This window comes from Neorhodopirellula pilleata, from assembly GCF_007859915.1.
In the GTDB taxonomy this organism is placed as follows: Bacteria; Planctomycetota; Planctomycetia; order Pirellulales; family Pirellulaceae; genus Rhodopirellula; species Rhodopirellula pilleata.
Map to the genome: position 1 here is coordinate 239,757 of NZ_SJPM01000010.1, position 57,671 is coordinate 297,427.

The 57,671-nt window shown below is 56.9% G+C and carries 41 protein-coding genes (2 of these 41 cut by a window edge); 19 read left to right on the forward strand and 22 right to left on the reverse strand.

Annotated elements, in window-relative coordinates:
* The 4 genes from Pla100_RS21300 to Pla100_RS21315 form a co-directional block, all read right to left on the reverse strand.
* On the reverse strand, window positions 1-794 hold the 5' portion of the coding sequence (locus Pla100_RS21300) for an MBL fold metallo-hydrolase (protein ID WP_146579938.1). Its footprint begins 1,795 nt before the window's first position; the window shows 794 of its 2,589 coding nt (coding positions 1-794); its start codon is at window positions 792-794; its stop codon lies off the left edge, out of view.
* Window positions 791-1,807: a zinc-dependent alcohol dehydrogenase family protein gene (locus tag Pla100_RS21305; RefSeq protein ID WP_146579940.1), complete on the reverse strand. Its 1,017-nt coding sequence runs from the start codon at window positions 1,805-1,807 to the stop codon at window positions 791-793. Before Pla100_RS21305 ends, Pla100_RS21300 begins: the two co-directional genes overlap by 4 nt.
* A gap of 8 nt (window positions 1,808-1,815) precedes the next feature.
* Entirely contained in the window at window positions 1,816-3,195 is a 1,380-nt protein-coding gene (locus Pla100_RS21310) for an aminotransferase class I/II-fold pyridoxal phosphate-dependent enzyme (protein ID WP_146579941.1), read from the reverse strand.
* 83 nt (window positions 3,196-3,278) lie between these two features.
* Window positions 3,279-9,647: a type I polyketide synthase gene (locus tag Pla100_RS21315; protein WP_146579943.1), complete on the reverse strand. Its 6,369-nt coding sequence runs from the start codon at window positions 9,645-9,647 to the stop codon at window positions 3,279-3,281.
* Between the two features lie 379 nt (window positions 9,648-10,026).
* Between Pla100_RS21315 and Pla100_RS21320 the strand changes: the two genes are divergently transcribed.
* Entirely contained in the window at window positions 10,027-11,805 is a 1,779-nt protein-coding gene (locus Pla100_RS21320; RefSeq protein WP_146579945.1) for a serine/threonine protein kinase, read from the forward strand.
* Between the two features lie 12 nt (window positions 11,806-11,817).
* Entirely contained in the window at window positions 11,818-12,447 is a 630-nt protein-coding gene (locus Pla100_RS21325) for a sigma-70 family RNA polymerase sigma factor (protein ID WP_146579947.1), read from the forward strand.
* Between the two features lie 131 nt (window positions 12,448-12,578).
* Here Pla100_RS21325 and Pla100_RS21330 read toward each other — a convergent pair whose 3' ends face one another.
* The 5 genes from Pla100_RS21330 to Pla100_RS21350 form a co-directional block, all read right to left on the reverse strand.
* A complete protein-coding gene (locus Pla100_RS21330; RefSeq protein WP_197168123.1) occupies window positions 12,579-13,226 on the reverse strand; it encodes a nucleotidyltransferase family protein in 648 nt (215 codons plus the stop codon).
* The gene (locus Pla100_RS21335) at window positions 13,213-14,355 is read right to left on the reverse strand and encodes an XdhC family protein (RefSeq protein ID WP_146579951.1); all 1,143 of its coding nucleotides are present in this window, start codon (window positions 14,353-14,355) and stop codon (window positions 13,213-13,215) included. The genes Pla100_RS21330 and Pla100_RS21335 overlap by 14 nt, the downstream gene beginning before the upstream one ends.
* A complete protein-coding gene (locus tag Pla100_RS21340) occupies window positions 14,352-16,598 on the reverse strand; it encodes a xanthine dehydrogenase family protein molybdopterin-binding subunit (RefSeq protein WP_146579953.1) in 2,247 nt (748 codons plus the stop codon). Before Pla100_RS21340 ends, Pla100_RS21335 begins: the two co-directional genes overlap by 4 nt.
* A 117-nt stretch (window positions 16,599-16,715) precedes the next feature.
* Window positions 16,716-17,735 carry an FAD binding domain-containing protein gene (locus Pla100_RS21345; protein ID WP_146579955.1) on the reverse strand — a complete coding sequence of 340 codons (1,020 nt, stop codon included), beginning with the start codon at window positions 17,733-17,735 and terminating at the stop codon, window positions 16,716-16,718.
* Window positions 17,732-18,391, reverse strand: a complete 660-nt coding sequence (locus Pla100_RS21350) for a (2Fe-2S)-binding protein (protein ID WP_231603310.1) — start codon at window positions 18,389-18,391, stop codon at window positions 17,732-17,734. Before Pla100_RS21350 ends, Pla100_RS21345 begins: the two co-directional genes overlap by 4 nt.
* A 211-nt stretch (window positions 18,392-18,602) precedes the next feature.
* Between Pla100_RS21350 and Pla100_RS21355 the strand changes: the two genes are divergently transcribed.
* Genes Pla100_RS21355 through Pla100_RS21365 form a run of 3 tightly spaced genes read left to right on the forward strand, consistent with a single transcriptional unit; the run spans window position 18,603 to window position 22,475 of the window.
* A complete protein-coding gene (locus Pla100_RS21355; RefSeq protein ID WP_146579958.1) occupies window positions 18,603-19,772 on the forward strand; it encodes a cytochrome P450 in 1,170 nt (389 codons plus the stop codon).
* Window position 19,773: 1 nt separating this feature from the next.
* Window positions 19,774-21,228, forward strand: coding sequence for a DEAD/DEAH box helicase (locus Pla100_RS21360; RefSeq protein WP_231603311.1), 1,455 nt, complete (start codon window positions 19,774-19,776; stop codon window positions 21,226-21,228).
* Between the two features lie 2 nt (window positions 21,229-21,230).
* A complete protein-coding gene (locus tag Pla100_RS21365) occupies window positions 21,231-22,475 on the forward strand; it encodes a DUF790 family protein (protein ID WP_146579963.1) in 1,245 nt (414 codons plus the stop codon).
* 216 nt (window positions 22,476-22,691) lie between these two features.
* Here Pla100_RS21365 and yaaA read toward each other — a convergent pair whose 3' ends face one another.
* Complete coding sequence (yaaA, locus tag Pla100_RS21370; RefSeq protein WP_146579965.1) at window positions 22,692-23,483, reverse strand: peroxide stress protein YaaA; 792 nt, start codon at window positions 23,481-23,483, stop codon at window positions 22,692-22,694.
* 173 nt (window positions 23,484-23,656) lie between these two features.
* On the opposite strand from yaaA, the gene Pla100_RS21375 reads away from it, so the two are divergent.
* A complete protein-coding gene (locus Pla100_RS21375; protein ID WP_231603312.1) occupies window positions 23,657-25,348 on the forward strand; it encodes a flagellar basal body P-ring protein FlgI in 1,692 nt (563 codons plus the stop codon).
* 111 nt (window positions 25,349-25,459) lie between these two features.
* Here the strand turns inward: Pla100_RS21375 and Pla100_RS21380 are convergent, their stop codons facing one another.
* The 4 genes from Pla100_RS21380 to Pla100_RS21395 form a co-directional block, all read right to left on the reverse strand.
* Window positions 25,460-27,484: an ATP-dependent helicase gene (locus Pla100_RS21380; RefSeq protein WP_146579967.1), complete on the reverse strand. Its 2,025-nt coding sequence runs from the start codon at window positions 27,482-27,484 to the stop codon at window positions 25,460-25,462.
* 19 nt (window positions 27,485-27,503) lie between these two features.
* A complete protein-coding gene (gene rpmA / locus Pla100_RS21385) occupies window positions 27,504-27,749 on the reverse strand; it encodes a 50S ribosomal protein L27 (protein ID WP_146579969.1) in 246 nt (81 codons plus the stop codon).
* Window positions 27,750-27,855: 106 nt separating this feature from the next.
* Window positions 27,856-28,896 carry a hypothetical protein gene (locus Pla100_RS21390; protein ID WP_146579971.1) on the reverse strand — a complete coding sequence of 347 codons (1,041 nt, stop codon included), beginning with the start codon at window positions 28,894-28,896 and terminating at the stop codon, window positions 27,856-27,858.
* Between the two features lie 91 nt (window positions 28,897-28,987).
* Window positions 28,988-30,577, reverse strand: coding sequence for a hypothetical protein (locus Pla100_RS21395; protein WP_146579973.1), 1,590 nt, complete (start codon window positions 30,575-30,577; stop codon window positions 28,988-28,990).
* A gap of 762 nt (window positions 30,578-31,339) precedes the next feature.
* Between Pla100_RS21395 and Pla100_RS21400 the strand changes: the two genes are divergently transcribed.
* From Pla100_RS21400 to Pla100_RS21410, 3 genes are all read left to right on the forward strand, one after another.
* A complete protein-coding gene (locus tag Pla100_RS21400) occupies window positions 31,340-33,013 on the forward strand; it encodes a sigma-70 family RNA polymerase sigma factor (RefSeq protein ID WP_146579975.1) in 1,674 nt (557 codons plus the stop codon).
* A 291-nt stretch (window positions 33,014-33,304) separates the two neighbouring features.
* On the forward strand, window positions 33,305-34,477 hold the full coding sequence (locus Pla100_RS21405; protein ID WP_146579977.1) for an MraY family glycosyltransferase: 1,173 nt from the start codon (window positions 33,305-33,307) through the stop codon (window positions 34,475-34,477).
* Window positions 34,474-36,804: an O-antigen ligase family protein gene (locus tag Pla100_RS21410; RefSeq protein WP_146579979.1), complete on the forward strand. Its 2,331-nt coding sequence runs from the start codon at window positions 34,474-34,476 to the stop codon at window positions 36,802-36,804. The genes Pla100_RS21405 and Pla100_RS21410 overlap by 4 nt, the downstream gene beginning before the upstream one ends.
* A 43-nt stretch (window positions 36,805-36,847) precedes the next feature.
* Here the strand turns inward: Pla100_RS21410 and Pla100_RS21415 are convergent, their stop codons facing one another.
* From Pla100_RS21415 to Pla100_RS21435, 5 genes are read right to left on the reverse strand one after another with little or no spacing between them, the layout of a single operon-like run.
* The gene (locus Pla100_RS21415; RefSeq protein WP_197168124.1) at window positions 36,848-37,465 is read right to left on the reverse strand and encodes a peptide chain release factor family protein; all 618 of its coding nucleotides are present in this window, start codon (window positions 37,463-37,465) and stop codon (window positions 36,848-36,850) included.
* A 3-nt stretch (window positions 37,466-37,468) separates the two neighbouring features.
* Window positions 37,469-39,523: an efflux RND transporter periplasmic adaptor subunit gene (locus tag Pla100_RS21420; protein ID WP_146579982.1), complete on the reverse strand. Its 2,055-nt coding sequence runs from the start codon at window positions 39,521-39,523 to the stop codon at window positions 37,469-37,471.
* A 7-nt stretch (window positions 39,524-39,530) separates the two neighbouring features.
* Complete coding sequence (locus tag Pla100_RS21425) at window positions 39,531-40,559, reverse strand: HlyD family secretion protein (protein WP_231603313.1); 1,029 nt, start codon at window positions 40,557-40,559, stop codon at window positions 39,531-39,533.
* Window positions 40,556-42,796 (reverse strand): efflux RND transporter periplasmic adaptor subunit, encoded by a 2,241-nt coding sequence (locus tag Pla100_RS21430; protein ID WP_146579984.1) that lies wholly within the window; start codon window positions 42,794-42,796, stop codon window positions 40,556-40,558. Before Pla100_RS21430 ends, Pla100_RS21425 begins: the two co-directional genes overlap by 4 nt.
* A 3-nt stretch (window positions 42,797-42,799) precedes the next feature.
* Window positions 42,800-44,173 (reverse strand): hypothetical protein, encoded by a 1,374-nt coding sequence (locus tag Pla100_RS21435; RefSeq protein WP_231603314.1) that lies wholly within the window; start codon window positions 44,171-44,173, stop codon window positions 42,800-42,802.
* Window positions 44,174-44,353: 180 nt separating this feature from the next.
* On the opposite strand from Pla100_RS21435, the gene Pla100_RS21440 reads away from it, so the two are divergent.
* The 3 genes from Pla100_RS21440 (at window position 44,354) to Pla100_RS21450 (ending at window position 47,171) form a co-directional block, all read left to right on the forward strand.
* Window positions 44,354-45,409, forward strand: coding sequence for a transaldolase family protein (locus Pla100_RS21440; protein WP_146579986.1), 1,056 nt, complete (start codon window positions 44,354-44,356; stop codon window positions 45,407-45,409).
* Between the two features lie 72 nt (window positions 45,410-45,481).
* Complete coding sequence (locus Pla100_RS21445) at window positions 45,482-46,207, forward strand: YebC/PmpR family DNA-binding transcriptional regulator (protein WP_146579988.1); 726 nt, start codon at window positions 45,482-45,484, stop codon at window positions 46,205-46,207.
* 562 nt (window positions 46,208-46,769) lie between these two features.
* Window positions 46,770-47,171, forward strand: coding sequence for a GxxExxY protein (locus tag Pla100_RS21450; protein ID WP_146579990.1), 402 nt, complete (start codon window positions 46,770-46,772; stop codon window positions 47,169-47,171).
* A gap of 128 nt (window positions 47,172-47,299) precedes the next feature.
* Here the strand turns inward: Pla100_RS21450 and Pla100_RS21455 are convergent, their stop codons facing one another.
* Complete coding sequence (locus tag Pla100_RS21455; protein WP_231603315.1) at window positions 47,300-47,788, reverse strand: DUF1499 domain-containing protein; 489 nt, start codon at window positions 47,786-47,788, stop codon at window positions 47,300-47,302.
* A 53-nt stretch (window positions 47,789-47,841) separates the two neighbouring features.
* On the opposite strand from Pla100_RS21455, the gene Pla100_RS21460 reads away from it, so the two are divergent.
* Window positions 47,842-49,155 carry a replication-associated recombination protein A gene (locus tag Pla100_RS21460; protein WP_146579992.1) on the forward strand — a complete coding sequence of 438 codons (1,314 nt, stop codon included), beginning with the start codon at window positions 47,842-47,844 and terminating at the stop codon, window positions 49,153-49,155.
* 316 nt (window positions 49,156-49,471) lie between these two features.
* Here the strand turns inward: Pla100_RS21460 and eno are convergent, their stop codons facing one another.
* The gene (gene eno, locus Pla100_RS21465; protein WP_146579994.1) at window positions 49,472-50,752 is read right to left on the reverse strand and encodes a phosphopyruvate hydratase; all 1,281 of its coding nucleotides are present in this window, start codon (window positions 50,750-50,752) and stop codon (window positions 49,472-49,474) included.
* Window positions 50,753-50,899: 147 nt separating this feature from the next.
* Here eno and Pla100_RS21470 point away from each other — a divergent pair, with 147 nt between their 5' ends.
* Both Pla100_RS21470 and rsmA read left to right on the forward strand, forming a co-directional pair.
* Window positions 50,900-51,544 (forward strand): riboflavin synthase, encoded by a 645-nt coding sequence (locus tag Pla100_RS21470; protein WP_146579996.1) that lies wholly within the window; start codon window positions 50,900-50,902, stop codon window positions 51,542-51,544.
* A gap of 32 nt (window positions 51,545-51,576) precedes the next feature.
* On the forward strand, window positions 51,577-52,698 hold the full coding sequence (gene rsmA, locus Pla100_RS21475; RefSeq protein WP_231603316.1) for a 16S rRNA (adenine(1518)-N(6)/adenine(1519)-N(6))-dimethyltransferase RsmA: 1,122 nt from the start codon (window positions 51,577-51,579) through the stop codon (window positions 52,696-52,698).
* Between the two features lie 47 nt (window positions 52,699-52,745).
* On the opposite strand, the gene Pla100_RS21480 is transcribed toward rsmA, so the two are convergent.
* Window positions 52,746-53,231: a low molecular weight protein-tyrosine-phosphatase gene (locus tag Pla100_RS21480; RefSeq protein ID WP_146579998.1), complete on the reverse strand. Its 486-nt coding sequence runs from the start codon at window positions 53,229-53,231 to the stop codon at window positions 52,746-52,748.
* 252 nt (window positions 53,232-53,483) lie between these two features.
* On the opposite strand from Pla100_RS21480, the gene Pla100_RS21485 reads away from it, so the two are divergent.
* From Pla100_RS21485 to Pla100_RS21500, 4 genes are all read left to right on the forward strand, one after another.
* A complete protein-coding gene (locus Pla100_RS21485; protein WP_146580000.1) occupies window positions 53,484-53,747 on the forward strand; it encodes a response regulator in 264 nt (87 codons plus the stop codon).
* A gap of 98 nt (window positions 53,748-53,845) precedes the next feature.
* Window positions 53,846-54,961, forward strand: a complete 1,116-nt coding sequence (locus Pla100_RS21490) for an AAA family ATPase (protein ID WP_146580002.1) — start codon at window positions 53,846-53,848, stop codon at window positions 54,959-54,961.
* Window positions 54,951-55,832 (forward strand): DUF58 domain-containing protein, encoded by an 882-nt coding sequence (locus Pla100_RS21495; protein WP_146580068.1) that lies wholly within the window; start codon window positions 54,951-54,953, stop codon window positions 55,830-55,832. The genes Pla100_RS21490 and Pla100_RS21495 overlap by 11 nt, the downstream gene beginning before the upstream one ends.
* An 80-nt stretch (window positions 55,833-55,912) precedes the next feature.
* Window positions 55,913-57,671: the 5' portion of a BatA domain-containing protein gene (locus Pla100_RS21500; protein ID WP_146580003.1), read on the forward strand. The gene runs 881 nt beyond the window's last position; only the first 1,759 of its 2,640 coding nucleotides appear in the window; the start codon lies at window positions 55,913-55,915; its stop codon lies beyond the right edge, outside the window.

The window sequence follows — 57,671 nt, forward strand, 5'->3', positions numbered from 1 at the left end:
AATACCAACAACTGGTTGTTCGCCAACTGGGCTAGCTTCTGACAACTTCGCAACCATTCACCGACCAAGTCTGATTCTGGTTCGGTGAACGGAACCGTCAAGCTCGCCGAGATGTTCGGTAGAATCTGATCACCGACGATGGCAAGATCTTGCGACCACAATGTCGCGTGTTCGGCGGCATGGCCGTTTCCGGTGGCAACTTTCCAAGTCCGAAAGCCGATGTGGATTGTTTCCATGTCGACAAGCGGTACGTACACGTCCGGCAAGGGCGAAACCCAGTCGCGATAATTGCCTGAGGTTTGGCGTCGATAAGCCTCGAGTTGAATTCCATTGAGTCCCGCGTTTCGCATGAACTCGACGGCTTCGGTCGTAGGTATGTTCGATGAGGTTCGCAATAGCAGCTGGCAGGTCAACCAACACGTCCGCGTCATCCAAAGCGAAGCGTTGTGCTTCTTGGTGAGATAACCCGCCGACCCAATATGATCGGGATGGAAATGAGTCACGATGATCCGCCGCAGAGGTAGGCTCTTTAGCATGGCCGAACCCAATGCGGCTTCCAACGCTTGGATCGACTCGGGCGTATTGGCTCCCGTGTCGACAAGCGTCAAGCCTTTGCCATCTCGAAGTGCATAAACGTTGACGCTCTCGAGCGGTGCCTTCATGGGTAGTCGAATCCACCACACGCCGTTGGCGACTTCCACGGGTGTCCCGAATGCTTCGTTCGCTTTGCACGGATAAGTGATTCCCGATTCGGGAATGTTCTCGCTGATCGGTTGGTTGGATGTGGATGTCATTCGATGTGCTCGGATGGAGAAGTGCGGTCGGCTGGGTTGGTGCTAATGAAGACTTTGCCGGACCGGCCTGGTTGCTCGGCACGGGTGATTGCGTTGCTGATTTCATCGATCGAGAAGACGGAATCGACATCGCTATGAAGTTTTTGACTTGCGAGTAGATCGACTAATTCGAGGATGTGTGACTGACGCTCTTGGGCCGACAAACGATTCAGAATCTTCGACAACCAGAATCCGGTCAGTTGGATATTTCGAAAAATGGTGTGCATCGGATTCAAGCGGCACGGTTCGACGGACAACATGCCGTAGTTGACGATCATCCCGCCGTCGGCCAAGCATGCCGCAATTCGATCAGTCGATTCTCCGGCAACCGCGTCCAGACCGAGCTTGATAGCCTGGCCGTTGAGTTCCGATCGAAGCCGTTCGTCGACGCCGTCCTCGTCCAACAAATTGATGTCGCCGCCGAGTCGTTCCGTCTCGGCGATTTGCTCGGGACGACGAACGAGGTTAACGGTGCGAAACCCTCTGGCTTTGGCGAGTTGGATGACGTAGCGACCAACCGCCGACAGTGGAGCGTTCTGCACAACTAATTCTCCGTCGCGGATCGGTTCGATTTGGGAGGTGAGCCAATGCGCCGTCATGCCCGATACTTTGAGCATCGATAGCTGCAACGGGTCCAAGTCATCGGGCACTTTCACGGTTAGCGAGGCGGGAACCTTACGCAGCGTCGCCCAATTGTTATTGGCCAACAAGAGCACGCGATTGCCGACTTCGAGATGGCTTACCGATCGTCCCACTTCGACGACGGTTCCGACGGCTTCCATCCCGATCGTCGCCGGTGGTTGGTTCAACACGCCGTATTGTCCGCGGATCATGGCAAGGTCAGCGGGATTGATCGGAAACGAATCGATCGAAACCATGACTTCCCACGCTGATGGTGATGTCGGGTCGGCGACTTCTTGACATTGGGCCACGACCGAGGGTGGGCCGAATCGTTCATAGATGATCTGTTTCATGATAGACCCTAAAACAGTCCCTTCGATTTGGGAGCGACCTTCAGAAGGTCGCCGATCAAGTCGATCGTTTGATTGATTTGTTCGTGGGTGTGATTGACATTGATGAAAAATCGCAGACGAGTCTTATCCCTGGGGACGATCGGGTGCATCATCGGATAGCTACAGATGCCGTTTTCCCACAACTTCATTGATAGCCATAAAGCCAATTCCGAATCACGCATCATGATCGGAACGACGCCCGAATCTTTGCTGCGATAGGTGTCTAACCCGGCGGTCTGTGCCTGTTGGATGAAATAGGCCGCATTGTCTTGCAATCGTCGGGCTCGATCAGGTTGCTCTCGCATGATCCGAAGTGATTCGAGCGCCGCGGCAGCATTGGCCGGCGTCGGCGAAGCCCCATAAAGTAGCACACCAGGGGCATAGTGTTTCAAGATCGCGATCAACGGTGATGGTCCGGCAACGTATCCGCCGCAGGTACCAAATGCCTTGCTGAGCGACCCGTAAAGGATGTCGATCTGCTTTCCGTCGATGCCGAAATAGTCGCAAACGCCCAAGCCTCTTGGGCCGATGACGCCCATCGAATGGGCTTCGTCGACCATTAGGAGTGCTTTGTACTTGTCCTTGATCTCGACCAGTTTCGGCACGTCCGGTATATCGCCGTCCATGCTGTAGACACCTTCGGCGAGAATCAATACACGTTCAAAATTCCCGCGATGTTGGTCCAGAAGTTGGGTCAGCGCGTCGTAGTCGTTGTGAGGAAAACTAAAGCGTCGTGAACCGGTCATCTTGCAACCGATCAAGGCCGAATTGTGAATCAACTCGTCATACAGAATCAGGTCTTGGTTTCGGCACAGATAGCCGATCGTGAAGGCGTTGGTGCTATATCCGCCGACCGACAGTACCGCGTCCTCGGTGCCGAGCACGTCGCAAATCTCACGTTCGAATGCGCTGTGCAAATCGATCTCACCGGTGATCGATCGCCCCGATCCGGTTCCCGCGCCAAAGGTTCGAACCGCTTCAATCGCGGCATTCTTGACACGTTCGTCCGAACCGAGCGCGAGATAGTTGTAGGTGGAAAAGTTGACGAACTCTCGGCCGTGGATCGTAACGTTTGCGTCCGAGGCTCCCGCGTGAGGCTGAAACAAGCTTTGCGGGAATGACTGCTTTTGGCAGTACCACTGCATCGTCGTGTACTCTTTGTACTCTGGAAAATCCTTGAATTGAAAATACGCGGGTGGGATGTCGTCGAGGCTTCGAGCGGTCAGGCGTTTCGATTCGGCCACGCTGGCGTGCGCGACGTCGTGGGAAGCTCCGGTTGCCATTGCGTTCGATTGCGTTTTGCCAAGCAACGTGGCACGTAGTTTCTCAATGCTGTTTCGAGTGGTCATATTCGTTGTCAAATCAAGGTGTAACGTCGGTAGTCAAGATGATCGTCGGCCACAAGCCGACGCCAATGATCGATCTCGCGATGCTATGCCGGTTGCATTGCGTTTTCGGAAAGCAGCATCATGAGCGAAGTCTGGGCAAGCGAAACAATGTTGGAGTCTCCGAGCAGTTCGAGCACCGCGACCTTCAATCCCAATGATTGTTCCAAGGTCATTTGAATCTCGGTGGCGACCAGAGAGTCCACGCCGAGTTCGTTGATCGGTCGTGTGGGTTGGATCTGCGACGGGTCGGTTTTCAAAATGCTGGCCAGTACATCGGTGATCAAGGCAATCAACACCTGCAGTTGCTCGTCGGATTCCAATAGTGCGAGTTCGTCGACAAGGGCACTGCGTGCTTGCGAGTCGACACCCGTCGCGTCACCGGCGATCAGTTTTTGGTACCTGGGGGAGGTGCCCGCCCGGACTTCAAAACGGCCCCACTCGGACCACGACTTCATCAAGAGGATTCCGATCTGAGTGACGTCACGATTGATTGCTAACCGCAAGTAATCCAACGCTTCCCGCGACTCCATGCCGGCGAGACCGACATAACTGAGGAACTGCTCCAGCTTCTCGTCTCGCGCGACGATGCCGACGTCACCGATCGCTCCCCAGTTCATCGACAATCCGGGAAGTCCCATTTGGCGACGCATGTGAGCGAGGCCGTTGAGGAATCCGTTGGCGGCACTGTAAATCGATTGGCGGCTGTTGCCGACCAAGTTGGCCGCAGACGAATAGAGGATAAAATGAGCTAACGGCAGATGCAGGGTTTCCTCGTGGAGAACCCATGCGGCGTCCGCCTTGTTCCTCATGACCGTCGAAAGGTGATCCAAGTCGATGTCGGCGATCGGTTCATCGATGATCGCCGCAGCCGAATGAATGATTCCCTTGAGCGGTGGCAATTCCTTGTCGATCCGGGCCAAGAGTTCTCGGACCGCTTCGCGATCGGAGGCGTCGCAAGCGACCGCCACCACATCGATACCGTCGCTCCGCAATTTCGCCACGAAAGCTTGTTTCTCAACTGTGTCGGCACCGGCGCGACCGGTCAACACCAACGATCGGACTCCTTGCTCGATCAGCCAGTTTGCCGTTTGTTGACCGAAACCGCCAAGGCCACCAGTGATCAAGTAAGTACCGTCGGCGGTGATGGTATCCGGATCACATTGGATGATCGGAAGATCCTCTTCGGGAGTGTCTAACGCGAGTATCAAGGTTCCCAAAGAATCGCTAAACGGCAGTTTTTGCCAAGCGATGTCAGCGAGCGAAACTTCAAAGAACTTAGATTCACGGTGACGGCCCGACGACAAACGTTCAACCGATTGCGTCAACGCGGATTGCAGACTCTCAGGCCGACGAGCGATCAGCGAGATCGCCGAACGGATGATCCCCCCGGCGTGATCGGGAACCGGATACGAATGCGACGCGTCTTCGATATCGATGATCCAACCACCCTCGGCGAGCGACGACCATCCGATCGTCGATTGACAACGGGCGGCCTGCACTGCGATCACGGTGAAACCCCGATCGGCTGTTGTCTCGGTAACGAGTTGATCGATTCGTTGCGACGACATCACGTCGATCTCGCGATCACCGAACAACGACGGGTCCAGTTCGTCGATGCGATCGGTAACGATCTGAACTCGAATCCCGGCGGCCTCCATTTGTTCAGCCAATTCCAAACCAAACGGAGTCGCTTCGATCAAGGCAACGTCGCCGGGTCTGAACGGAACTTGTTGCATGACGGCCGCAGCACGAGCGGTATCTTTCAAACATGCGACGAGAGTCGACGCGTTGGTGTCCTGCGGGATCGTGACGGCGTGAATGCAATCCGCCTTCAATGTCAGATGGCTGGCCGTTTCGGCGGGCACGAATCCGGCGACGCGTGAACCAACGACGTACTGCGTGACGTTTTCACCGACATTGAGTACTCTTCCGACGAACTCCATCCACGGACGTTCAACGATCTCGTCAACGTCATCTTTGATGAATTCCAACGGAACCGCAGATTTTTCGATCATCACACGAACTTCGTCCGCTTGAAGCGGAGCCAGATTGGCGTCGAGTACCCGGACGACTCCGATATCGCTCTCGTGGAGACTCGGTCGAATCAACACCGGTGCGTCTTCGCGGATGCGTCCGACCTGCGTGATGTCTTTGGTTAAGTCGTCGACCAGGCTCAACTCGCTGGTGAATCGTCGGCCGTCGCGAATCGCAATTTCGTCTTCGGGTGCATCGCAAATCAGTTCTTGGATGAACGCGTCAAAGCATTCATCACCGACTTGTTTGGGAAGATCGATCGAAGTGACTCGGCCGACCTCCAACTCGTTGAAGGCAACGCGACAAAAACCGTTGAACGTTGATTGAGATGGATTCAGCTCGGCGTCACTCGGGGTCACCTGATGCCCCGCTTGAGTGACCACATAGATGCGAGGTGTATCTTCACGCTCGATGTTCTGGAACGCTTGCAATCCGGCAACGATGTGTCGCAATCGCGTCTGGCCGGTTGGATCGTCGGACTGCGGCGTGCAATCGAGTGGACAGGTGAAAACGATCCCGTCGAATTCGTCGGTGTCTTCGAAGACCCTGGCCCAGTGTTCGGCAGATTCGGACTGTATCTCGTAATCGCGACCCGACACACTGAACCGATCGGATGGTTTGACGTGCGCCGACACGATGGCGCCGAAATTCTCCAGTTGTTGACATACCAGTTCACTCCAACCGGCAGTGTCACCCACGACCATCCACTGGCCCAATCGTTTGGGTTCGGGAAGGTTGTTGCCGACACTCCAAAGGTATTTCAAAATCTGGAGCTTCACCGGAGTACCAAATTTATCGACGCGCTGTCGTTTCGACGCCGCATTGGCCCGCAGTCGCCGAACGGTCGCAACCGGTTGTCCTTCGTTGTCATACAGATCGATATGGCAATCGACATACTTGGCATTCATTTCGATCAATTGACCGTGGCACCAAATCTCGGTCGGCAGACGATCGACATACAAGCGGACCTCATCGATCCCCGTCGGCAAGTAAACGGCGGATCGAACGTCGATCATCGACATTAACGTTTGAAAGCATCCGTCGAGCATCGAGGGGTGGATGCGGTACTTCTCGAGCTGAGTCGCACGATCAGTATCGATCCGGACCTTGGCCAAGCACTGCCTTCGGTCGGCGGTGACCTTCAGTTCCGTGACGGTTTGAAACGCCGGTCCGTATTGCAGACCGATCGACGATAGCTGTTGATAAAAGGCGTCGATTTTGATGTCATCGGTGACGGATCGGCAGATAGCCTCGAGGTTTCGTGCGGAAACCGCCGGTTGCGAGATCTCTCCGATGGTTGCCGAAGCGTGGAGTTGGCCCGGCCCCATTCGGCCGTTCTCGAGGCTGCGGGCGATCACCCGGTTCGAATTGGGATCCAATGTGGTGACGAAGTCGATACCTCGATCGTCCTTCATCACCAAAGGTGCCGCGATGTTGAAGTCACGAACGAACCAACCCTTTGATTCGGGAAACTCAATGGCCGCGAGTTCCATGAACGATTCGATGTATCCCGCCGCCGGTAGAATCGGCAACCCCATGACCTGATGATCCCGTAGGTAATGCATATCGAGATAGTCAAAATCATTTCGATAAGCGGGTGTGGCGGGCGCTTCCTGGGTACCAAGAATGGGATGCACGATCGGATTGATTCGGTCCTGCGCCGCTCGTTCGTTCTCCACCCACATCATCTCCCGTTGCCACGGATAGTTCGGCAGCGAGACCAAATCGCCTTGCGGAGCGATGCGTTGCCAGTCCAGATCACCGCCGGAGCTGTAATGCTCCAGTACGCATCGATCGATCGCGTGCATTTCCGAAGTATTGCGTCGCAATGTGTAGAGTTGCCGACAATCCTTTCCTGAACTTTGGATACACTCTTTAAGCGAGGCGGCAAGCACCGGATGTGGGCCGACTTCGATGAAGATCGAATGGCCATCTTGAATCGCACTTTCAATGGCACGCACAAACTCAACCGGTTGGCGAATATTCTTGGGCCAGTATTCCGCACCGTATTCGATTCCGGTAACCCTTTCGCCGGTGACCGTGGAATACAGCGGCAAGCGAGGCTCGCTCGGAGTAACGTCTTTCAGATCGTAGGCAAGGGGAGCCATCAATGGATCCATCGCTGGACCGTGATAGGGCACCTCGACATCGAGAATGCGGTTGAAGACGCCTTCGGATGTCAGACATTGGGCGATGTCGGCGATATCGTCTGTATCACCAGCGAGGGTGATGTTCTTGTTGCCGTTGATCGCGGCGATGGCGACTGTTCCGTTAGACGCGTTGACTAGTTCCTTGGCCCTATCCAGCGTAACTCCGACTGCGATCATGCTGCCGGCACCTTTCGCCTTTGCCTGCTGTTGGCTGCGATAAAAGCTCACCCGCAGTGCGTCTTCGAGCGACAGTGCGCCGGCGACATAAGCCGACGCCAATTCACCGACGGAATGTCCGACGCAAGCGGCCGGCTCAATCCCGCGTGATTTCAAGACGGCCGTTAATCCAACCTGAAGCACGAAGTTGGCGGGCTGAGCAAACTCGGTCCATGTGATGCGGGAGTTCTCTTCGTCAGCCAACATCTCACGTAGAATGGAAAAGCCCGCGATTTGATGAAAAACAAAATCGGCTTGATCGACCGTTTCTCGGTACACCGGATTGTGAACGTAGAGATCCTGCCCCATCGCCCACCACTGCGGTCCCATTCCGGTGAACACGAACACGGGTTTGCCGTTGCCCGAAAACGGCGCTTGACCGGCGACCACGTTCGGCGTGATTTCTTCGTTGAGCCAAGCACGCAATTGCGACTGTAGATCTTCGGACGTGCGACCACCGACAGCGATCCGGTGGTTCAAATGGGCTCGGCGTCGATTGATCGTGAAGACCAGATCACGCGGGTCGACTCCCGATTCGAGTTGTTCGAGGTAATCCTTGCCTAGACTCACCAGCGCACCCTGACTGCGTGCGGAGATCGGCAAAAGCAAAGGGTCTTCGGACGTCGAAGATTCCCGGATCACATCGACTAGATTAGCAATTGACTTGTTCTCAACTACTGGGAAATGCTCCAGGATCGCGTGGGCGTTGGATCCTCCATATCCGAATGAATTCACGGCAACCCGAGCCGGATTCCCAACGTCGGATCGCAACGGGTACCGGTCGTCGGACAATCGAAGCCCCAGTCGTGCGAAATCGATGTTTGGGTTGGGCGTTTGCAAGCTGGCCAGAGGACTGGTTTCCAAATATCGAAGCGTGAGAGCCGCCTTGATCACCCCTGCCACGCCGGCTCCTGCTTCCATGTGACCGAGATTGCTTTTGATCGTTCCGATGATCACGCGGTCCTCTTCGCTGCGACCCGCTCCGTAGGTCATTCCGATCGCGCGGGCTTCGGTGGGATCTCCGATGGCGGTGCCGGTTCCGTGGCATTCGACATACTGCACCGTGCGTGGATCGACCAAATGCTTATCGCAGACTTCACGAATGAGTGCCGCTTGGGCTTCTCCGCTCGGCATCGAGATCCCGGGCGTACGACCGTCTTGGTTGGTTCCTGTCGCGAGGACCGTCGCCCAGATGTCATCGCCGTCGGCGATGGCTTTCGAAAGTGGCTTGAGCAAAACGACGCCGGCACCTTCGGCTCGTCCGTATCCATCGCCGTCTTGGTCGAACGATTTACACCTTCCGTCACGAGCGAGGAATTGCCCCTTGCACATCCCGATCGGATACTCGGGACGCATCATGACATTGACTCCCCCGACGACCGCCATTTCGCATGCGGAGTTCCAAATGTCCTGGCACGCATAATGAAATGCGACGAGCGATGATGAGCATGCGGTATCGATCGAAAGACTCGGGCCGCGAAAGTCGAACGTATGCGAAATTCGATTGGACAACATCGTCATCATCATCCCGGCGGCGCTGTACTGGTTGATAGCCGACCGGTTGGCAAACGACATTTGCGTGATCATGTGGTCGAGCATGAACCCGCCCATGTAAACCCCAACCTTTCCCTGAGAGTATTCAGGAAGCCGCAAACCGGCGTTTTCGAACGCCTCCCAGGTCACTTCCAACAGCAAGCGTTGTTGCGGGTCCATGTTCTCCGCATCGCGTGGTGCAATCCCAAAGAATGCGGCATCGAATCGACGGGGATCATTTTTGAGATAGCCCCCGCGACGGACATACGCTTTCCCGCGAGAAGCTTCGTTCGTTGAATAGTAGCGATCGGCGGACCAACGTTCCGGCGGAGTCTCACTAATCGCGTTACGTCGCTCCTGCAGCCCCTCCCAAAGTTTTTGGATATTTTCAAACTCTCCTGGGTAGCGGCAAGCAAGGCCCACGATTGCAATCGCTTCGGGATTGCGTCGCACGTGATGGTTTGTTTGTATCTGATTCATCCGCTGTCTTTCATGATGCAAGTTGTCCGCTTCGTAGGAATGTGATGTCTTCCTACCCGTGATGCGTCTCTGAAGACTTCAGCAGGGACAGCCGATCCGGGTTCGATGTCATGTCTATGCCGAGTACTCAAAATCCCGGCCTTCGAATCGCTACAAACCTTACAAACCGAATCCAACGCAAGCCGTTGGAGGCGAATCGATGCTCATCGCAGTAAAAGACTCGTCGCCGAGGGTCCGTCTCGCTTACGGCGAAGTTCTTAGGTGTAACGAATGAGCGATTTAACGCAGAACACAACTGAACGCGTGCTATAGTTTCAAGACTTTGTTTTTTCTCTGCAGTAAACGAGCGCTAGCGGCGCAAAAAACGTGGTGATACTAGATGGTTCAAAGCACGCTGCTTAGTTTTTCTGATATTAGTGAGGTCTATCTGCAGGAACTTCGCAGGGGTAATGCGGTCAAACCAGAATTACTGGCTAATCGATTCCCTCAGTTTGCTGAACAGATCCTTGAGGAACTCCCCTTAATGGCGATGCTCGAGAAAGGGCTGCAAGTTTCTGGCACCGGTTCCGTACGCCTGCCTAGAGTTCCTGGAATCGATCTCATCGGACCCGTCGGTCGGGGTGCAACCGGTGTGGTTTACAAGGCAAAAAATCGACAGCGAAACACCGTTTGTGCTGTCAAGTTGATCAGCCTCAACCCCGAGAATGTGGATCCGGTACGACTCGATCGGGAAATCGAAACGTTGACTCGATTGAAACATCCTCACGTTGTCGAAATCCAATCGTTCGGAATGATTGAGGATTCGATTTATATCGTGATGAATTTCGTCGATGGATGTTCGCTAGACGAAGTCGTTGCCGGAGACGGAGCGACTTTGGCTGCGTATTGGTCGGGCGAACTTCGTCGCGATTGGTGTCGATTGGGAGATTGGGGTTATGAAATCGCCTCAGCTTTGGACTACATCCACCAAAAAGGAATTCTGCACCGAGATATCAAACCAGCCAACCTCTTGGTCGACCAAACGGGACGATGCTGGATCACCGACTTTGGACTCGCCAAAATTTGTGAAACTGGCATGACCGTCAGCCGAACCGGTCAGGTAATCGGCACGCCAAGATTCATGGCCCCCGAACAGATGCGTGGTACGACTGATCGACGGAGCGATATCTATTCGTTGGGTCGAACGTTATATGAACTGGCGGTAGCTGGAGCAGACAAACGCCACAACCTTTCCTCAATCGATCTTCCGCCGATCAAGGAAGTCAATCCCGACTTCCCCACTGAACTCGCCAAGATCATCGACAAGGCGAGTCAGCCCCTTGCGGATCGACGCTACCAGTCGGCGGGTGAACTCAGTGTTGTGTTGGAACGATACCTCTCAGGAATTCGCCCCAGTGATCGACGTCGTCCTGGGAAACGGTTGACGGAACAGCAATACAAAAAGCGAATGCGAATAAAGCATCGTATCGCCATCGCATGCAGTACGATCGCGATGTCAGCCGCCGCCACGTTTTTCGCGACACGTGAATCGCCTCCACCTCCCAAGCTAAGGCCACAGGCTGAGCTAAACGATCCTTCCTCGCAATCTCACTTCAAGGTTCTCGCCGCCGCTCTCGAAGACAACGAACAAGGGTTTGTCGGTGTGATCGGAGAAGCGCTCAAGACCTCGATGATTCAAAAGTCAGATACCGCCAGCGCTGCTGATGTGACCAACAAAATCGATCAAATCGTCAATCGACTCTCGACCGAAGGTCTCAAGCCGGGTGAACTCGACTCGATCATGCGGGGCTATCGCGAATCGTCATTACTCATCGGCAACAAAGTGCTGGCTCTTCGCCCTGTGCTGAAACGCTCCGGTTTGGGATTTCAAGAAAAAGCAAGAGGCGAGCGAATTATCGGACAGCTTGCCAAGGCGACGGTCAATCGAAAAATTGAAACGACCGAAGCCGAACGGATCTTGTCGTCGCTTTTTCAGGGAAATACTCCCAGGCTCGACGAGATCATCAGCACTCAAATACCTGACCGAGTTCTTGCGTCATGGCTTACCCTCGTGGAGTCGAGTTTCGCGACCGAGTTTGAAGCCATCGCTGCCGAGCCTTCTCGCTATAACGACGAGTGGGAAAACATCATTGACACCTACTTCCAAGCGTCGGATTGAGCGAGGCCCATCATGAGCACTAGATCCGTCGACAACCCGAGCAAGATCCTAAATAACCTCCAACGCGATAAAGCAGCAGGTTTGGCGGATCTATTCGAGTTACAACGTTCGCATCTACGTCATTTTCTAAAATGCCGTTTGAACAAAGTCCTTTCTAATCGACTCGACGCGTCCGATGTTATTCAAGAAGTCTATATTCGAGCGCAAAGAAACGTAGACGACTATCTGGCAAACCCCTGCGTTCCGCCTGTCATTTGGCTGCGACAATTAGCGTATAACGTCCTTGGTGATACCCATCGGCGACACTTTCGGCAACTTCGCAATCCATGTCACGAGCAAACGGACCACGACGAAGAGCTGATCACCAACCTGATTGATTCGAACGACTCGGTGAACACGGTCTGCCAGCGAAACGAAATGGCGGATCGAATTCGAATCATGCTGCGTCAACTGAGCCAAGTCGATCGAGAAGTGCTCCAACTGCGACATTTGGAAGGCTATTCGATCGCTGAAATTGCGGACATGTTCGAACTGAATTCAGAGACGATCAAGAAACGCTACTACCGAGCCCTGAAGCGATTCCGAAACATCATCGAAGGCGATCCCTGTATGGAAAACCGCTGTCCGCCGTCGACGAGTTAAAATGTGTGGGTCCGAATTTCGAAAGTGTAGACTCCATGTGAGTCCGTGCTTCCATTTTCAAACATGCCACCAGTGGAACTTATCAAAGGTTAGTTTTAGGTCACCGCTTTGGATAGCATAAGCATTCGATCCTACGGAACATCTTGTTGATGAGCACGCATTGCGATCATGGATTCGATTGCTTCGTAGTCCTCTTCAGTATCGATGTCGATGAGCGGTTGGTTGCATCGGAGTTGGACCACTCGCGATGACGGTTGCCGGCGAATCCATCGTTTGGCTCCTTCGTTTTGCAAATCGTTGATCAAGTCCGCAATCACTTCCGGTGCGAAACAGGCCGGAACGCCGCCTCCTGAATTGTAGATCGTGGCCGCGACCGATATTCCTGGGCGCATGGTATCGATCAGTAGTTGATAGTGCGACGACTCGATCAATGGTTGATCGCACAATGTCACCAGTGTATCGGCTTGTGGGTGCAGCTCTCGAGCCTTCGATAGTCCGAATGATAAGCTGCTCGCTTGACCGGTGGACCAGGCTTTGTTTTCAACGCATCTCAGACGCGAATCATTTCGCCCGACGATGACCGACGTGATGGCATCCGATCGAGCCCCCATGACGACGACGATGTGATCGACACTCGTTTGTCGCAGTCCATCGATCGCGTGTTCGATCAGCGTTCGGCCACCGATCGGCAAAAGTTGTTTAGGACGACCGAGACGCCGTGAGGCACCGGCGGCGAGCAGGATCGCGTTGCACGGACGTGGCGATTCAGGAGGCAACAAGATGAGGGACCGGTTCGTGAAGCGGTTCGAGCCGGTCGTGCAGTGGTTGACCGATGCGTCCGGTCGTCTGGCTGATACGTTCACCGGGCTGAGAGATAAGCTCACCGGGCATGGCGATCAATTCGGCCATGATCGCCATCGCAATTTCGGCGGGTGAGATCGCGCCGATGTCCAAACCGATCGGCGAACGAAGCCGTGCGATGTCATTGTCGCTCAGTTTTCGACCTCGCTTGTAGAGTTCTTGCACCAAACGTCCGAGTCGTCGTTTTGGCCCGAGCAGCCCGATCGAACGGACGGGGGAATCGAGCAAGACCGGCAACAGTTCCCCATCGCGGGCAAAGTCATGCGTCATCACGACCACATCCGTTCGCTCGGATAGCGACAGCGATCGGGCCACCAGGTGATGCGGGCCGCATTGAACCCGCGCGGTTGGAAAACGAGACGGGTCGGCCAGCTCGGGGCGATGGCCGACCACGGTCACTTCCCAATCCAAAACCGAGGCCGCTTGGACGACCGGAATGACATCATCACCGGCACCGAAGATCACCAGTTCTCGACGGGGCCGAATAATCTCGATCGCCGCTTCGACTTCGTTGCCCGCTTCGTCGGTGAATACGATGGAGGCGTTTCGACTTACGCTACGAAACTCTTGACTCACACTCGGGGGTAGCTGATCCGCGAAGCTGGCCTCGGTCCATTGATCACCGACGTGATAGTCGGACGAATCACTTCGGTAGATCGTCAACAGCTTGGCATCTTGGCGTTGTTCTTGGACTCGGCGAAGCACATCGATCGCGGCTGGATGACTTCGATCGACTCTTTGACACAAAACGTAAACGAGCCCTTCGCAGCCGGTGCCATAACGCTGGCCTTCGACCGAGTTGCCGCGGGTGTCCAAGACGATCAAACGCGGGCCGTTGTTCGTCGCTTCCCAAACGCGGCGGCACAGATCTTTTTCTAAACAACCGCCGCTGATGTAACCTTCACGCTCGCCCGATGGCGTTAACAACAGCCGTGCACCGGGGCGACCGTAACCACTACCGTCGAGCCGAACGACGGTACACAGGACGCATGTTTCGTCGTCTTCGAAAGACATGATCGCCAAGTCGACGATTTTGGAAACGCTCACGCCATCACCTTTTCAGGTGTGATGGGCAGGGACCGAATACGTTTGCCCGTCGCGTTGTACACCGCGTTGGCGATGGCCGCAGCGACGCCGGTGATACCAATTTCACCGATCCCTTTGGCACCGATCGGTGACGCATTGAAGTCGGGCGTGTCGATCCACATCACGTCGAGGTCGGGAATATCCGCGTTGACGGGAACGTGGTATTCGGCCAAGTTGTCGTTGGTAATCCGTCCCAAACGATGATCCCAGTGCGTCGCCTCTTGCAATGCGTGTCCGACGCCAAAGATCAAACCTCCGATGAATTGGCTGCGCCCCGTACGTGCGTTCAAGATCGTGCCACAAGCGTAGCAGCCCAACATCCGTCGCACTCGAACCAAACCAAGCGTCTCGTCGACGGCGACTTCGACGAAAGTCGCACCAAAGGAATGATTCGACGTCGGGGAATCTTTAGGGCCTTTAAAGTCCCCGATCGCACTGACGCGATCCTTCATCGCGGCCGATAACAGATCCTCCACGGCGAGCATTGCTGATTCCGCATTTTCGCCCGCAATCAACTTTCCATTTCGCAAGCGAATGTTCTCGGCTTCGACACCCGCGATCGGAGAGCCCTCAGGTGCCAGTTCGATCAATCGTTTTTTCAGTTTCTCGAGCGCCAATCGGATCGCGCCTCCGACACTTGCCGTGGTGGCACTGCCCCCAGTGACGCCTCCAGGTGGCAAGTCGGTATCACCGATTTCCATCGATACCCGTGACGCTGGGATACCGAGCATGTCCGCAAGCAACTGTCCTGCGGCGGTCCGAATGCCAGTACCGATCTCATGGGTGCAGCATTTAATATTCACGGTTCCGTCTGACTTCCAAGTCAACTCGACTTTGGTGGGGAACGTTAAGTAGGGATACGTCGCCGACGCCACGCCGTGACCGATTAGCCAATCGCCGTCATGGGTTTGACGCGGCTGCTTATTTCGCTTGGACCAATTAAAACGTTTGGCTCCGCGATCGTAACACTCCATCAACAATCGACTGCTGAACGGTTTGTCTTGATGGATGTCCTTTTCCGGTTCATTGATGCGTCGAAACTCGATCGGATCCATGTTCAATTTGACCGCCATTTCATCGACGGCCGATTCGAGCGCGAACATTCCGGGGGTTTCGGCTGGCGCTCGCATGAAAGTCGGAATCTGTGTATTCAATCGACAATGCTTTTGTGACAGTCGCAGATTTTGGGTTTGCAACATCATTCGCGTCGCCATCGTGAACGCTTCGGTGTAGGTGTCTTTGATGGCCGTTGACGCGTAGCCCTCATGAATCACCGATTGAATCTTGCCGGATTCGTCGCAACCGATCGCGACGCGTTGTCGGATCGGGGTGCGATGCCCCGTGCCTCCGTACATTTGTCGGCGAGTGACAACGCACTTGACCGGTTGGCCGGTCATCTTGCTAGCGAAGCATGCCACCAACGCTTGAGGCCACATCAAGCCTTTCGACCCAAATGCACCACCGACATATTTGCAAATCACACGAACTTGTTTGGGGTCGAGTCCGAAGACTTTTACCAAGCTCGCTTGGGCGATCGGTAGGCTTTGCGAAGCGTCGTATACGGTTAGAAAAGGCTTGTTGTTTTGGGTCGACCAGTGAGCGATCGTCGCGTGCGGTTCGATCGGATTATGATGATTTCCGATCAACGGATACTGGTGATCGACTTTGATCGCGGCCTTATCCAATGCCGCATCCGCATCACCGATCGAAATCACCGCTGGGGCTCCCATCACACTGTCGGGACGTTCATCGGCGGGAGCGTCGTCGATATCCGTGGTGTGTGGTTTGATTTGGTAGTTGACCTTCACGGCGAGTGCCGCGTCACGTGCCGATTCGAATGACTCCGCCACGACCGCAGCGACGTATTGGCCGGCGAAAAATATCTCGTTCTCCGATGCCGGATAGAGCTTGGAGGAGATGGAGGTTTTGAAGTTCGTCTCGCTACCTGATTGAACTTGTTTGATCTTGGGAACGTTTTCCGGTGTGATGATCAAACGAACGCCCGGCATCGAAGCGGCTTCGGACGTGTCGATCGAATCGATCGTCCCATGGGCAACCGTGGCCGGAACGGCCACGCAGTGCAGCAGATTCTCGATCGGCCATTCGGCGGTGAAGGTGGCTGAGCCGGTGACCTTCTCGCGACCGCTGACGCGGACCAAGGATTTTCCGACGGGACCGTCGAGTTGCAATGATTCATAAGCCATGACAAAGTTCTCGCTTGGAGCTTATCCGAAAAGGGGTCTGACCCTATTCGGCGATACGAAAAAGACAACAAAACTCGACTCGCCTCCAAAGGGTCAGACCCCTTTTCGGATTAGCGTTTAGGATCGACCGTGTTGCATCGCCCAAAGCTGCTCGTCGCTGAGCGGTCCTTGGTCACGAAGTGTTTTCCACGCCCGAATGAGCGTGCGTTTGGCTAAGGGCACCTTGTATTCCAAACCCAAAGGCGGGTTGGCAGTTTGAAGCGCGGCATCGGCGGCGGCTTCGAAGGTCGCATCGGTCGGTGGCTTGCCGATTAGGGCAGCTTCCGCCTCGGGACTGTGCCATGGGATCGAACCGAGTCCGCCGATCCCGACGTGAGCCGCCTCGATTTGATCGTTGTTGATTTGTAGTCCGACGGCGGCACTCGCCAAGGCGAACGCGTAACTGCTTCGTTCGCGAACCTTGAGATAATAACTGTTGCGGAGCGGTTCGCTGATCGGAAGCTTGACACGCGTGATCAATTCACCCGGTTGGAGCAACGTCGTGTATTGAAACGACTCGCCGGGAACTTGGTAAAAATCACGAGCCGCAACGGTCCGCACGCCATCGGGACCACTGAGTTCAAGCTGCCCGTCGAATGCCGTCACCGTCACCGCAAAGTCACCCGGATACATGCCGACCAAACGCCCACCGTTACCTAAGACGGCCAACAAAGTTGTCTCGACGCCTTCGCCGAATCGCGACGCCGGTTCCTCTGGCAAGGGCATGTCGGTGTGCCGATAGTAGGGCGATCGGGTGCGTTGCAATAGATTGCCACCGATCGTCGCCATGTTGCGAATTTGGGGCGAAGCGGCCAGGATCAACGACTGGCGAATGACGGGGAAACGATCTCGCACGGCCTCATGATCGGCCAGCCCCGCCATCGTGCAGCCGCCGCCGATTACCAAAAAGCCATTTTTCGTCTCAACCGATTCATCCAAAACGCTTCGAACATGAACCACCTTGGTCGGTTTGAGAACATTGAGTTTCATCAAATCGATCATCGTTGTGCCGCCGGCAATCGGCATGCAACGTTCTTGGGTCAGGGCCGATTGAGCATCGTCGAGCGACGACGGTTGGTGATATTTAAACGGAATCATCGGGAAGCCTCCAACGTCGCCTCGGTCGGATCGTTGACCGGTTCACTGCCGGCGGTTTGTCGCACGGCGGCGAGGATATTCGGGTACGCGCTACAACGACACAAATTCCCGCTCATCCATTCCCGAGTCTCTTCGGCGGGCCCCGAAGCGTGTCCTTCGTCGATGCACGCCACTCCGGACATGATTTGCCCGGGCGTGCAGTATCCGCATTGGTACGCATCGCAGCGAAGGAAGGCTTCCTGCATCGGATGCAGCGAGTCTTCCCCGGCGAGCCCTTCGATCGTTCGCACGTCGGCTCCATCGATCGTCGCGGCCAGCGTCAGGCACGACAGCACGCGTTTGCCGTCGATGTGAACCGTACAAGCACCGCAGGAACCGTGGTCACAGCCCTTCTTTGTTCCAAACAAACCGAGGTTTTCACGCAATAAATCGACCAGCGTCGTTCGTGAATCGATCGTCAAATCGTGCGGTTGGCCGTTGATCCGGATCGAGATTTTGACCCGATCGATCTGGGCCGCGTTGCCGGAAGCTTCGCCATTGGTCGATGAAGCACTTTCGTCAGCATGGGAGTGACTTGCGTGAACGGCACCGGTGGCCGACGCGGCACCGACGTTTCGCAAGAATTCACGACGTTTGATTTCAGGTGGATTTTTCAAGGGCCCGGCTCCGTGGAAGTCGATGGACGCGATCACGCGATCCACGCTACGCAAACATCGCGCCGCAAAACCCGTTTCCCGCCTTGACTCTCCGGATTGATTTGTAGCGACGCCGATCAGCGACCCGTTGGATCCGGTTGCCGGGTTACAATGCAAACGCGAAATTGATCGTGGCCCGAACCTTCCTCTCAAACGTAAGCTTGATCCTTCGATGACGTCGTCCTCCATCCAATCTCACGACCCGTTCCGTGAAATCCGCCAAACCGATGGCGTGATGCGATGTCCGTTTCACGGCGAATCGATCACGATGATTCTGCGTCACTCCGACGTCCGCGACGCGGCGGCGGATTGGCGGACGTACAGTTCCGATGCCCCGTTTCGCGTCCCGATCCCGTCGGAGGAGGCTGTGCGGACGATCCGCCAGTTGCCGATCGAAACCGACCCGCCGCGACATACCGAATATCGCAAACTGACCGAACCGTTTTTCCTGCGAGCCAAACGGCCCGATGTGATCGCCTCGGTCAAACGCATGATCGACGAAGCCGTCGCGTCATCGTTCAAAGCCGACTCGTTCGACGCGGTTTCAGAATTGGCCTTGCCGATTCAATCGCGTGCGCTCACGCAATTGCTCAACGTTCCGGAGTCGGAGGCCGACATCTGGATCGGGTGGGGAATCCATGTCTTCAAAGTCACCGGCGGAACCTTCAAAACAGGGAACGTGTTGGAAGATTATTTGAACGAACGATTCGACCAAGCCGAAGCCGATCCGGGAGATGATTTCTTCAGCGCGCTGATTCAAGCGACGTTCGAGGGACGACGATTGACGCGGCAGGAGTGTCTGGGGTTTGGGAACCTGACCTTCGCCGGCGGCCGTGACACGATCATCCACACGGCGACCTCGATGATCGCACATTTGGCTTGGCGTCCGGAAGCGTTGGCGTATTTGCGAGACGATCCCACCCGCATCACGTTGGCCAGCGAAGAGTTCTTTCGGGTCTTCATGCCGTTAACCCAAATCGGCCGTGTCTGCCCCAACGGTGCGGACATTCATGGCGTGTCGGTGGCTCCGAATGAACGTGTCGGGTTATGTTGGGCATCGGCCAATCACGACGAGACGGTCTTCGACCAACCCGAAGAGATTCGGTTGGACCGCCGGCCCAACCCTCATGTTTCGTTCGGATATCGGAACCACCTCTGTCAAGGTGCCCCGCACGCTCGCTTGGTGATCCGCAGTTTGCTCGAGACGATTTGCCGGACCGTGGATCGTATCGAAGTGATCGAAGCGAAACCACAAACCGAGCGAGAGGAACGGTTCGTCCGTCAGGTCGGCTATGAATCGCTCCGCGTTCGCTGGAGCCGACTCGAACCATCCGAATCTTAAGATGGCGGATTTGCACGTCGACTTTCACGAAGGCACGCTACGAATCCGTCGGCTGTCACGCCCCAAAGACGATCCCGCCCATGGTTCGTTAGCGGAACGTCTGCGTGAAAATCTTCAAGGGATTCCGTTGGTCTATGACGACCGTGACCGGTGTTATCGGTGCGATGCGATGTGGGCGAGTCGTTTGAGAGAGACGCTCGAGCACGTCGCGCCGGGCGCAATCCAATGGCGGGCGTCAGCCGATCAGCAGTGGCAACCGGACTATCGCGACCGGCGTCACATCCGATTGCGCGGCGATCAAGTTCAAGCCGTCGAGGACTTTGAATCTGGCGGTCGTCGCGGGTTGCTGGTGATGCCGACCGGGACTGGCAAAACCGTCGTCGCGATCGAGTGTCTGTTACGAGCCCGGTGCAGTTCGTTGATCGTGGTTCCGGTCCGCGATTTGATGTACCAATGGCACGCCAAGATTTTGGAAGCCACCGGGGTCGATGCCGGTTTGATCGGCGACGGAGTGCATCGTGTCTCCCCGATCAGTATCGCGACTTACGATTCGGCAGCGATTCACATGCCCCGCATCGGTAATCGATATCACATGATCGTGTTCGACGAGGTCCACCATTTGGCCGGTGCTTGGCGAAGCGACGCGGCGAGAATGTCGACCGCGACGATTCGATTGGGATTGACGGCGACGTTGCCCGACGATGAAACGCGTCTGCAAACCTTGCATGAACTCGTCGGTCCGACGTTGCATCATCAGGCCATCGGCGATGCGTCAGGAGATACGTTGGCCGAGTATCGCATTCACCGCATCGCCGTGCCGTTGACGGCGTCGGAACGCCACGCCTACGACTCGCATTCGCGAACCGTCCGTGAGTTTGTCGCCTCCCAACGCGAACTCGATCCGAAGTTCCGTTGGGAAGACATTCACAAACTCACCGCGTTGACGCGAACCGAACCGGAGCGAGCCGCCGCAGCCGGTGCCGCCGCGGCCGCGTTCCGGGCCAAGCAAAAAATCGAAGACCAAGCCGACGCGAAGATGCGGACCCTCGAAGACCTGTTCCGCCTCCACGCCGGCCAGCCGGTGATCGTTTTCACCGGCACCAACGTGATGGCCCGAGCGATCTCGATGCGTTTCATGGTGCCGTGCTTGCTATCGCACTGTGCCAAGAAGGAACGACAAGAAGTCTTGCAACGATTCGCCGAAGGTCGCTATCCGGTGTTGGTCGCCAATCGCGTCTTAGACGAAGGCGTCGATCTTCCCGATGTGAAGACGGCGATCGTGTTGGGCGGTTTATCAAGCCAACGTCAAGCGATCCAGCGACTTGGACGTGTGTTGCGAAAAGGCACCCGAAACGAACGAGCGACCTTGTACGAGATCGTCACCGACGCCACCAACGAAGTCAAACGCAGTCGCAATCGACGTCGCAATGACGCCTATCAAAAACGTACCCGTTAACCATGCTGCGTAGTGAACATTCTCTTGCGGAGATCGACTTTCGTCGTCGAACGATTCAACCGGATCGCTTAATGCGGGAACGGGATTCCGCGTACATCGACGCCGTGGATGCGTGCTTAAACCTCTACCGAAATTCGATCGGCGAAGCGCGCCAAGAGATCCATCGTGGCGTCGCGGATGTGTTGTCGAGCGTTCCCGGATGTCCCCCCAAGCGGATTGCCGCATTCTGCAAATTGTTCGACGACTCGGCCCGGTACGAAGCGAACGGCCGGGCGGCCAGCGCATTGCGGTGCCGCGTGTTCGAAGCCGCCTCGCCATTACATCCGATCGTTTCACAACGCGAAGGCATCTTCGAACACGACTTGGCGTCGGCTCGACAAATCGTGTGCGAAGCGGTGGGACTGAGTTGGCCGGAGATCGAATCACGCATGTTTGCCGACGTCATCGAGTTGCAACGCTTGCAGGAGTTTGACGATAAACTCACGCCCATCGATTGGTTATCGGCTTACAACATGGCTCAAACGCAGGCCGCCTTGTACCGGGCGACATCGGTGCGCATCGATGCTTGGTCGGATTTCAAAACGATCGCGCGGCATGCCAAGCTCGCGCGACTCATGCACCGCATCGACAAGATCGACCGTCCCGAACCGGGGTTTCGATTCCAGCTCGATGGTGCCGGTTCGTGTTTGCGGGAAACGACCCGATACGGGATCGGGTTTGCCAAGTTGTTGCCGAAACTGTTGACGTGTCGACGATGGCAACTGTCGGCCCGCGTGCTCGGTCCGAACCATCAAGTCTTGCGTTTGGACGTTTCTCCAAAAGATCGCTTGCGATCGCCGCTTCAGCCCGAAGACGATTTTGATTCCGAATTCGAGAGGCAAGTCGATGCGGCGTGGCAACGCAATCCGCCACCCGCGTGGCGTTTGGAACGCGAGAGCGAATTGTTGGTGCGTGGGCAGACCGTCTTGACCCCCGATTTCGTGCTGCGTCATGACGACGGGCGAAAGATCTTTTTGGAGGTGATCGGGTTCTGGACGCCGGAGTACTTGCGGGACAAATCCGAACGAATGCGTGGTTGGCTCGACGGCGGGCAACAAGATCGTCGTGATCGCTGGTTACTGATGTTTCCTAAAAAGCCGTCCGAGCGCGCCGAAAAAATTGCCGAGGTGTTGACTTTGTCTTTCCTCTTGTTTGATCCCAAGCAAGCTCCGTCGGAGTGGATCGCCGCAGTCGAGTCCAAACAGTGACCTGAGCCGCAGCGCGATAGAGAAGCGTCCCGCTTAGAACTGCCGGTGAACCGTGTTGAAACTCGTTCCCAGGCTCCCGCCCCTTCTATAGGCCACAAGTCCTCATGGATTGCTCCCCTGCCAGCTCGTCTGGCAGGAAGCTGAGGTTGGCAAGCTAATTCACCCACGAGACGAGCTCGTGGGGGTTGGATCAGGCAACTTAATTCCGAACGAAAGCTAAGTCGCTTGCCTCAAGAACACTGGGACCGAAGACGTCGACGATTTGGGATCATAGCGGTACCCGTCCTCGGCGAACTGCGTTAGCTTTGCTTCCGTTTTGACTTTGTTTCGGATCACCCACGCCGCCATCGAGCCTCTCGCCTTTTTGGCAAAAAAACTGACGATCGTTGCCTTGCCGTTTTTGACCTCCTTGAAGGCCGGCGAAACGATCGGTGCGGGCAGTATCGATTTTTTTACAACGCGGAAGTATTCGTTGGACGCCAAGTTCAATAAGAAACGCGAGCGGTTGTGTTCCATTTGTTCGGCCAAGAGCTTCGTCACGCGATCGCCCCAAAAGGCATAGAGGTCTTTCCCCCAATCACCGTCGAGCGACGTCCCCATTTCCAAACGATACGGCAACATACGGTCGAGCGGCCGCAGCACGCCGTAGAGTCCTGACAGAATGCGGAGTTGTTCTTGGGCGCGTTCGATTTGCAGCGTCGTGAGGGTTTCCGCCTTCAGACCCTGGTAAACGTCGCCTTGGAACGCGAACAACGCTTCTTTGGATCCTTGTTTGGGGTGAGGTGCCTCCCAGTCTTGGAATCGTTGATGGTTCAGCTCGGCAAGCGTTTCGCTGATCCCCATCATTTGCCGCAGTCCAGCGGGAGTTTCACGCTTGAGCCGTTCGGCCAATCGCCTGCTTTGATTGATCAGAACCGGCTGGCGGTCCGACGCGGCGATCTCGGGCAAACGGACGGAAATTTCGGATTCAAAATCCAACGTTTTGGCGGGTGACAGAACGATCAGCATGATGTCTTCGATTCGAAAAGTGACGAGTTTCGGCGTGATTTTGGAAGTGGTTTCGGGGCGAGCTTACAAAACGTCTCTTGTGTTCGCGACCACCAATCGGCTAGCTCCAAGGCAATCACGGCGCTGTTTGGCTCACGCCGATTTGAGACCGCTTCCATTATCCGACCTCAGCTATGCTTTCATCGCGTTTCGGGCTGATTTGCCTCACGATCCTGCTCGCCGCCGGCGGACTGATGTCGACGGGATGTTCGTCCTTGCTCGACCGCGGCAAGTCCAGCCAAGACGGCGATCCGCATCTAAAAAAATTGCTTGCCGCCCCCGAGCCGCCGGATTTGGTGCGTGAAGCCGCCGTGGCACAAGGGCTCAACGAAATCAGGATCGATGGCGTCGCCGTCGTCAACCGGTTGCCGGGGACCGGCGGTCCCGCCCTGCCGTCGGGATTTCGCGATCGGCTGCTCGAAGAGATGAAACGCAACGAAGTCCCCAACCCGAACGAGTATCTCGAACGTGACGACACCGCCCTCGTCCAAGTCCGTGGGTTGATCCCGCCCGGATCACGCCGGGGCGATCCGATTGATTTGCAAATTCTGACACCGCCGAAAACCGAAGCGACCGATCTGCACGGTGGGTGGTTGCTCGACACGCGGCTGCGTCATCAACAAGTCTTGCAAAACAGTGTTCGCAGCAGCGACGTCATGGCGATCGGGACGGGACCGATTTTAACGCGGGCGGATTTCGACGGAACCGACGACGCCACACTGCAAGTCACCGGCCGAATCCTCTCGGGTGGAATGGTGCAACTGGATCGCAAGCTGGGATTGGTTTTGCGTCCGAAGTATCAACACGTCAAGCTGGCCACCGCCATCGCCGACGCCATCAATCGACGCTTTTATTTCTTTGACGGAACAACTCGCCGTGGCATCGCCAAAGCGATCGAGGACGACTACATCGAATTGGACGTTCATCCACGATACCGGCATCACGAAGAACGGTTCATGGCCGTCGTTCGCGCGATCGCGGTCGCGCCCGAGTCGACCGGGACGCAGGCCAAACTCGTCGACCTCGCCGAGAAACTTCGCAACCCGCCGACCGCATTCGACGCCGCGATCCAACTCGAAGCCTTGGGCGAGATGGCGATCCCGACATTGATCGAAGCGACCGAACTGTCCAACCCCGAACTACGTTTCTATGCCGCCGAAGCGCTCGCCTACTTGGACCGCGTCGAAGCGGTCGCGCCGTTGGTCGAAGGCATCCGAAACCATCCAGCGTTCCGTGCCCCCGCGTTGGCCGCGTTGCAAGGACTCGCCAATCCGACGGTGGGCAACTCGGTTCGCAAGCTACTCGACGAAGCGAGTCTGGAGACTCGGTACGGTGCGATGGTGACACTGCGTGAACGCAAGGATGCCAAAGACTCGCTCGGCGGCGAGAACCTCAAAGGGCAATTCCGCTTGTACGAGATTCCCTCCAAAGGCCCGGCCGCCGTCGTCGTGTCACTCAACCGTAAACCCGAAATCGTCTTGATGGGCGACGTCGCGCGGCCCGCGATGGAATCATTCTTCATCGGTCCTGCCGGTATGGTGATCCGCCGAATCGAAGGTGAAGCGACCTCGGCCGGTCGATTCCGCATCAGCCGATTCCGTCCCGGACAAGAAGACGCGTTCGCGGAAATCGAAGGCACTTGGCAAGCGATCTTGCGCGGGATCACCGAAGTCGGTGGCGGCTACGGTGACGCCGTGGCGACGTTGCGAATGGCCAAAGAACAAGGCGTCTTGGTCGATCAGTTAGCGTTCGATCCGTTGCCTCAGTTCCAACGAACATACTACCGCGATGAAGAGACAAGCGAAGACGATGACGACGACGAGTGAGTAATAGCTGTCGGTCGATGTCAAACTTAAACTTAAACCTCAACTTAAACTTAAACCCAAAGAAGTGAGTTTAAGTTTAAGTTTAAGTTTAAGTTTAAGTTTGAAACCGAGTTACCGCTTTGTCGGTTGGCCTCGTTTGCCTTGTTTTCGGTATTTGTTTGGGTTGTCTGCTTTGCCGGTGATCTCGTACAGGAATCGGCTCGGCGTTGTCGGGATCGGTTTGCCCCATTTGCGACGCGTCAGTGCGAGGGACATCGTTAGCGTGTCTTGGGCGCGGGTGATCCCGACATAGCACAACCGTCGCTCTTCGGCGATGTCGCTTTCGTTGCCGCTCTTGACGCTGCGGCTATGAGGCAGGATGCCGTCTTCCATCCCGACCAAGTACACGACCGGGAATTCCAAACCCTTCGCCGCGTGCATCGTTAACAACCACACCGCGTTCTTCATCGCGAGTTTATCTTTCTCGCTGCCCATCTCGCGACCCGACAAAGCGATCTCACTGAGGAAACCCGACAGATCGGGCTTTTCGCTTTTGTCTTCGTAAGCGGCGATCGCGTTGGTGACTTCGCCGAGCGATGCCATTCGTGATTCGCGTTCCTCGGGTTGATCGTACATGCGGGCGATCTCTTCGCCATACGCGGTGCGTTGCAACAGGGTTTCCATCGCCTCCCGCAACGAATCGTTCGCGGCTCGTTGTTGCACGTCGGTGCATAGTTGTTTCAATCCCGCGATACCACGTTGAGCGGCGGCGGGTAACTCGTCAACGACGGACGCGTCTTGCATGATCTGCCACACCGAAACGCCGCGGGCGACGGCGCGTTCGATCAGCATCCTCGTCGTCTTGGTGCCCAAGCCCCGGGCAGGCGTGTTAACGATCCGTAGCAACGAGACTTCATCGTCGGGCTGGTCGATCCACTTCAAATACGCGACCATGTCCTTGACTTCGCGGCGATCAAAGAACGATTGACTTCCCAGCATCACGTAGGGAACGTCGGCCTTACGTAGTTCGGTTTCGAACAGACGCGGTTGTTCGTTGGTGCGAAACAGGATGGCGATGTTTTTGGGTTGAATGTGTTCGTTGTCGATCAAATGTCTGATCTCGCGAACGATCGTTTCGGCTTCGGTCTGCTCGTCTTTGTGTTGAACGATGCGAGGCCGTTTGCCCATCGGCAGGTCGGGCTTGAGCACTTTGTCGTGGCGTTCTGTGTTGAACGCGATCAAGGTGTTGGCCATCTGCAAGATCGCACCGGTGCTGCGATAGTTGTCTTCGAGCCACACGATCTTGGCGTCGGGCCAATCGTTCGAAAAGCTCAGGATGTGACTGACGTCGGCACCTCGCCAAGCGTAGATCGATTGATCATCGTCACCGACGACGCACAGGTTGCGATGGTCTTGGACGAGTGCCTTGGTGATCCGGTATTGGCTGCCGTTGGTGTCCTGGTATTCGTCGACGAGGACGTGGTCGTATTTGGACGCTTCGGCGAGCCGGATTTCCTCATGGCCGGTGAGGAGTTCTTCGGTATAGAGCAGAAGATCGTCGAAATCCATCGCGCCTCGGGCCCGCAGCGCGTTTTGATATCGACGATAACCCGACGCGGCAAAATGTTCTTTGTCGGTGCTCGCGATCATGCCCGCTTGCTCGGGTTTCACCGACGCGCTTTTCCAGCCGCTGATGATGTTGAGCATGTCCGACGGTTTAATCGCGGTGCCGGGCAAACGTAATTCACGCAAAATTTGCCGGGCGATGGATTCTTGGTCGCTACGATCGTAGATCGAAAACTTCTTGGGAAACCCGAGCGCGTTGGCGTGTTCCCGCAAGATGCGAACGCACTGTGAATGGAACGTGCTGACCATCGGCTTAGGCGTGGCCGGTTCACCACGGCGACGACGTGGTTTGTTTTTGTGACCTAGCAACTCGCCGACGCGATCTTGCATCTCGCCGGCGGCTTTGTTGGTGAACGTGACCGCCAAGATCCGCTGCGGCTGGGTGCCGTGCTTGATCAAGTTGGCGATCCGAAAGGTCACGACCCGGGTTTTTCCAGTACCCGCGCCGGCCAAAACCAAAAGCGGTCCGGATAGCGTTTGGACCGCTTCGGCTTGCGGAGGGTTGAGCCCCTCGACGCTGAATCCATTCAAGAGTGCTTGCTCAGAAGTCTCAGGCGACGTCGATGTTGATTCGACGACCTTCGCGATCGAAACGCACGTGTCCGTCGACGAGAGCAAACAGGGTGTAATCGTTGCCCATTCCGACGCCCTTGCCGGGGTGGAACTTGGTGCCGACCTGACGAACCAAGATACTGCCGGCGCGAACGGCTTCACCGCCGAATTTCTTCACGCCACGACGTTGTGCGTTGCTATCACGACCGTTGCGGCTACTGCCTTGTCCCTTTTTGTGTGCCATCGAGCTGTTTCAAGTGTTTCGGTTGAGTTAAATCGGAGAGAGGGAACCTGCCACAGGCGATCATTGGCCCGCGAACGGTCCTCGCGTGGTTTGCAGTCGGGAGAGATTAGCGGAAGACCCACCGGTAATCAAGGCGTTCATTGAGCCCATATTTTTTTAGGACATAGGCCTGTTCTGCCGGGTCGTCGAACGCCGGCACGCCGAATCGCACCCGGTCGGCGGTCTGGTCCATCGAATCGCCCGGCCGATAGAAGTTCAGCATCAAGGCTTTGCGTCGATAGGGGGCGTCGGCTCCCTCGCCGTCCTGCTCGAATGCGTTGGTCAAACCGAATACGTTGACGGATAGAAAATCGATGTTCGGGTCGATGTCCACCCAGGTTGCGACGCCCCAAACGCCAGGCGAGTCGTCGTCTTCGGTTCGCGGGATTTTGATCGACGAGATGTCGACCGAATTGTACAGACGCGTCGAAATCTGTTCGCGGATCGCGATCCGCTGCATCGCGGTTGGCAAAATTTGATCGGTGAACTTCTTGCCCGACTCGTGGTCTTCGAGAACGAACATAGGAAAGAACCGCTTCGTGTTGTAGCTGATCGACTCGATCCGCTTATAGACCGGCGTGTTCGGATTGTCGGCGGCCGGCCGCAAGTCGCCACCGCGATAACGGACGCGGTAGACCATGTAATGGACCAGTTTGCGTTGCAATCGGCCGTCCGGACGGGGAATATCGAGATAGATCTGACGCAGCGGTTTGAACGAAAACTCCAAACAGAAGATTTCGCGGCGGAGGATCACCTGTTTGGCCATTTCCTCAAGCGTGCGCGAGCGTGGGTCGAAATGAGGCCGCCCTTCGGGGTGATTTCCCGTTTGCCAACTGATTTCCGGATGAGCGTCGATCATCGTCTGCAGCGTCAACGGCCCGTCAAAGGTTTCCTTGGGGTCCGGAGCGGGTGGAATGACGGTGACCACCCCGGGTGCGAACTGCGTCTGGACCTGGGTCGATTGATCGGCCTTGGCATTGGCGGCCCCTTGAGCCATGGCGACGGAGGAAACGCCGAACCCGCACGCCAACCAACACGCAGACACCACCCAGCGTGAAAGTCGAGTGCGGAGGAAAACCGCGTTGGTAACTTGAACAGATCTGTGCATCAAATTGCCGGTGGGGGCGGGAACGGAATCGGTGACGCGGTAACGTCACGACGGGGGATGGAAAGGATACGTCCTTCGCCGCCGTTCCGGTTCAACGTTGAACCGGAATGTCGCTGGCCGAAGAGACTTCGCCGGAGGATTCGTCGCTCGGACGTGATGCGATCGATTCTAGTCGCGTCGAGCCCGTGTCGCCCAGTTTTTCGCCGGTTTGGCCCGACTTTTCGTCCGATTGGTGCTCCCCGGCTCCGCTCGCTACGTTCCCTCGGGGATTGGCCAATTGCAACGACGCGGCCAGTTGGACATCCGCCCCGTCGAGTTTCGGCACACTTTCACCGTCCATCGTCAACGTGGCGACGACGCGGTGTTGCTCGTCATCGCTAAAGTGCATCATGATCCACTGGATCGGGACCCCTTGGACTTGGCCGGTCGCGACGACCCGCAACATTCGCAACCCGCTTTCGGTGAGGTCCGTTTGGCTCTGCAGGATTTCTCCGAACCGATCTCCGAGTTTACGTTTGACGTCCAATTCGAACGCTTCGATCGTCCACTGTTCGCCTTCGGCCAATCGGGGTAGCGGCCGCAGGTTGAGTTGAGCGATTGATCGGTCGTTTTCGATCATCCTCAAGATCGCTTCGCCGGGTGCGTCTTTCATGATCCGCCAACGACGGTCCATCAGTGCATTGACGCCGACATAATCGCTGCCGATGTTCATCAGCAAGCGATCGCGGGGAGGCGATTGATCGAAATCGACTTTCGCGGCAATTAGAGGCAAACGTTCCGGTTTGGCGAGCGGTTTTCGGATCATCCGAATCGTCGCGGTGACGTCAAAGCCAGGCTCGGCGTTGCCGATTTCTCGTGTTTCATGGACCGCGAACGCCGCCCAAGTCACCGTTTGCAAGGTGGAATCGAGCGTCAATTTGCCCAACACGTGAAGCTGCGTCGGCACGCCCGCAACGCTGCCTTCGATTTTTCCTCGCATCTGAAGTTTCGCGTCGGCTGCGTCGGCGGACACCAACTCCATCTGCACGTCCGAAGCGGCGATCGCGGTCAAGTTGAACACCGAAGCCAACGTCATCGACGCAACTTCGATTTTCTCGCCTACTCGAAGCGTCTTCGTGGGCACCAACGAATCGATCGCACAGCTCGCCACCGGCGTCCGCAACAATTCGACTTCCTCGTGGGTCAAGTAATCGTCGCCGGAGTAGATCGTTTCGGGCAATTGTTCCCGACGGGCGAGGATCGAATCGAGCGAATCACGAAGCTGAGTCGCTTGTGTCGTGCGGTTGAGCGTGCTGGTGCCGGTCGCTTCGTGGTAGTGTCGCTCGGCCACGATGATGGCCGACTCGGCGGTTGCCCCCTCGGGTCGCAAATAGCGTTCTTCGTAATCAAGCGAAATCTTGCCCGTGATCGGCAGCACCTGCTTGGGGCTGTCCGGGATCATCGGATCTTTGGCTAAATTCACGTTGCCTTTGACGTCGATTTGCATCCGCACGCGAAACAAATCACGTCCGCGATTGACCCGTAGCGAAGACTCGCCGGCGGACGCATCGCCGGCGTCCGGCCAACCGGCAGCCCAACTGCTCGCCAAGGCACCACCCGCCAAAATCCGTGATAAGAACCCACGGCGGGTACCGGAGGATACCGAGGGATGTGTCGAAAATCGGAGAACTTCTGAATTCATCACAAAAATCGCAAGCGATGGAGTAAATCGATAGTTAACGACGTAGATCGAGTCACGGCTTCCCGTAGGGAAAGTCGCCAAGACCTTCGCTGCGGGCGAACGGAAACACCGCTCTGTTTCCTCAAATTCGGCATTGCCTCCTCAACCGGTTGAACCCTTGTTTCAGATTGCCGCACATTCTCATTTTGCGACGGAGATGGTTTCAATCTGATTGTAAAAATGACAATTTGGCCACGAACATTCAGGACACTTGGAGACGCCAAAAGTTTTTTCCGCCATCTAAAACCACGGTTTTACCGGACACTTTCGAAGTCAAGCGGAGATTTTTTGGTGACGGTCGGTCGTTTGGCCTGAAAGTTTCTACTAGGCTTCCCGTCCACCACCGGACTGCCTCTTAAAAAGGCATCGGCGGGGCAACGATTCCAGAGGGATTGGCTTTCCCACCGCATTTTCCGCAGAAAATGAATGGGTAGGCCAGGTAAACACGGTCGCTTGGTGGTTTCTGTGAAACGCGCAGGTTGGCTGATTCTTCTTGAAAAAATTGCCGGTCCGATGAACTTTTTACTGAACTTTTCGTTCCGCGAGATGGTCTGATGGTGGGCTGATCGACGGCATGGAGTCGTTGAGAAGGCGACGCGAGTCGCTGCCACTTGTCGCCTTATGGATTAGGCGATCCCCGGGCAAATCAGATTGAACGTGTCGGCGACCCGCCGGGGTTGCAAGGAAATGTGACACGTGATCAGCACTGGGAGTTTGCGAGTTATGCATACTGGATATCGTCACATCGGATTGATGGAACTTCGGGACCAATTGACCCGTTTTGCCCCTCGAGCCAAAAAAATTGAACAGGGCGAGTTGGCTGAAAAGCTGCTCGGTGAAATCGTCGACGGTCGGGACTATGTCCTCGATTATGTTTGCTTCCGAATCACCAACTACCGTCCCGATTCCAAACTTCGCCAAACGATCGCCGCTGCGGATTTAAGGCACGACTTGCGTTTGTTGATCGAAGACCTCTCCGATGCGGCGGACGTCGATTCGCAAACGGTGGGTGAACGGGTATTGACGGTCAATGAGTTGGCCCGCCAATTTCGCGTTTCGACCAAGACGATCAGTCGTTGGCGAGATTCCGGTTTGGTCAGTCGCAAATTTCTTTTCGGAAAACGCAAACGCGTCGGTTTCTTGCAATCGAGCGTCGACCATTTCTTGGCATCCAATCGGGATAAGGTCCGCCGTGGCGAGCGTTTCAGCCAACTGACCGACGACGAAAAAACCGAGATGATCGAACGCGCCCGGCAATTGGTCGAGGGCGGAGCGAGTCTGTCGGAGGTCACCCAACAACTGTCCAAGCAGATGAATCGTTCCCCCGAAACGATCCGCTATACGCTGAAGAACTTCGACGCTCAAAATCAAAAAGTGGCGATCTTCCCGCATCACCGCGAAGCGCTTACCGAGGAAGACAAGCGGGTCGTTGCTCAATTGCATGCCCACGGGGCAACGATCCCGCAGCTCTGCAAACGATTCAAACGAACCCGTTCGACCATCCGCCGGATCCTTGACGACGTCCGATTGGCCCAACTCGCCGAATTGCCGTTGGATCACATCTATAACGAAGACTTCGAAGACGTCTCCCGCGAGAAAGAATTCTTGGCCGAAATGCCCGAGAACGAATCGGCTCGCAAGGTGCGTCCGCCAGCGGATCTGCCCAGCTATTTGGCGGCGTTGTACGACGTCGGGCTGCTCAATCGTGAGCAAGAAGGGCATTTGTTTCGCAAGATGAACTACCTGAAACACCGCGCCGGTGTGTTGCGGGATGAATTGCTCGCCAGCGGGCAGGCGAATAAGCAAACCATGGATCGCATCGCGTCGTTGTACGAAGACGCGGTGCGGGTAAAGAACAAGATCGTCCAAGCGAACTTGCGTTTGGTCGTTTCGATCGCCAAACGACACGTCGCCTCGACCGAGGATTTCTTCGCCTTGATCAGCGATGGCAATATGTCGTTGATCCGCGCGGTCGAGAAGTTTGATTACTCGCGTGGCAACAAATTCAGTACCTACGCGACCTGGGCGATCATGAAGAACTTCGCCCGAACGATCCCGAAGGAATTCAAACACCGCGACCGGTTCCGTACCAGCGGCGAAGAAATGTTTGTCGCTCATCAGGACGAACGGCTCGACCCGTACACGGAAGAAACCGTGCAACTTCAGCGTCAACGAGAGTTGGCCCGGATCTTGGATCGGTTGGACGAGCGAGAGCAAAAGATCATCTCGGCACGTTTCGGTTTGCAACGCGGTGCCGAACCGTTGACTTTGAAAGAAGTCGGGGTCGAAATGGGCGTGACCAAGGAACGTGTTCGTCAGCTCGAAGCAAGGGCATTGAGCAAGCTCCGCGAAGCCGCCCGCGACGCCAAAATCGACATCGAATTGGGCGCCTCCTGAACCCACTCGTAGGCTGGGTCGAAGCCGCTTCGGCGGAGACCCGGCAGTGGGGCGAGAAGCGAGTGGCGAGAAGCGAGTGGCGAGTGGCGAGTGGCGAGTGGCGAGTGGCGAGATCGGTCGAACGTTCGTTCTTCCAGGCCGAATATGCCGGGTGTTCGTCGTCAAAGCCCTCCTCCACCCAGCCTACTTAACGCTTCGCGAACTAATTCGGGGCCGCTGCGTAGCGTTTAGCGGTAAATTTCGCTACGTTCGCGTTTTTCGCTTCCTCGCACCCGTATCCCCCTGGTTTGAATGTCGGCCACCGTCGTACTCGTTTTGGTGGCTGCTGCGGTGGCGGGGTTGATCAGTGCGGTGAGCTTGTTCCCTGTTCGGTGGTTCGCCCGGCAACTTGGGTTGCTCGACCGTCCCGGTGGTCACAGTAGCCATACCGTGCCGACGCCGCTCGGCGGCGGCATCGGGATTTATCTCGGCATTGTCATTCCAATTTTGTCGGCACTCGCGCTCGCCTGGTGGCTGCAAGACGCCGACCGGTCGAGTGCCTTGCCAGACGTACTCGGTGGGATCGTCCCCGCTCGATATTGGGAACAAGCCGTGTTGCACGCCCCGGGGGTTTGGTCGCGTTCGCACGACATGTTGTGGTTGCTCGCCGCCGGAACGTTTCTGTTGTTTTTGGGTTTGTGGGACGATCGTCGCGGTTTGCCGGTGCTTGCTCGCCTGGGTTGCCAATTCGCGATCGCCGCCGCCGTCGTTTTGGGGCTGGGCATCGAACTGACGGCTTACTTGAACGCCGGATGGTTGACCAAAGGTTTGTCGATCGTGTGGATCGTCGCAGTCATCAATTCGTTCAACATGCTCGACAACATGGACGCCTTGTCTGGAGGCATCGCCGCGATCATTGCCGCTTCGATCGCAGCGGTGATGTTGACGACACCGGATCCGGGAACCGAGCGACCTCAACTTTTGGTGGCGGCGCTGTTGCTCGTCGTGGCCGGAGCGTTAATCGGATTCCTCTTTCACAACCGTCCGCCGGCGAGCATTTTCATGGGCGACGGTGGCAGTTACTTGGTCGGATTTCTGATCGCCGTTTCGATGTTGATGGCAACCTTTGCGGGTGGCGCGACGAGCAACGGATCGGTTCGACCCCATGCGATTCTGGCTCCGTTGTGCGCGATGGCCGTGCCGCTGTACGACATGACCACCGTGATTTGGATCCGGATTCGCGAAGGCCGCAGTCCGTTCCAGGGCGATCACAGTCATCTGTCGCATCGCCTGGTGGCATTAGGATTGACTCGAACCCGCGCCGTCGCGACCGTTCATCTGATCACCGCGACATGTGGTTTGTCGGCCCTGCTACTGACGCACGTGTCGATCTTGCAAGCGATCACGGTTTTTGGAATCGTCGCATGCATGTTGTCGCTCGTCGCGATCTTGGAATCGACGCATTGGCGGGAACCTAAGTCGTGAGCCACACGACTCGGACCGGGGACCGAGCGACTTTCGCCGTGCCAGCGGGGATCGTCCACGCGGGCCTGGCGATGGTAGCAGCGTTCTTGTTGGTTTGGTCGACGTACCATCCCGGCGACTCGACGGCGGTCGAACGAGGTGAGTCGTTAGGTCTGACACTTGCGGTGATGATCGGCTCGTCGGTCGGGCTTGTCTCATGGATGTTTGTCGATCCGGAAACGTTTCGGTGGAGGCAAAGTGCTTTTTGGCTCGATGTTATTCCGGTGTTGTTGGCCGTTTGGGTTGTGTTGTCGGCGTGGATCAATGCGGGCCTTTTCAGCGGATGGTCGCCTCCGCTGGGTGGCGATCTTCGCGCGTCGACCAACGAAGCTTGGTGGTGGATTGCAGCGGCCGCTTGGTGGGTGATGTTGCGACGAGGTGCGACTTGTGCGTCTTTTCGATTTGCACTGACCGGTATGCTGGTCGGCTTGGGCACGCTGTTGGCCGTCCATACCTTGCACCAAGAGTTCGTTTCGTTTCCTGAAACATTTGCGGCATACGAAGCCGATCCGGACGGGCAGCTTGCTCAATTGGGGCTCGACGCGCCTCCCGGTTCTGCCGCCCGGATGATTTTCGAAAATCGGCTACGTGACGGTGGTCCGACCGCGACGTTTGCCCTCGCCAATTCGCTTGCCGGACCGCTGGCGATGCTTGCCTCAGCCTGTTTGGCGATCTTGGCTTCCATGATTTCGTCGAGACTTCAACGTCGTGCGACGGGGGATCAGGCACGGATTCATTCTGGCGGTCTTGCCGTGGTGGCGAGCGCTGCGTTCCTTCTCTTGTTCGCGTTGTCGGTAAGTGGCAGTCGTTCGGGCGTTCTCGCGGTGGCGATCATGGCGACGGTTTGGTTGACCCAGACGTTTGCCCGAAAATGGTTGGATGCCCGAGGTCGGTTCGTCTTGATGTTCTCCGGTGCAGCAATATTGTTGCTCGGCATCGCCGTCGTGGCCGTAGACCGGGACTCTTGGTCGCAAGCCCCGGCGACGTTGCAACTACGAATCCAGTACTGGAACGCGACGTTAGCCATGGTCGCCGATCATCCTTGGTTCGGCGTGGGGCCAGGGAATTTTCAGCTTGTCTATCAAGCGTATCGCGACCCGTCGGCTCACGAGTTGATCGCCGAGCCGCATCATTTCTTTTTTGAAACGTTATCGGCTAGCGGTTGGATCGGTGCGTTTTTTTTGATCGCGATGTTGATCGTCGCCGTGAGAGTTTTCCGCAGCGGATTGAAACCGATCGAAATCCAGTCCAGTGACGCGACCGACGAATCCAAATGGATCATCGGAGCGACCGGTGCGGGCGGATTGTTCGGGTTGATGTGGGTTTGGTACGACGGAATTCGTCGGGACTTTCCGCCAGATTTCGACGCCCATCAATGGGCGGTGCCGGTAGCGGTCGCCATGGTCGGCGGATGGTCGGTTTGGGTGAAGGCAAACCGGCAAGACATTGATTTCCGACGCGTCGGAGCGATGGCGGCGGGCACCGGGTTGTTGCACCTTTGCTTTTCCGGCGGATGGACGATTCCCGGTGTCGCCTTGGTGTTGTCGAGTTTCGCGGCGATGGCAGTTCCCACGGCGGACGATTCTCAAACGGATACCGATCTCGGGGCGAACCGAGGTTTGAGATCGCAGCCGTGGGTCGTCGCCGCCGTGATGGTCAGTTTGGTTTGGTGGATGTTCGCTTTTTCATTCCGCCCGGTTGCCCAAACCGATCAAGCGATGAAACAGGCCGAGCGGTCTCTCAGCCGGAACCGGTCCGAGGCGGCAAGGAACGTTCTGCAATCGGCGATGGCCCTTGATCCGCTCGCCGCCGATCCTGCGATTTGGTTGGCCGTGATCGAAAACCGCGATCGTCTCCGTCGCCCGGTCGAGCCCTTGCCCGAGAAATCGCTTGAGATTTTTTCTCAGGCCGTCGACCGCATCGGCAACGATCCGGCCAAGCTGAAAGCGATCGGGGAACTGCACTTGCATCGTTATCAAGTCAGTGGACTGGAGAGCGACTTAAAGATGGCGTCGGATATCTTCAATCGATTGATCTCGCTGTCACCGACTCACCAGGCCTACGTCGCCCAGGCCGCCGAGATCGCTCGCGAACAAAGTCGCCTCAACGGTTCGTCACATGAAGTTGCCGACAAACTCGCCCGGCGGGCCGAGGAGTTATGCGAGGCAGGCGGTGTGGTCACGCGAGCAATCAACTTTCAAATGATCATGCCCTGCCGCAAGTTGGGACGACCGGCGATCGAATCATCCGTCGTGCGACCGGCCGACGAAGTCTTCGCGACTTGGTGACAGTGGTTCGACTTAGTGACAGTGGTTCGACTTGGTGACGGCGTTATCGTAGCGGCAGACGGTCGTGGTGGGCTCGAATGCGGTTGACCAACGTCCACGCCGCAGCATGAGACTTAAGCAACCCGACTAGGCGACTGGTGGAAACTCCCCAGTGTGCAACAACTAAACTCGGTTGGCCTCCGGCAACAAGCAGGTCGTTGAGCACCAGCGCCAAGAGGCCGGGCTTGTCCGGATTTTCGTCGGCCAGTTTCAACGCTCCACGTTGATACTTACGGTGCAGTTCACTTTCCAAAACATCTGGCTTGACGTTTTGTGTGCTCGGATCGAGCATTGATGTGGTTCTGATCGAAACCGCCAAGACGTAACGCAAACGCTGAATTGCGACGGACCGGTTCCGATGCTGATTGCGTTGTTCGGTCGCCTCTGCGGTGATCTCCGTGGGGAGTTCATCGTCGCGATAGGCGATGAAGACGCCTGAGGCGGTTCGGTTGCGGTGTTGCCCGCCCGGGCCGCTGCGGGTTTGGGTGCGAAAGGTGCATCGGCCGATCAAGTCGTCGACATCGATCACCGCCGGATGGGGAGATGCGACGATCATCATTTTGAGCCGATCTTCGGGTTGAGGCCACTTTGCCGAGGTGTCGTCGGGACTTTCCTGGTTCATCGTCTACATCCCGACCCATTGACGCATCGAATCGAGCCAATCACGCCACAGCGCACGCGATGGTAAATGAAGAACGGCTTGGCAAACCGCCCCATCCCACCGGGGAAGCTCGCCGAGGTCCGTTAGAAATTCTTCGGGGATATCCGCGATCGCTTGGTAGGTGTGTTTGGTGTCGTTGGTGACTTCGTCGGAATCGGCCCGCAGTGGCGAAACCGATCGCACGGTCGTTGCCAGCACCATTGCCGAACGACCGGGCACGGACAACCGCACCGGGCAACCGACTTGGATACCCTCGTGGTCGGCAGCGTCGAGGGGCAATGCCACTTGCAACGCGGGAGAGGTCGCAATTCGGCACCACGGCTGCCGATCATCGGCGGCTTCCCCGACGCCGGGTGATAGCCGGCCGGGATAATTGATTTCTCCGGCAGGGTTCCCGAGGATCGTGTTAGCTTGGTTCGCGTCTTTCGCACGCTGATCGCCACCCAAGATGATCCCGTCGGCCGGAGCAATGATATGCAGCTTCTTCTTGCGATCGGCAAGTTCGGCCTGGGTCCGTTTCGCTGCGAGCGAGGCTTCGTCCAAGACCTCCCATTGATTTTCCGGTGCAGAATTTGGTGAAGACGAGCGAGAGGATCGCGCGCCGTACAACGATGCCAATCTTGCCGATCGCGAGCGATGCTTGAGGACGTTGCTTTGGCCCGCGATGGATACCAAGTGAAGTTCCAGTTCCCGATCACTCAAATTGGCTAGCAACTGACCGCTGAGGACTTGATCACCTACGCGCACGTGGATCCCGTCGACGATTCCTTCGCCGGGCAAATAGATCGTGACAACCTCTTTCGCTTCAAGGTTTCCTTGAACATGTCGGTAGCGAGGTATCGGAACGATTGGGATCGCCACGAGAACGACGATCGAACCAGCGGCAAGGAATCTCCGTCGCGTTCGAGGGACGATCGACCATTTTCCATTGCCACGGAACATTCCCCACCATCCTTTGCCGACTCGCGTGACAGCCATGGCCGTCATCAAGGCGACCACGATGGTAGCGATGCGCCACAGGTTCCATTGATCGGCGACCGCTAGAATCATGGCCGCGATCGCAACAAAGATAAAAACACGATACGTCGTCGAGGCAACATGGTAAACGCTCAAACAACAGCCGCGGATCGTTTGGCGGTGCCATCGTGCCCACGGTGTCGAGAGCCATCGCATCCAAGCCTGACCGGCTTCGACGCGAAGATTAGCGCTGTCCAGCAGATCGCTGAGGATGAAGTAGCCGTCGTATCGCATCAACGGATTGGCGTTGAACAAGATCGTGCTGACACCGCAGATCAGGATCACGTTCATGGCGGCCAATCGAGTGTCGGCCGAGTCGGCAAGCACCCAAACCCAAATCGCGAGCACGCACACGACGCCTTCGGCCATCATTCCCGCAGCCATCACGATCGCCCGCCGGATCGGATCGGGTTGCCGCCAAACTTCAGTCACGTCGACGTAGGGACAGGGAATTCCACATAGCAACCACACCCCCGCCACGCCACATCGACAACCTAAACGGCGACAAGCGACCGCGTGGCCGGTCTCGTGGATCGCTTTAGTCAGCACGAACGTGGCACCGATTTGCCATAGCGAAAGTGACGCGAGGTACTTGGTCAGTGAGGGAACACTGCCGATCCAATGTTCCCAACGAACGATCAACATCACCACGCCTAAGATCGCCGCGATGATCCAAAGAAACATTGCCTTGGGCGAGTAGGCCCAGTCGCTGTAAGGGACGATCGACTGGGCGAATCGATCCATCGAAGCGATGGGGATTTTGATCGACAGCGGCGACCAGCCGATTTCGCGGTTGGTCACTCGGGCCCGCGTCCATCCGGCGTGAACGGCCTGTTGTGCGATCGAACGATCGACCGGGATGTCGTCGGATGATGTCTGGCGTCGTAACTGACCCCACAACGTCCGTTTGATTCGGGCGAACCGGCCGCTGATATCATCAACGATGATGCAATCACGCTCGCCGGGCAACGGCAAGACTTGCAAGTCGCCTCTTAGCTTCATGACACACTCACCGCAGCGACCCCGATCGTGCTCGTTCGGCTCGCCACGCCGTCTCTGCTTGCCCGCGATGGATAGTCATCGTCACGTCCATTCCCGGAGACAACTGCCACCCGTCGGCTTCCAGCGGGGAGTTGGTCGTGACGTTGCGTCGATTGGCAACCTCGGCGTGCAGCCGGAAGCGATTGCCGGATAAACGGGTCGGATCCACCGACAAAACCTTGCCTCGCAAGGATTGTTCGATGTCTTCGCCGCTGCTCGGGTCGACCTTGGTCCACTGAACGCTAACCGGCAATCCGACGCAGCGGGCGGGATCGAGTTCGTCGGCGTGGACGAGCGAGTGCAAGTGCAACACCGCCGCGTCGGCAATCGTTACCAACGGCTCGCCCGCATGAACCCATTCGCCCGGTTCGCGGTGCACCTCCAACACGACGCCCTCGATCGGTGCGACGCATTTCAACTGGGCGAGTTCGTGATCGATCACGGCCAAATCGGCGGCCCGTAGTTGCAGGTCGATCTCGGCTTGTCGGCGTTCTTTTTCGGCGCGGGCGAGTTCCAGTTGGGCGCGTTCGACGGCCAACTTCATCCGACGCAATTGGTTACGTGCGACGGCACCGCTGACCCGCTCGCTGGCCGCTTGCCCGTCGTCGAGTTCGGCTTCGGCTTCCGCCAACGCGGTCTCCGCGTAGCGGATCTCGACGCTGTCTTGGATCACCAATCGTGCGGCCTGTTCCTTTAACGCCGCCGCCCGGCGGCGGATCACGGTTTGGGAATCATCGAGCTGGGCGAGCAAATCGCCCGAGCGCACCCACTGGTTGCGCTGAACGGGCAAGACGGCAACGGGGCCGCTTGTGCGGGCGGGCACATCGACTTGGCCGGCAAAATCAACGACCACATCTCGAGCGACCACCGAATCGCCCGACGAACGCGTCGGGGGATCCTGACCGGTAGTCTGCGCCGATGTCGAGGTGGAAGCGAGAAAGCCCAGCGTCAGCATTGCCGCCAACAGGAACCGATTCGACCAACCCATCGCATTCATAGGTACATCCCCACACGTGTTCGGAACCAACCCCAAACGTCTTCAAACAAGAATGACCCGACCGAAGTACCGCCGCAGTGGATGGTGATTCGCGCCGGCGTTTCGACGAGTGGTTGGTCGCCGAGCCGGGGCGTTTGCTCAAGCGTCAACCGCAAGATAACACCCGGAGTGCCATCGATCGGATCGGACACGACGGGCCCGAATCGTTGTGTCGTCGCGGTTTGCGATTGATCGGCCGACCAACGGGGTGCGACGTCGGCAACCAGACACTGCTGCGAGATCGCCTGATCGATCTGTTGAACACGCCGTTGTGGAACCGTCGCGTCGGCGACCCAAGTCGTTTCGGCAGCGATGACGCTCAAGACCGTGTCGCCACGTCGCAGCGGTCGATCGGATAATCGCTCCTGAATCCGCCAAGCGTCGACGCGCCCGTCACGTCGGGCACGTAAAACCAAGTCGTCTTGGCTCTGAGCGATGATCTGCAATTGCTCGTCGATCGATGCGATTTCTTCGTTGATCTCGTCACCGCTTGGCAAGCCGGCCGCGCCGTCGACCGAACCATTGGAAGCGACTAGTTGCCGATTGAATTGATCTCGTTTTTGAGACAAGACGGCGCGACGGCCGAGCAGCGTCGTTTGCTTCTGGCTGAGATCATCCGACCACAACGTCGCGAGCAGATCGCCCTGCCGAACGGTCTGGCCGTGATCGACGTGGATCGTTCGAACAATCGCATCGTGCCGGGCGTGGTAGGTGTCCAGTTCGAGCGGTCGGAGCACTCCGGTAACCGGGATCACCGACGGGATCGGAACCCACAGCAGCATCGCTGCGGTCATCGCCATGGCGGTCAACAAAGCGACGCGGCGACGAACCGGGGAAACCGACGTGGCAGGTGCGCTGGTGGACGCGACAAGATCGTCGGACGATAACTGCGTCCGGTGGGTCGATGGCGACGTTGCTGTTAAACGGTTCCACCACTTTCCGCCCGGAATCGCTTCGATTCGTTCGGCCGCCGCCCAGGCGAGTTGACCGCCGATGAGCATTCGTTCCAAAACCGCCGTCGTTTCGGGGTCGGGCTGTTTGGCCAACGATGAGTCTCCCTCACGCTGCAGCAACACCATCCGCCAGCGTCGATCACCGCGAAGCGAGACCACCCAATGCGGAATGACGGGTTGCTGCTCGTCCGATCTGCGTCGTTCCGATTTTCGGCGGTCGATGACCGGATCGGACTTTGGGTGATCATCGCAGTTGGTTGTCGCATTCTCCGGCGTGTTCTCCAGTGCAGTGTCTGGTGAGTTTCCGTCGGTGGAAATGGACAGGTCGATGGCCCCGGCGGATCGCATCGGTCGCGACGCTGCTTCGCGAATCGCTTGGGCGGCCGCTCCGTGTTGGTCGATCCGGTCGACATGACTGACCGCGACGATCCGCGGGCGTCCACGATCGATTCGGCACAACGCGACCCGTGGACATTCCAACAGTTCAGCGGTCGCGTCGACCCAGGCGGCTAAGACTTGCGTCGTCGACGAGAGCGTCTGCAGATGATCCGCCACGCGGGCGGATCGATTGATTTGGGACAACCGGCGACTTAGCGAACGCAGATGCTCGGCGCGTAAGAACTCCCCGGCGAGGTCCGCCATTTGGGCAAGGAACCGCAGCGAACCCCGTTGGCTCGCGGGACTTCCACCGGGTTCCAAGAACACTTCGATCAAACAGTTCGGCAGCGGCGAATCCGGATCGATCGATACCGGTACCAGCGCCGCCGGATGCGACGTCGGATTGGCGGGCAAATCGGCGTCTGAAGCTCCTGGAGTGGCAGGAACGACGACGGGCGAATGCTGCGCGGCGACTTCGATCAACAAGCCGTCATGAACCGATCGGGCTGTTTCGTCGAGTCCAAGATCGGTGACCGTTCCCAGACGATGTTCGGCGATGTAACGCCAATCAGCGAGATCGGCCGTCGCATCTTCGATACTCCAGATGACCACACCGTGCGCCGCCATCGCACGTAAAATTCGGTCGGCGAGGAAACGCAGGTACGGATCGCGGCCTTGATGCGAGCGTGCCGCCGAGGCCACCTCGCGCACGATCGCCGAGATTTCTTGACGAGCTTGATCGATCAGCGTTTCGGCAGAATCGTTTCGGCGAACGGGTCGGTTTTTGTGCGCAGCCGCATCGGTTGTCCCTGAATCGGATTGCCCCGGTGTGAACAGAAACGGTTCGCTGGCGGCCGTCGCAGTCACGATTTATCGCCACATGCTTTGGCTCATCGAACCGGGGCTCATCGATCCGGAACGCCGGCCGGAATCGAGTTGACGCCGTCCCGGTGCCAAAACATCACCGCGATACGATCCCGATGTTTCTCCCTGGGGAGTCGCGGCCGAATAGCGACCACTGGACAGCACCGACGGAGGCGCCCAAACAACGCCGGAGGAGGATTTGTTTGGATCGTTGTTTCCTAAAGTTTGCGAGGCGGAAACAGGAGTGACTTGGCCGAGCGTTGTGTCGCGTGTTGCGATTCGATCCGCCGGCGGGTTCGTCGCCAAGGGCGCGTTGTCGTTGGAAGCCAATGGAGCGGCCTGGTCCGGACGTTTGGCCGGTTCCAATTGATCCGATGCAAGTCCTTGGGCGCGGCGATGGTACCAACTATCGGCGGTGGATAGTTCGCTAACGCGGCCCCGGTCATTGGCGGCGACAAGGCTATTGAGGTCGTCTTGAGATGGCGTGCTCGTTACGGGCGTGTCGCTCGTTAGAACTTCGTCTCGTGGAGTGGAATTTTGCGGCGTGGAGTCTTGCGGCTTGGCTTTGGCGAATTGAGCCACCGGACCGCTACCCGCTTCGACCCACGACAGCCAATATTCTTGCAGTTCGCCCAGCGAATCGTACCCATAGTGCTTTTGCACGTTCGCCGTCCACGACGGACGCTGCATATAGTCTTTCAAGAATGAAATGAAGGTTTTCGGACCTTGTTGTTCGATCAGGAATCGGCAAACCGAATAACCTTGGGCGTACATCGGCAAAACGTCGGGTGGATATTCGGTCAATAAGAACAATTGGTTCATCGCGATGCCACGTCTCGATGACAAGAACTCGCGAAGCTTGGCTTCGTGCTTGGAACGTTCCGACTCGTGTTCGACCGTCGTGCAGATGCCTTCGTCGGCCCAACGCGGTAGCGGCCGACCGAAGTACGTCGCCAAGACCGTGTGCGTGACTTCATGCGGCAGGACACTATCGAGAATCCGTTCGGGAGTCCCGATCACTTCCATTTGAAAGTCCCTCACCGGGGCGGGGTTGTAGGTCGTCACCCCTTGAGCTGCGAGGGTGGGGCCGGCGACCACGCGAACCGGGCACGGCGTCGGCCAAGGGGGCAAGGTTTGCCCGGTCCAGTACGTTGCCAAGTCGTCGCGATACTTTTCAGCCGCTTCGCCGACGGACTTGGCGAGCGCTGCGTTGGGGGCTTGGATCAAAAAATTGCGAGTGCGAAAATTCGCCGCTTCGGTGGTCGAACTAATCGCCCAAAAGCTCGCGATTACCAGTCCGTAACGAATCCATCCTGCGATCAAGGCATCCATGCCGGTCGACTCCTGCTCGGGTTGATCGACGCCCGGCAAATCGTTCACCGCAGGCGTCGAGCGGGCAGTTTAGGAAAACAGGCCGCTTCGGCGATACCCAGAAAAAGCCATGAAATTCAGAAGAATGATTCAAGTTTCTCTTGGCACGTCAGTCGCTACGTTACCGCCGCGACGCTTTGTTGATATGGTAAAGCAAAAGTTGTTGCCCCAAACCGAAAAGGCCCGCTCATGTCCTCCGCTATAAAGTCACTCATCGACACCGGCACAAAACTTTATCTCGACTCGGTCGAGCCGTCCGAAGTCGACGCCAATTTGGCCTACGGGGCCGTCGGGGCCACCAGCAATCCCGCTATCATTTCCTCGATCGTGGCGGACGGGCAACTCGATGGGGAGATCGAATCGATGCTCGCCGATGGCAAGACCGACGACGAAATCGCGTGGGCGTTGACCGATCAATTGGTTACCCGTGCCGAGAAGAAATTCGCCGACATCCACGAAAAAACCAAAGGCAACGCCGGTTGGGTTAGCTTCGAACTCGATCCGCTACTTGAAGACCCGTCCTTGAACCTCAAGGAAGACGATGTCGTTGCGCAGTACATCGCTTTGGGAAAACAGTGGGCGGCCGGCCACACCAACCGGATGATCAAAGTCCCCGCCACTTCGGCGGGTTTGCGGGCTCTCGAACCCCTCGCCGCCGCCGGCGTGACGCTGAACGTGACGCTGATCTTCACCGACGACCAATACCGGATCGCCCGCGAAGCGATCTGGCGCGGGGCGGAGAATCATGTTCCGCCCGAAAAGTTCAAGTCGGTCTACAGTATTTTTATTTCACGGATTGACGTTTATACGTCGAAAGAAGTGGAACTTTCCGACGCCGCCCAAGGAATGGTTGGCATCGTCAACGCCAAGCGAGTTTGGAAAGAGAACAATGCGTTCTGGGCGGACAAGAACCTGCCGTTGCAGCAAGAACTGATCTTCGCCAGCACCGGAACCAAGGACCCCAAAGACCCGCCGTGGAAGTACGTGCAGGCCCTCGCCGGCAGCGACATCCAAACCAATCCGCCGGAAACCAACGCCTCGATCGCCGACAGCGATTTGACGTTCACACGAACAGTCGACCAGTTGCCATCCGATGAGGTTCTTGCTGAAATCGACGCGAAGGTCGATCCGATGCGGTTGCATCAATATTTGATGGCCGAAGGTGTCGATAAATTCGTCAAACCGCAACGAGCCTTGCTGGCGTTAATCGCCAAAAAACGATCTGAACTGTCACCGGCGACTTAACCAAATCGTCGAGTCCCTACCGAGCTCCGGCTCATTTCCCCTTATCCAAAAAGTCGTATCAGGAACCACACGATGGGCCGGAGTTTTGAAGTTCGTAAAGTGTCGATGGCCAAGACTGCGGCACAGAAAACCAAGGTCTATTCCAAGTACGGCAAACAACTTTATGTGATGGCCAAAAACTCGGGGGCCGAACCCGAGTGCAATCCGTCACTGAAGGCGCTGATCGAGAAGGCCAAACGAGACCAAGTGCCCGCGCACGTGATTGAAAAGGCATTAGAAAAAGCCAACGGCGTCGGCGGTGAAGATTACGTCCCCGCTCGCTACGAAGGCTTCGGGCCTGGCGGGTGCAGCGTGATCATCGACTGTCTGACGGACAACAACAATCGAACGATCACGGACGTTCGCAATTGTTTCACCAAGACCGGAGCCAAGTTCGGGGCTCCCGGTTCGGTCGCGCACAGTTTTGACCATTTCGCGATCTTGGCATTTACCGGCGATAACGAAGAACAGGTTCTCGAAGCGTTGCTTGAAGCGGACGTTGACGTGACCGAACTGGAGAAAGAAGGAAACCGTTTGACGCTGTTCGCGCCCTCGACGGAACATCACAAAGCGAAACAGGCAATCATCGAAGCCTTTCCGGGTGTCGAGTTCGAAGTCGACGAAATCACGTTCGTGCCTCAAACCAGTGCCGAGATTCCGGCCGAGGACGTCGCCATGTTCGAAAAGTTCATTACGATGCTCAATGATTGCGACGACGTGCAAGACATCTATCACAACGCCGTGCTACCAAACGCTTAAGGCGGCAACGCCGCAAACATACAAGCCCGACGCGCAAGCGAGTGGAGTCGCTGGTATTGCGAAGTATGAAGTGGATTCCCTCGCGTGCCGGCGTGCTGATTGAGTGCACGTTTGGGCGTTTTCGTTTAACGGCAAGCCGCAGGCGCCTGCGTTTTCAAACTCTGTCGCCTGCGGCTTGCCGTTAAACGATCAGATCAACAGCCCGTTGCGCGTCGGGCATGTATCAATTGCCTTCAAAAAACACCGACTGCGGCGATGACTGATGTAGAGCTAAACCTGAGTGGTCCCTGAGGTTTTTTAAACGCAAAGGGCGCGGAGACGCAGAGGGTCGCGGAGTTCAGGGGGGAAGAATTCATGAGTGCTGCGAACCCCAAAGACAGAGTGTCTTTGACCGTGTGCAAATCTGGCATGCGACCAACGTTCACTGGTCTTTCCATCCTCCCCAACCTGAATGTGAATTTCCGGGCTCGACGAAACTCTGCGACTCTCTGCGTCTCCGCGTCCTCTGCGTTACAATGACAGCGGACTCGCAACCTCAGTAATAGCCGTGGAGCAGTTAGCCATGTGGGCGGATAAACATGAAAACGAAATTTCTCATGCGATCATTGGCTGTGCGATTGAAGTCCACAAGGAACTTGGGCCAGGTTTGATCGAATCCGTCTATGAAGATGCGATGTGCTACGAACTCGCCCAAGCTGGCTTGCTATTTCAACGACAAGAACGCGTGCCAATTCAATACAAGTCGGTGTTGCTTGCTACGCCACTCAAACTGGATTTGATTGTCGAAGGAAAAGTAATTGTCGACAACAAGGCGAAACAAACGGTAACAGCAATCGACAAACAAGCGTTATTAACTTACCTGCGGCTGAGGAAAGTGCATCTCGGACTACTGATCAACTTTCACGAACTGAAGTTAGTCGATGGCGTCCAGCGGGTCGTTAATCAGCTAGCGGAGCAGCGTTAAAGCATTCCCCCGCGGAATGGCAACGCGTATTCCATTCGAGACGAAACTCCGCGACCCTCTGCGTCTCCGCGCTCTCTGCGTTAAATCTATCGGTGAGGGCATGAGAAATCCTTTCAAGACACCAGCCGTTACCCCCCGAGTCCGAGTTTTTGCTTGATGCCACGGCGCAGCATCTTTAGATTTCTTGGGTTTTGACCCAAGTCGCCTTTGCCGATTCGAGATCGGCTTCCCGCGTGGAGGAGCGTTTGTACGTCCCCCGAGCCCGTGGTTTGTTGCTGCAGTTCGACGTGGACGTCATCGACGAACCGAAACACCGAGGTACTGTGGGTTAGGTGCAGTCGGCGTAGACTGTTCATTGATGGATCGGCTTGGTTCGTTGCCTCTGAGTCCGATGGAGGCTCAACCGCCCAGTTGGATTCACCACCGGCCCAGTCGATGATCGCTTGCTCGACATCCTCCAGCGGGCGTTGGATTTCGAGCAGGCGCAAGTCGGGATCAGGATGTCCGGAGGACAGCGAGGCTTGATTGGATGACCAATCGCGACTCCAATCGTCGATCATCCATAATGTCTTGCCGATCATCGCGATTCCGATGCCCGCCGCTAGGTAACCCAACATTCGTTTTCCTGATTCTTTCGTTGTCTGATTCGCTCGGGACTGATTCAATTTCGATGGACCTTTTCGCCGCTCAAGAAGCCGATTACTTGTTCGCCGCCCAACCGTTGGCCGCCCGAATGCGCCCGCAAACACTCGGCGAGTTCGCCGGACAACACCATATCTTAGGCGACGGCAAACTATTGCAACGACTCATCGCGAGCAAGCGGATTGGATCGATTATCCTGCACGGGCCCCCAGGATGCGGGAAAACGACGTTGGCGAAGTTGATCGCGTCGGAAACAGGATCGGAATTGATCTCCCTCAATGCGATCAGCAGCGGTGTCAAGGATGTTCGAGAAGTGCTCAAACGGGCCACCGACCAAGTCGCCGCTGGAAAAGAGAGACCGATTCTATTCATTGATGAGATTCACCGTTTCAACAAATCGCAACAGGACGCTTTGCTGGCCGATGTCGAAAGCGGCGTCATCGCCTTGATCGGAGCCACAACAAGCAATCCATACTTCGCAGTCAATGGAGCACTGATCAGCCGCAGTCAATTATTTGCGTTGGAGCCTTTGCCGATTGATGAGATGTCGTCCTTGCTGCGTCGCGCGATATCCGACCGCGAACGAGGTCTGGGAGACCGTGGCGTGAAAGTTGACGAGGATGCCATTGCCTTTTTATCGACCGCTACCGATGGGGACGCTCGACGAGCGTTGGCGGCATTGGAAGTCGCCGTCGAGAGTGTTGTTCAGTCGACACGAGTGGTGAACCGGGACGTCGCGATGGAATCGTTGACCAACCGCGTGGGCGGCTACGACGGGACCGGCGACGAGCACTACGATTTGGCCAGCGCGCTGATCAAGAGCATACGGGGCAGCGACGTGGACGCTTCGTTGTATTGGTTGGCGCGGATGCTCGAAGGCGGTGAGGACATTCGTTTTCTTTGTCGACGATTGGTGATCTTGGCCAGCGAAGACATCGGCAACGCCGACCCGCAATCTCTGGTGTTGGCCGTTTCGGCGATGCAAGCCTGTGAGATGATCGGGTTGCCGGAAGCCCAACTAACGCTCAGCCAAACGGTCGCCTACCTATCGTTGGCTCCCAAGAGCAACGCGGCGACCACGGCAATCTCAGCCGCTCGGCGTGACGTACGTGAACGTCGAGTCATTCCCGTCCCCAAGATGCTGCGATGCCAACACTACGCCGGTGCGGAAAAACTAGGGCACGGCGAAGGCTATCGCTCGGCGCATCACGAAGACGACGGGGTCGCGGACTTGGATTACCTTGGCGTCGACCGGCAGTATTACCAACCGGTCGATCGCGGTTTTGAATCGGAAATGAAGCAACGCTTGACGAAGATTCGAGAGCGTTTGCGACCGAATTGAGTCCTCGAGCTTTATGTCTTGTTTGAAAAGGCGATCGACGTCTCGTTAGGACGAAGATCGCACTCAAAAACAAAACCTAGTGCTTCGTCTAGATTGAACTTTAGGGTTGGCAACATTAGCCGTTTGGGCGCTAGCGGGCTGTTGATTTAGTCCTCATCGAAACCCGAAGCGTGAGCGAGGGATACCTACAAAGGACTTAATGGCGTTCAATCCCTCGCTGACGCTTCGGGTTACGATTAAATCAACACGCCGCTAGCGCCAAAACGGCTAATCCTAAAATTAAAGTTGGACAAAGCACGAGCGCCATTCCGTCTTTCTACAGCTTCGCAGCGAAGATCGGTCCGCCGTATTGGGCGGTGTCGCCGAGCAGTTCTTCGATCCGGAGCAGTTGGTTGTACTTCGCCATCCGGTCGCTTCGGCTCGCCGAACCGGTCTTGATTTGGCCGGTCGACAACGCGACGGCCAAGTCGGCGATCGTGCTGTCTTCGGTTTCGCCACTGCGGTGGCTCGAGATCGAGGTGTAGTTATTGCGGTGCGCCAACTGGATCGAGTCGATCGTTTCGGTCAACGTTCCGATTTGATTGACCTTGATCAAGATGCTATTGGCGATGCCTTCATCGATTCCGCGTTGCAAACGTTCCACGTTGGTCACGAACAAGTCGTCACCGACCAACTGGACCTTATCACCGAGTTTGAGCGTTAACTTCTTCCACGTGTCCCAATCGTCTTCGCTGCATCCGTCTTCGATGCTGCAGATCGGGTACTTCGCACACCAATCGGCCAAGAAATCGACCATTTCATCGCCGGAGAGTTGCTTGCCGTCGATCGAATACTTCTCGGTCTTGTCGTCGTAGAATTCCGTCGAGGCGGCATCCAGCGCGATCCAAACTTGCTCGCCCGCTTTGTAGCCGGCCTTGTCGATCGCCGTCATGATCACGTCAAGAGCTTCTTGGTTGCTTTTCAAGTCCGGGGCGAAACCGCCTTCGTCACCGACGGCGGTGTTGTATCCCTTGTCGGTGAGGACTTTCTTAAGGTTGTGGAAGATCTCGGTTCCGCAACGCAGCGCGTCGCTGAACCTTTCGAATCCGAGCGGCATCACCATGAACTCTTGGATATCGACGTTATTGTCGGCGTGTTCGCCTCCGTTGATGATGTTCATCATCGGCGCGGGCAACATCCTAGCCCCGCAACCGCCGAGGTATCGGAACAAGGGTTGGTTCGTCGATGCGGCGGCGGCGTGCGCGGTCGCCAAGGAAACGCTCAGGATTGCGTTGGCACCGAGATTCTTTTTGTTGGGAGATCCGTCGAGGGCCAACATAGCCGCGTCAATGGCGGCTTGGTCGGTCGCGTCCATGCCTTCGAGTGCATCGGCGATCTTGGTGTTGACGTTGTTGACAGCGGTGCTGACGCCCTTGCCCATGAAGACCGCTTTGTCGCCGTCGCGGAGTTCCCAGGCTTCGTGGATCCCCGTGCTGGCACCGCTCGGGACGGCCGCACGCCCGGCGGCACCATCGGAAAGTTGGACTTCGCATTCGACGGTCGGGTTGCCGCGGCTGTCGAGGATTTGGCGGGCGTGGATGGATTCGATCAGTGACATGTTTTTGGATTGGGTGAGAGTTGGAACACGTTAGGAATGGAAAGTCGTCCCGAAATCATCGGGCGTTGTGCGTTGGCCGCGTATTTTGTCCAATGACCTCAAGATTGAACACCCGGCAACCACTCTTCACCCCTGACTCTCTCCCACATGTTCACTGGTTTGGTCGAAACGCTTGGCAAGGTCGTCGGTTTGATCGACCAGCCGCCGGGAAAACGCCTCGTGATTGAGGTTCCGATGTTTCGCGACGACGCCCCCGAACGCGACGTAAAGCTAGGCGACAGCATCGCGATCAACGGATGTTGTCTGACCGTAATCGAAATCGAGGGCGACCGTTTGGCATTCGAGGCCGGCGAAGAAACGCTCAGCCGGACGAACCTCGGCGAGCTTCGTCCGGGCGAATCGCTGGTGAATCTTGAGCGTTCGTTAGCCGTCGGCGATCGTCTGGGCGGGCACTACGTCACCGGCCACGTTGATGGGATCGGACAATTGACCGAGCGGATCGACGACCCGCCATGGGCGAACTTGAAATTCTCACTGCCGCCCGGGCTTCCCGAACAGGTCGTTTCCAAAGGCAGCATCGCGATCGACGGAATCAGCCTCACCGTGGTCGACGTCGGTGACGATTTTTTTACGGTGGCGTTGATCCCCCACACCCTCGAAGTCACCACGCTCGGAAAGCGATCGATCGGCGATCGGGTGAACCTCGAGACCGATCTGTTGGCCAAGTACGTCCAACGTTCGCTGCAATTTCGTGGTCCGGATTCGAATGAAGCGTCTGGAATGAACGCATGACGCAGTCCCCGAACACGAATGATCAAGCGAACATGAGCGATAAGACTGACGAGCAAACTAGTGGTGAGCAACTTGCCGGCGAGGAAACGATTGTCAAGTTCGATCGTGATCGTTCCAAGCATCGTCGTCCCGCCGAAGCCCCGGCACCGGTGATCGAAGACAAGAAGATTCAACCCTACGAGCTTTCGCCCTACGGCAGATCTCCGCAGATCCCTTCGCCCGATCAAAAAGCACAAGACAAACAGCGATCCCGCCGGGCGTCACGGCAAACGGCCACGTTCCTTTCCAAGCGACTGACTGCTGCGGGGTTGAAACCGGTCTCCAAATACGGTCAAAACTTTTTGATCGATTTGAATTTGGTCGAGCTGATCGCCCGATCCGCCGAATTGCAACCCAACGATTTGGTTCTCGAAATCGGCACCGGGGTGGGGTCGTTGACATCGATCATGGCCGAACAGGCCGGCGCGATCCTAACCGTCGAGATCGATCAGAATTTATTCAATCTGGCCGCCGAAGAACTGGTGGCGTTCCCTCACGTCAAGATGATTCACGGCGACGCGTTGCGGAATAAGAACACGCTGCGGCAGGACATCATGGAAAACATTCGTGATGCCAAGGCGAGATTGCCCGAAGGCGGTCGATTCATGCTCGTCGCGAATTTGCCTTACAACGTTGCCACGCCGATCATCAGCAATTTGTTGCACGAATCGCCGCCGCCGGACCGAATGGTCGTCACGATCCAAAAAGAACTCGGCGAACGCATCGTCGCCCAACCGGGGACAAAGGATTACGGCGCACTAAGCGTTTGGGTGCAATCCATGTGCGCTGCGGAGATCGTCAGGATCTTGCCGCCGACCGTTTTTTGGCCACGGCCGAAGGTCGAATCGGCCGTCATTCGTTTGGACCTCGATCACGAGAAACGTAATGCAATTGCTGACCTCAAGTACTTTCACTCGACGGTACGGTCGCTGTTCTTTCACCGCCGCAAGTTTTTGCGAAGCGTCGTGATCAGCGCCATGAAGGGAAGACTGGAAAAGACGCAAGTCGACGAGATTCTGCAATCCCTGGGGCACGGCGAAACCGCTCGCGCCGAAGAACTCGACCTGAACCAGATCATGGCTTTGGCTGAGGCATTACGACTGGCCGAAGCCTGATTTTGGGGATTTCAATCGAGCACACCGATTCGTCGTTTTGCCTGATTTTAAGATCCGTGATCGCCGCAACGCCCCAAGGTTTCCAGAATAACTGGGCAGCCCGCTTCGAGCATGTCGAGCACCTGCTCGAATCCGTCTTCGCCCCCGTAATAGGGGTCAGGAACTTCGGTCGGCCAAGTGTCGTCGAGGAACGAGGAAAAAAGTTGGACGTGTTCGCTCAGTGGCCCCCCTGCGATCGCCTTGAGTCGCCTGAGGTTGGCGTGATCCATGGCGATCACCAAGTCAAACGCGCCCGGTGAGAGGTCGGCCGCCACCACCTGTCTGGCGAGTGTCGTCATTTCGACGCCCCTTTTTCGTGCGGCCGATCGCATCCGAGAGTCGGAACGTTCGCCGACGTGATACCCTTCGGTACCGGCGGAGTCGATGTGGAGATCCAGCCCTGCCTTCTCCGCAAGGGCATGCAAAACTCCTTCGGCGGCAGGCGAACGGCAAATATTTCCCATACAAACAAACAAAACACTTGCTTTCTTCATCACGCTTTCCAAGGATCGTGTTAGGTTGCGGGCTCGTCGGGAAGGTTCCCAGGAATCTTGGTATCCGGCTACCGGTCACCCCCCGAAAAGGGACGAAAACGCTTGATTTGCGACGGACATCTGTTAGGATGTTCGACTCGTTGCCAGAACGCTGGCGGCGTTTGATCTTGCAATACCGCGAGATAACGGATTAGAAATCTTCCTAACAACGGATTTCCGCCTTTTCGGGCGGTCGAAAGGACAGATAAACCTATGGCGATCAAATTCACTCAATCGTGTCCCACGTGTGGTCGACGCATTGATGTACGCGCGTCGCTGCTCGGTTGCACCGTCGCGTGCCAGCACTGTGGTGCGGAGTTCACGGCAACCGCCAACGAACACCACACCATCGAGCGTGACAGCGGCGAAGAATTGCTCAAACGGGTTGAGATGGCCCTCCGCAAGGCCGAAGAAGCCTCGGCGGTCGGGTCCGTTGGCTTTTTGGACGCCGGCATGGGTGTGGGCGAATTGGATTGAACTGTTCTCAATCGGGGACGTAGCGCATCGCGAACTTGATCAGTGCGTTAAACTGTTCATCTTCTCGTGACGCACCGCTCCTCTTTGAGATCATTTGAATGAACCAACCGGATCACCCCGGCACCCCCAACGCGGTCGAGACGCCTGGCACTCCCAACACAACGGTGCCGCATGACGCTCCGATCAGTGAAGCCGACGCGGGTTTGCTGCACGCCGCCCGCCAGCGAGTTCTGGCCGAGTTGGGGAAGATCATCGTCGGACAAGAACATGTCATCGACGAAATCTTGATTTGTCTGTTCAGTCGCGGACACGTGCTGCTCGAAGGGGTTCCCGGCCTGGCCAAAACGCTGATGATCAGCACGTTGGCCAAAACACTCGACCTGACGTTCAGTCGGATTCAGTTCACGCCGGATTTGATGCCCGCCGACGTGACCGGCACGGAGATCATCGAAGAGGACCGGGCCACCGGTCACCGTGAGCTTCGTTTCATGCCGGGACCGTTGTTCGCCAACGTGGTCTTGGCCGACGAGATCAACCGAACACCGCCGAAGACCCAGGCATCGCTACTCGAAGCGATGCAGGAACGGCAGGTCACCGCCGGTCGTGAACGACATGTGCTCGATGATCCATTCTTTGTCTTGGCGACTCAGAACCCGATCGAACAGGAAGGCACCTACCCGTTGCCCGAAGCGCAACAAGACCGGTTCATGTTCAAGATCTTTGTCGACTACCCGAGTTTCGATGAAGAGTTCGAAGTCGCACGTCGAACAACTGGAACGATCTCGCAAGTCGCCGAACCGGTTCTGACCGGCGAAGAGATCTTGCGTTTGCAACATCTCGTCCGCCAAGTGCCCGTCAGCGATCACGTGATCCGTTACGCGCTGTCTTTGGTTCGCCAAACCCGTGTGGGCAGCGAAGGCGTGCCTGACTTTGTCGATGATTTGGTCGGATGGGGTGCCGGGCCGCGTGCGGTTCAGTTCTTGATTCTCGGCGGTAAAGCCCGCGCGCTCTTGCAAGGACGACACCATGTCCAGGTCGAAGACATCCAAGCCCTCGCCCGTCCCGTCCTCCGCCACCGAATGGTGGTTAACTTCGCGGCCGAAAGCGAAGGCATTACCAGCGATGAGGTGATCGAGCGGATCATCGACGCCACGCCCACGACCGAAGACGAATTGTCACGCGATGCCCGATTCCAAAAAATATTTGCGACCTGAGGTCACCGCGCGCATTCGGCGATTGGAACTGACGGCGCGTCGTGTCGTCGAAGGGTTCTTATCGGGGATGCACCGCAGTCCTTACTTCGGTCAATCGATCGAGTTCCTTCAACACCGTCCTTACGTGGCCGGTGATGAGATGCGGCATATCGATTGGAAGGTGTACGCGCGGCAAGACCGGTTGACGATCAAGCAATACGAAGAGGAAACGAACCTGCGTTTGCATCTGCTCGTCGATTGCAGTGGATCGATGGCGTACGGCGAGGGCGATCGTAACAAATTCGATTACGCGGCTTCGATCGCGGCGTCGCTGGCCTATTTGGCACTTCGGCAAAAGGACGCGGCGGGTTTGTTCACGTTCGACACGGCGATCCGCGACAGCGTTCCGGCGCGAAGCAACCAACATCAATTGCAACGCATGTTGCGATCACTCGCGACCAGCCAAGCGGACGGACTAACCGAACTGCCCAAGGTGACTCGCCAAGTCGCCGCCGCGATCCCCCGTGGCGGGTTGGTTTGCGTGATTTCCGATTTGCTGGGTGTGGAATCTTTGACCGAGGGTTTGCGTCTATTGCGATCCCAAGGTCACGACGTGGCGTTGTTTCATGTTTTGCACGACGACGAACTCGATTTCGAATTCACCGGCGCGACTCGTTTCGAAGGGCTCGAAACGCCCGCGTTCTTGAACTGCAACCCGGCGGCGTTGCGGGAAGGTTATTTAGAAGCCCTTGATCAATTTTTGGAAGACGTTCGTCGCACGTGCGGGCGGTTGAAAATCGATGCCATGCAAGTCCGCACCTCCGATCCTCTCGATGCCGTTTTGGCCAAGTTTTTATCCGCACGACAATCGTTGCCTACCTTGAGAAGGTAGGTTGGTTCCGGTGACGCTGCCGGGTCTCCGCCGAAGCGGCTGCGACCCAGCCTACATTTCACTCTTTACTCAAGACTCCCTTGCTGCTTTATCCTGCCCTCGCCGCCGGCTTCCTGTTTATCGGTGTTCCACTGTTGGTTCACTTGATCAATTTGTTGCGTCATCGTCGGACGCAGTGGGCGGCGATGGATTTTTTATTGGCCAGTTACCGCAAGCAACGTCGCTGGATCGTGCTGCGTCAGTTGCTGTTGTTGCTGACTCGGTTGGCCGTGGCGGCGCTGTTGATCGCGTTGTTGGCCGGATTGATCGGCGGCAAAAAACTGATCGGGGCGATCGGGGGCCAAACGACGCATCACGTCGTGGTCTTGGACGATAGCTACTCGATGCGGCAACGGGTGGCTTCCGGCATTGTCGACTCCGGCGCAATAAATGGTAACGACGCGCGGGATCGAACCGCTTACGACCGCGGCTTGTCGGCCTTGTCCACGCTAGTCCGTCGCTTGGCCGCCGATGACGGCGTGCATCAATTGACGGTGATGCGAGCCAGCCGCGCCTCGATGATCGCGGGTTCCGGCGACGGCACCGCTGATGCCGCCGCCGACATCGTCGGACAAACCGTCACCAACGACGCTCGGCAGATCGAACGGCTGATGAGCACGCGTGCCTCGTCGCTGCGGATCGACCTGGTGCCGGCGATCGATTTGGCGTCGGACCTGTTGGCGGCCGCCCCGGCCGATGTCAGCCATCTGTACGTGGTCAGCGACTTCACACGCAGAGACTGGCAATCGCCTCGCCGCTTGGCTCAATCACTAGAAGACGCCGAGAAAGCCGGTGCCGAAATCAGCATGATCGATTGCGGTTCCGCTGGTGGTGACGAAACGCCTCGCAATCTCGCGATCACCGACGTTTCGCCTGAACCGGACGTGTGGGTCGCGGGCGTACCGGTGAAGGTCAATGTGACCGTGAAAAACTATTCGTCCGCTGAAGTGAAGAACGTGGCGATGTCGGCAAACGTGATCACCTACGGCGAAGGCGTTCGGGTGGCCGATCCCACGTCAACGGTTAGCGGCAAGGTCCAGAGTCTTCCGGCGATCATCATCGAGTCGATTCCTGCCGGACAACAACTTACGAAATCGTTTCAGGTTTACATCGATCAAGAGGGCACGCATGTGGTGCGAGTCGGGTTACCCGATGACGTCCTGCCGATCGACAACATTCGCAGTTGCACAATCCCGCTCGCCGACGCGCAGCGGGTATTGATCATCGACAATGATCCCGACGGTTCGGGAGCCTATCACGTGTCCTCCGTACTCGATCCGGGCAGCCAAGTTCGCATCGGAGCGATCCCCGAGGTACGACCGGCCTCGATGCTTCGTGATGCGACGTTGGAAACCTTGAAACGTTATCGCGCGATCTATGTGATCGACGTTCCCGAGGTCAGCGAGCGAGTGGCCGAAACGTTGGAACGGTATGTGCGCGACGGCGGCGGCTTGGCTTGGTTCCTCGGCGACGACGTCAACGCGGAAAGCTACAACCGCGTTTTGGCCAGCGACCAGCATCAGTTGCTACCATTCGAATTGGGGACGCCACGGACAACGGAACAATCCCTCGGCGGCACAACGGATGATGACGACTCATCCGGGCGAACCGCCGATGCGGTGGTGTTTGGCAAAGACAGCGATCTGCTCGGTCCGATCGCTTCGGCGGGCAATGGCGTTTTCGGACTCGTCAACGTGCGGCAAGCATGGACTTCTCAAAGTCCCGATTCATCGGCGAACTCGGTGCTCAATGCATCAACATCGGAACCCGAGTCGGTCGAAAACAATCCTTCCGATTCGG

Excerpts from the sequence above, each read along its gene's own strand:
- Pla100_RS21305 (WP_146579940.1), bottom strand. The coding sequence starts at position 1,807 with ATGAAACAGATCATCTATGAACGATTCGGCCCACCCTCGGTCGTGGCC.
- Pla100_RS21310 (WP_146579941.1), bottom strand. The coding sequence starts at position 3,195 with ATGACCACTCGAAACAGCATTGAGAAACTACGTGCCACGTTGCTTGGC.
- Pla100_RS21315 (WP_146579943.1), bottom strand. The coding sequence starts at position 9,647 with ATGAATCAGATACAAACAAACCATCACGTGCGACGCAATCCCGAAGCG.
- Pla100_RS21320 (WP_146579945.1), top strand. The coding sequence starts at position 10,027 with ATGGTTCAAAGCACGCTGCTTAGTTTTTCTGATATTAGTGAGGTCTAT.
- Pla100_RS21325 (WP_146579947.1), top strand. The coding sequence starts at position 11,818 with ATGAGCACTAGATCCGTCGACAACCCGAGCAAGATCCTAAATAACCTC.
- Pla100_RS21340 (WP_146579953.1), bottom strand. The coding sequence starts at position 16,598 with ATGGCTTATGAATCATTGCAACTCGACGGTCCCGTCGGAAAATCCTTG.
- Pla100_RS21345 (WP_146579955.1), bottom strand. The coding sequence starts at position 17,735 with ATGATTCCGTTTAAATATCACCAACCGTCGTCGCTCGACGATGCTCAA.
- Pla100_RS21355 (WP_146579958.1), top strand. The coding sequence starts at position 18,603 with ATGACGTCGTCCTCCATCCAATCTCACGACCCGTTCCGTGAAATCCGC.
- Pla100_RS21360 (WP_231603311.1), top strand. The coding sequence starts at position 19,774 with ATGGCGGATTTGCACGTCGACTTTCACGAAGGCACGCTACGAATCCGT.
- Pla100_RS21365 (WP_146579963.1), top strand. The coding sequence starts at position 21,231 with ATGCTGCGTAGTGAACATTCTCTTGCGGAGATCGACTTTCGTCGTCGA.
- yaaA (WP_146579965.1), bottom strand. The coding sequence starts at position 23,483 with ATGCTGATCGTTCTGTCACCCGCCAAAACGTTGGATTTTGAATCCGAA.
- Pla100_RS21375 (WP_231603312.1), top strand. The coding sequence starts at position 23,657 with ATGCTTTCATCGCGTTTCGGGCTGATTTGCCTCACGATCCTGCTCGCC.
- rpmA (WP_146579969.1), bottom strand. The coding sequence starts at position 27,749 with ATGGCACACAAAAAGGGACAAGGCAGTAGCCGCAACGGTCGTGATAGC.
- Pla100_RS21390 (WP_146579971.1), bottom strand. The coding sequence starts at position 28,896 with ATGCACAGATCTGTTCAAGTTACCAACGCGGTTTTCCTCCGCACTCGA.
- Pla100_RS21395 (WP_146579973.1), bottom strand. The coding sequence starts at position 30,577 with ATGAATTCAGAAGTTCTCCGATTTTCGACACATCCCTCGGTATCCTCC.
- Pla100_RS21400 (WP_146579975.1), top strand. The coding sequence starts at position 31,340 with ATGCATACTGGATATCGTCACATCGGATTGATGGAACTTCGGGACCAA.
- Pla100_RS21405 (WP_146579977.1), top strand. The coding sequence starts at position 33,305 with ATGTCGGCCACCGTCGTACTCGTTTTGGTGGCTGCTGCGGTGGCGGGG.
- Pla100_RS21415 (WP_197168124.1), bottom strand. The coding sequence starts at position 37,465 with ATGAACCAGGAAAGTCCCGACGACACCTCGGCAAAGTGGCCTCAACCC.
- Pla100_RS21420 (WP_146579982.1), bottom strand. The coding sequence starts at position 39,523 with ATGAAGCTAAGAGGCGACTTGCAAGTCTTGCCGTTGCCCGGCGAGCGT.
- Pla100_RS21425 (WP_231603313.1), bottom strand. The coding sequence starts at position 40,559 with ATGAATGCGATGGGTTGGTCGAATCGGTTCCTGTTGGCGGCAATGCTG.
- Pla100_RS21440 (WP_146579986.1), top strand. The coding sequence starts at position 44,354 with ATGTCCTCCGCTATAAAGTCACTCATCGACACCGGCACAAAACTTTAT.
- Pla100_RS21445 (WP_146579988.1), top strand. The coding sequence starts at position 45,482 with ATGGGCCGGAGTTTTGAAGTTCGTAAAGTGTCGATGGCCAAGACTGCG.
- Pla100_RS21450 (WP_146579990.1), top strand. The coding sequence starts at position 46,770 with ATGTGGGCGGATAAACATGAAAACGAAATTTCTCATGCGATCATTGGC.
- Pla100_RS21455 (WP_231603315.1), bottom strand. The coding sequence starts at position 47,788 with ATGTTGGGTTACCTAGCGGCGGGCATCGGAATCGCGATGATCGGCAAG.
- Pla100_RS21460 (WP_146579992.1), top strand. The coding sequence starts at position 47,842 with ATGGACCTTTTCGCCGCTCAAGAAGCCGATTACTTGTTCGCCGCCCAA.
- eno (WP_146579994.1), bottom strand. The coding sequence starts at position 50,752 with ATGTCACTGATCGAATCCATCCACGCCCGCCAAATCCTCGACAGCCGC.
- Pla100_RS21470 (WP_146579996.1), top strand. The coding sequence starts at position 50,900 with ATGTTCACTGGTTTGGTCGAAACGCTTGGCAAGGTCGTCGGTTTGATC.
- rsmA (WP_231603316.1), top strand. The coding sequence starts at position 51,577 with ATGAGCGATAAGACTGACGAGCAAACTAGTGGTGAGCAACTTGCCGGC.
- Pla100_RS21480 (WP_146579998.1), bottom strand. The coding sequence starts at position 53,231 with ATGAAGAAAGCAAGTGTTTTGTTTGTTTGTATGGGAAATATTTGCCGT.
- Pla100_RS21485 (WP_146580000.1), top strand. The coding sequence starts at position 53,484 with ATGGCGATCAAATTCACTCAATCGTGTCCCACGTGTGGTCGACGCATT.
- Pla100_RS21490 (WP_146580002.1), top strand. The coding sequence starts at position 53,846 with ATGAACCAACCGGATCACCCCGGCACCCCCAACGCGGTCGAGACGCCT.